The organism is Nocardioides sp. BE266 (assembly GCF_031457855.1).
GTDB lineage: Bacteria > Actinomycetota > Actinomycetes > Propionibacteriales > Nocardioidaceae > Nocardioides.
The window spans coordinates 1-57051 of sequence record NZ_JAURTI010000011.1; the positions used below are offsets into that span (position 1 = coordinate 1).

The window sequence follows — 57051 nt, forward strand, 5'->3', positions numbered from 1 at the left end:
TCACCGACACCGAGCCCGCCTGGCCCCACGTGACGTCGGCCGCCGTGCCCGACACCGTCGAGGACGCCTTGACCACCGTCACGCTGACCGAGCCCTCCGCAGGCTTGGTCGCGACGTCGCCGAGGTACTTCAGCGTCAGCGTGTGGGCGCCGACGGAGAGGGACTCGGCCGGGATCGCGATCGTCGTGGCGTCGCCCGTGAGGGTGCCTTCGCCGATCTTGGTCGTGCCGTCGTAGAGCTCCACCGTGCCGGTGGCCGAACCCGGGGTGACGGTCACGGAGACCGAGCCCGCCTGGCCCCACGTGATGTCGGCAGCCGTCCCCGAGACCGTGGAGTCGGCCCTGTTGTCGACGACCTCGACCGGGATCTTGGCGGTGGTCCCGGTGGCTGCACCGGTGAGGGTGAACCACTTCGTGCCGCCGGTCAGGCCGGAGGGCAGCGGGAAGGTCACGGTCGCCGCACCCGGGATGTCGTACGGCGTCGTGGGGAGCGCCGAGGTGACCGGGAAGGTGCCCAGGTCCTGGGCGCCGAGCGTGACCGCGACGGTGCTGTCGACGGTGTCGGTGATGACGTTGGACGTGCCGCCACCGGTCATCGACAGCGAGTCGACCGGGATGGTGACGGTGTCGCCCGCCGAGAACGGACCGCCCTGGACGCGGGCGCCCACACCGTGCTGCCGGTAGTCGACGGCCAGCGGCGCGTCGCCCTCGGCGGTGTTGGCGAACTCGCCGAGGTACTCCACCGTGGCCTGCAGGTCGGTGAACCCGGTGTCCTGCTTGTTCGTGCCCAGCGTCAGGGCCCGGAAGTTGTCTCCACCCACAGCGAGGAAGCTGTTGGCCGACACCGTGTAGGTGCCCGCCGGGTCGATGGCGACACCGTCGAGCCACATGCCGGTGATCCGGTTGCCCTCGGCCTTGGAGGAGTCCTCGGTCCAGGTGAAGCCCTTCGACGTGCCCAGCCGCAGGAACGGCCGCGACGGGATGTTGCCGTCGGGGTCGCGCTGCCACTGCTGCTCGAGGAGCGTCTTCAGCTGCGCTCCGGTCAGGTCGACCGTGACGAGGGTGTTGGCGAACGGCTGCACGTTGGCGGCCTCGCGGTAGGTGACCGGGCCGGGACCGTCGTCGGTGCCGATCAGGTCGTCGCGGAGACCACCGGGGTTCATCACACCGATGTCGGCGCCGGTCTTCCAGCGCTGGATCTCGGCGACCTGGTTGCCCAGCGTCGACTCACCACCGCGGTTCTCCACGACGCCGGAGGTCGGGTCGACGCGACGGGCCCGCTTGAACGGACCGGCGACCTGCCCGAGGACCTCGGCGCCGCGCTGGTTGGCGACCTGCACCGCAGCGTCGACGACCGTCTTCGTGGCGGGGTCCTCGTCGTAGTCCTTCATCGCCAGGACGTGCTGGCGGATGCCCACCAGGTTGTTGGTGTCCGGGGCGAAGTCGAACTCGAGCTGGTTGAGGTAGGAGCCGTACTGGCCTGCGGAGACCACCGGACGGTCGATCGTCTTGCCCGCCACGGGCACCTTGCAGTTGTACTTGAGGTGGGTGTGGCCGGAGATGATCGCGTCGACCTTGGCGCTGGCGCCGTGGACGATCTTGCCGAAGGGCGAGTCGACGTCGGTCTTGATGGTCGCGCAGCTCGGGCTGGGCGCACCCTCGTGGACCAGCTCGATGACCAGGTCGCAGGGCTCGCCGCCACAACCGCTGGCCTTGAGCTGGTCGGCCGCGGCGTTGACCTCGGCGACGACGCTGGTGATGGCCAGGCCGTCGATGGCGCTCGGCGCGACCAGGGAGTCGAGGTCCTCGGTCACCGCTCCGACGAAGCCGACGCGGATGCCGTCACCGTCGTTGAGGCCGGGGAAGGTCTTCCACCAGGTGGCGCCGTTGGACTTGTCGTAGCCGTGGTCGGTGCGGTCGTTGTCGAGGGCGTAGGCGCCGTTCGCGTCGCCGAGGCGCACGTTGGCCGCGAGGTAGGGCCAGTTGGCGCCGCCCTCGGGGTTCGAGGTGGCGTCGTACTCGGCCATGATGCGACCCATCAGGTCCTCGTAGCCCTGGTCGAACTCGTGGTTGCCGGCCGCGGAGACCTCGAGGCCCGCTTCGTTCATCGCGTCGAGCGTCGGCTTGTCGTTCTGGATGAACGACTCGAACGTCGACGCACCGACGATGTCACCGGCCATCGCGAAGACCGTGTCGGGATTCGCGTCACGCAGGCCGTTGACGGCTCCGGCCATCGCGGCGGCACCGGCCGACGCGCTCGCCGGGTCGTCGAGCAGACGACCGTGGAAGTCGTTCGACGCCAGGACCTGGACGGTGTCCACGTCCTGGGGAGCCGTGCTGGTCGGCGCGTCGATGCCGATGATCTCCGGGTTGTGGTCGGAGGAGCGGAACGGCGTCGTGCCGTCGAACAGGTCGGCGACGTTGTAGTTGTAGCGGGAGTACTCGTAGTAGACCGGCTCGTTGGCGTTGATCGGCCAGATCGTCTGGCCGGTGACCATCTCGAGGGCCGCCTCGTTGGCGAAGACGTGGTCGAGCGAGCCGGCGAGACCGCCGAAGGAGTACGACGCCTGGTTGTTCTCCGGCTCGAGGGCCGTGAAGCCCGCGGCCTCGAGGGTGCGGACCGGGTCCTCGGCGCCGTAGGCGTTGTAGTCACCGGTCATGAAGACGGCGGGGATGCCCTTGTCCTCGGCGACCGAGTGCGCGAACTCGTTGAGCGCGCGCGCCTGGCGGACGCGGTCGCCGTTGTAGAAGCCCGCGCCCTTGCCGGCGTCGGCGTTGTCGGTGCCGGCGACGGTGGAGACGTCGTCGGGCGAGCTCTTGGACTTGAGGTGGTTCACGATGACGATGAAGCCGTCGTCGCGCGTGCCGTCGACGTGGCGGAACGCCTGCGCCAGCGGCTCGCGGGCGTTGCGGAACGACGGGGAGTTCGTCAGGATCTGCGAGCGCCCGACGGGCGAGATCACCCGCGGGTTGAAGATGAAGGCGCTGCGGATGGCGTCCTGCTCGAGGATCGTCGGCTGTGCCTCGGGGCGGGGGCTGGCGACGTAGGCCCACCGCGGGTTGGCGACGGTGTCCTCGCCGGTGCGCGTGGCCCAGTCGGCGTTGAGCGCGGCGACGAGGCGCTTGAGCGCGGCGTCACGGTCGGAGTAGCCCAGCTTGACCGGGTTCTCGACCTCCTCGAGGCTCATCACGTCGGCGGCCATCGTGTTGATGGACGCGACCTCCTTGCCCTCCTGGCGGCTCAGGCTCACGGCCGTGGCGGCACCGCGGGGACCGAGGTCACCGGTGGCCGACGGCGGGTCTGTGCGCGGGTCGCGCCAGCTGCAGGTGTTGGCCGTGAGGGCCACACCGTTGCGGTCCTTGTAGGTCGTGCAGGTGCGGTTGGTGCCGGGCACCGCGTCGCCGCCGTTGGCGACCCACTCGTCCACCGGGTGGACGAAGTAGTTGAGCATGTTGAACGTGGCGATCTTGACGTTGCCACCGACCGGGTCGGGGGTGGCGAACTGGGCGCGGTCCTGCTCGATCGCGACGCGGTCCGCGCCGGTGGTGCCGGGCTGGACACGGGTCTGCGGGTAGAGCTTCCACACGCTGTTGCGGTACTCGAAGATCACCGGCTTCGGGAACGTCACCGCCGCCCCGACGCGGACCGTGTAGTCCTTCTGGAGCCACGGGTAGGCGATGCCGGTGTTGCTGGAGCCGCTGATCGACAGCGTCGCGCCGTCGTCGAGCGAGATGCGCTTGGCGTTGTTGTAGGTGTCGATCGCCGCCCACTTCGCCGGGTCGCTCGTCGGGTTGGCCTTGTCGACCGGGATGTAGAGCGGCTCGTCGTCGTTGGCCGCGAGGCCGATCTCGCCGAAGTTGGACGACGAGGAGCTCGCGACGAACGGCGGGCCCCACGGGCTGCCGTCGTAGCCGTCGGTCACCGTGTAGTCGGCGGTCGGCAGGAAGAGCTCGGACTCGTGCTGCTCGCGGACGTCGGCCAGCGCCGCGCCGGTGAGGCAGTCGGTGGAGTCCTCGGACAGGGTGCAGTCGGTGCCGGGCACGACCGTGCCGGGGGTGACGGCCTCCTCGGCGGTGGCGGCACGGGTGTCGATGAGGTCACCGCTCGTGACCGTGAGCTCGGTCAGGCCGGAGAACTCGGTGACGCGACCGTTGTAGATGGTGACGTGGTCGCCGATGGCCGGCGGCGCGTAGGTCGGGGTGGCGCCCTGGTAGACGAAGAGGCCGTCAGACGCGTCGGGCGTGGTGTCGGTGGCCGGGTCGTAGCCCGGCGTCTGGATGACGAAGCCGTTGAGGCCGCCGTCGGGGAACCGTGCGGTCACGACTCCCTTCACCTGGACGTCCTGGTTGACCAGCGGCGAGGCGTCACCGGTGCCCTGGATCTCCGGGATGGTCTTGAGCTCCTTCACCGGGAACTCGGCCACGGTGATGGTGAACTGGGTCGACGCCGTGCCCGGGGTGGGCGAGCTCGAGTCGGTGACCGTGGCGGTCACGGTCGACGAGCCGACGGTGGTCGGAGTGCCGGACACGACACCAGCCGAGCTGACGTTGACGCCGTCAGGCAGGCCGGTCGCCGACCAAGAGTACGGCGTGGTGCCGTCGGTGGCAGCGAGCGTGAACGGCGTCATCGCGCGACCCTGGTAGGCAGTCTTGTTGCCCGGGTTGGTGGCCGCGACGGGCAGCACCTCGGGGTAGCGGTTCGTTGTGTTCTTGGGAGTGGGAGCGCCGATGACGAAGTCGGCCCCGTTGTTGTCCGACTCAGTGCCGGGGGTCGGCGTGCGCGAGGCCGACGTCGCGTTGGCCGTACCGCTCGCGGTGGCGGTCTCGTAGCTGCCCGCCGCGACACCCAGGAAGTCGACGATCGCCGCGTTGGGCGTCGCGAGCACGTTGCCAGCAGGCGGGTTCTGGGCGGTCGTGGTGTTGGCCAGCCACACCTGGAAAGCGGTGCCCGACATCGCGATCGTGCCGGTCACGTCGGCCGTCGGCAGGTCCGGCAGCGTCGTGCCGGCGCCGGTCGCCTCGCGGACGAGGAAGTACCCCTTGGCCGGGACGGTTCCGTTCAGCGTGGTGATGCCGCTCGCCGCGGGCGCGGAGGTGCTTCCCGAGGACCGGTACTGGATCGACCAGTTGGTCATGGTGATCGGGTTGTCCGTCGGGTTGAAGATCTCCACGAAGTCTGCGCGGTAGGGCGCGCCGCCGTTGCCACCCCCTCCGTAGGCCTCGGAGATCACCAGGTGATTCGCCTCGGCGGCAGATGCCGGCGCGGTGAAGCCCACCGCCAGCGGGGCGGCCACGAGGGCCATCAATGTCGTCAGGTTGAGCGCTGTGCGGAGCGTGCGTGAAGACAAGTCGATAGCCCTTTTGTCAGGGGCCGCGTGGGGGGACGAGCGGCGGCCGCTGCCGAAGACTAAGGGGCCCGACCGACAATCGGTGACGAAGGTGCCCACAGTCTCCGGGGACATTTTCGTGAACATTGGCCGTAGTCGCCCGGGGTCTCGTGACTCCTGTGACGGGTGTGATCTGGCGGGTTATCGTCGTCCGGTGCTCCGACGCCCCGCCGCCGTTCTCGCCCTCTGCCTCGTGGGCCTCCTGCTCCCGCAGACTCCCACCGCGACCGCCGCGACCGAGGCCCGGCAGCGCGCGACCCCGCAGGTGCAGGTGACCTCCTGGAGCTCGTACGCCGACTTCAAGGCCGGCACCCGCCGCGGCCTCAAGCTGGGCCGCGGGAGCGTCTCGCTGCTCAAGCCCAAGCGCCGCACGATCGCCGGTCGGTCGTACGACGCCGGCACCTGGACCTCACCGTGGGCCACCCCCGGCTTCGGCGCGACCGCCCTGATCCCCACCTGGGAGGCCACCACCCCGGGCAAGAGCCTGGTGCGCGTCGAGGTCCGCGGCCGCGCGGCGGACGGCACCACTGGCAGCTGGGACACGGTCGCCGACTGGTCGCGGCTCAACAAGCGCCTCCCGCGCACGACGCACTCCGGGCAGGCCGACGACCTCGGCCGGGTCAGCGTCGACACCTGGTACGCCACCTCGTCCGTCGCGTCGTGGCAGGTCCGCGTGACCCTCCTCCGCCCGGCGGGCACCACCCAGCCGGTCAGCCTCGAGCGCGTGGGCGCCGTGGCCAGCGTCGACGCAGCCGCCGCGCGGCCCACGTCGCAGCCCGGCCCCGGCGTGGGCACGGTCCTGCCCGTGCCGACGTACTCCCAGATGGTGCACTCCGGCCACTACCCGCAGTGGGGCGGTGGCGGCGAGGCGTGGTGCTCGGCCACCTCGACCGCGATGGTGCTCGCCTACTACGGCATCGCGCCGGCGCCGGCGGGCATCGCGCCCGGCCACGTGGACGCCGCGGTCGACTACACCGCGAAGATGGTCTACGACCACGGCTACGACGGCACCGGCAACTGGGCCTTCAACACCGCCTACGCCGCGACCCTCGTCGCGGGCGACTCCTACGTCACCCGGATGCGCGACCTGCGCGAGGCCGAGGACTACATCGTCGCCGGAGTGCCGCTCGTCGTGTCGATCGCCTTCGGCCGCAACCAGCTCACCGGCGCGCCGATCTCGATGAGCAACGGCCACCTGCTGGTCATCGTCGGCTTCGAGCCCGACGGCGACGTCGTCGTCAACGACCCCGCGGGCGCGACCAACGCCGCCGTGCGCCGCGTCTACGACCGCGCGCAGTTCGAGCGGATCTGGATCGCGGCCTCCGGCGGGACGGCGTACGTCATCCGCAACAGCTAGCGCTAGCTCGCACTGATCTCGATCGTGTGCAGCCCGGTCGCGCCGTCCGGGTCCGGAGCGCGTACGACGCTGGTCTGGACGTCGCCGTCCTTGCCGGTCGCCCGCACCCGGAGCTCGTGGTCGCCCTCGGGCACGTCGACCGTCACGGCCCACTGCACCCACGTGTCGACCGACGGGACCTTGCCGAGCTCGGCCTTCTGCCACGGCCCGCCGTCGACCTGCACCTCGACCGCCGCGATGCCGGTGTGCTGGTGCCAGGCGACGCCGCCGACGGAGACCTGGCCGGCCTCGACGTCGTCGCCCGAGCGGGGCACGTCGATGCGCGAGGCGATCTTGACCGGCCCCTCGGCCGACCAGCCCTTCGTGGTCCAGTAGCCCACCGCCTTGTCGAAGGTGGTGACCTCGAGGTCGACGACCCACTTCGTGGCCGAGACGTAGCCGTAGAGCCCGGGCACCACCGTGCGCACCGGGAAGCCGTGCTCGATCGGCAGCGGCCGGCCGTTCATCGCCACCGCCAGCATCGCGTCGCGCTCGTCGGTCAGCACCTCGAGCGGCGTCGCGCAGAACCAGCCGTCGTGCGAGGTCTGCAGCACGCAGTCGGCCTCGTCGCTGATGCCGAGGCCGGACAGCAGCGTCGCCAGCCGTACGCCGCTCCAGCGGGCGTTGCCCACCAGTCCCCCGCCGACCTCGTTGCTGACGCAGTTGAGGGTGATCCACGACTCCGTCATCGGCCGCGCGACGAGCTCCGAGTAGGTCAGGTTCAGCTCGCGCTCGACCAGGCCGTGGATGCGCAGCGACCACTCCTCCGGCTCGATGGTCGGCTTCGCGATGGTGGTGTCGATCAGGTAGAAGTCCTCGTTCGGCGTCTGCCACGGTGCGATCCCGGCCAGCCCGAGCGAGGTGTCCGCCGGCGCCTGGCGTCGCGTCACGCCCGGGATCCGCAGCAGCCGTCGGCTGGTCTCCACGTGGCGGCGCCCGGCGCCGACCAGCCGTCCGGTGACGGCGATGCCCAGGGAGGCCACCGAGACGACGCCGGCGACCATCAGGAACACGCGGCGCTCGCGCGACCCGAGCTCGGGCCGCCGCTGCTCGCGGCGCAGCGCGTCGGTGAGTGCGGAGTGGACGGTGATCCAGGTCAGGAGCCCGACGACCACGGGCAGGGAGTCGACGGGGCCGGCGCCCCGCTGGGAGACCACGGCCACCAGGCCGATGCCTGCCAGCACGGTCCACACCACGACCGGCAGCCACCACGTCCGGCGGGCGAGCACGCCCGCGAAGGCGAAGCAGGCCAGCAGGAGGACCACGATGCCGGCGACCAGCGCCGGCTTGTCGAGGTGCCCCAGCACCGAGATCGCCCGCTCGGCCACCGCGCCGGGGGTGAGCCGGATGACCAGCTCCGCGACCGCGACGACCGGCGACTCACGGATGGTGAGCACCATCGCCGTGGCATAGCTGGTGGCGAGCCCGGCGAGACCGGCGAGGATGCCGGCCAGTGCCCAGGGTGGGCGGCGAGTGGTCACCGGTCCATTGTGTCGCGCCCTCGGGCATGATGCCGACGTGACGTCCTTACAGTCCGCGAACAGCATCCGCATCGGCATCGGCACCGACGTCCACCGGCTCGTGCCGGGCGTCCCGATGCACCTCGCGGGACTGGCATGGCCGGACGAGCCGGCCGGTCTCGACGGCCACTCCGACGCCGACGTCGCCGCCCACGCCGCCTGCGACGCGCTCTTCTCCGCCGCCGGCATCGGTGACCTGGGCACCAACTTCGGCACCTCCGAGCCCGAGTGGGCCGGGGCCTCAGGGGCGACGCTGCTCGCCGAGGCCGCGCGTCGCGTCCGCGCCGCCGGCTGGGAGATCGGCAACGTCGCCGTGCAGGTGATCGGCAACGTGCCGCGCCTCGGGTCGCGCCGCGACGAGGCGGCCGCCGCGCTCTCCGCCGCAGTCGGCGCCCCCGTCAGCGTGTCCGCGACCACCACCGACGGGCTCGGCCTCACCGGCCGCGGCGAGGGCGTGGCCGCCATCGCCACCGCGCTCCTGACGAGCTGACGCCCCCGGCCCGAGCGGCCGCCCCGGGGCCTGCCCGACCCTCCTCCAGCCACGCCCAGTGGTCTGGAGTTCTCGTGCTGCCCCTTGTGCGCCGTGACATCGGTCACCTACAGTCTGGTCAAACGTGACGACCATACGCACATATGTGCATAGGAGACTCGATGACCACCACCCCCGGGGCCGACCACGAGACCGCGAGCCACGCGCTGCTGACCATGTGGACCATCCGTCGCTTCGAGGAGGCCGTCGACGACCTGTTCGCGCGCGGCCTGATGCACGGCACGATGCACCTCTCGATCGGCCAGGAGGCCTCGGCCACCGGCGCGTGCCTGGCGCTGCGCACCGACGACGCGATCACCTCCACCCACCGCGGCCACGGCCACTGCATCGCCAAGGGCGCCGACCTGACGCGGATGATGGCCGAGCTGCTGGCGAAGGAGACCGGCTACTGCCGCGGTCGCGGCGGCTCGATGCACATCGCCGACACCGCGACGGGCAACCTGGGCGCCAACGGCATCGTCGCCGGTGGCATCCCGATCGCGGCGGGTGCCGCCCTCGCCTTCCAGCTGCGCGGCGAGGACCGCGTCGTCGCGTGCTTCTTCGGCGACGGCGCCGCCAACGAGGGCGCCTTCCACGAGGCCGTCAACCTCGCCGCGATCTGGAAGCTCCCGGTCGTGTTCATCTGCGAGAACAACAAGTACGGCATGTCCTTCTCCACCGAGAAGTCCTTCGCGATCGAGCACATCTCCGAGCGCGGGGCCGCGTACGGCATCCCCGGCGTGACCGTCGACGGCAACGACCTCGACGCGGTCTTCGACGCCGTGAGCACCGCGGTCGCCCGGGCCCGCGCCGGCGAGGGACCGACCCTCGTGGAGAACGTGACCTACCGCTGGAAGGGCCACAGCAAGTCCGACAAGAACCTCTACCGCACGAAGGAGGAGATCGCGGAGTGGCGTGCCCAGGACCCGATCCTCCGCTTCGAGGCGCAGGTCAAGGAGTCCGGCCTGCTGACCGACGAGGAGGTGCAGGCGATCCGCACCCGCGCGATGGAGGACATGCGCGAAGCCGTGCGCCAGGCCAACGCCGCCCCCGATGCCGATCCGTCCGACCTCCTCGACGCGGTCTTCGCGCGAGCCTGACCGCGACCCCCTGAAAGCAGGAGCACCCCCGTGACCAGCACCCAGACCGAGACCGGCACCGACCGCGTCATCACCTACTCCGAGGCCGTCCGCGAGGCGATCGCCCAGTCCATGGAGGCCGACGACCGGGTCTTCATGCTCGGCGAGGACATCGGCGTGTACGGCGGCGCGTTCGGCGTCAGCGGCGACCTCTACCACCGCTTCGGCGCCGACCGGATCCGGGACACCCCCATCTCCGAGCTCGGCATCGTGGGCGCCGCCGTCGGTGCCGCCCTGGCGGGCATGCGCCCGATCGTGGAGATCCAGTTCTCCGACTTCACCAACCAGGCGATGGACCAGATCGTCAACCAGGCCGCCAAGATCCACTACATGCTCGGTGGCGCCATGTCGGTGCCGATGGTGCTGCGCGCGCCGCTCGGCTCCGGCACGGGCGCGGCAGCCCAGCACTCCCAGAGCCTGGAGGCATGGTTCGCCCACGTGCCCGGCCTCAAGGTGGTCATGCCGGCCACCGCGGCCGACGCCAAGGGCCTGCTGCTCGCCGCCATCGACGACCCCAACCCGGTCATCGTGCTGGAGCACAAGCTGCTCTACCGCACGTCCGGCCCCGTGCCGGAGGAGGCCGTGCGCGTCCCCCTCGGCCAGTCCGCCGTACGACGCCGGGGCGAGCACCTCACGATCGTCGCCACCGGCGTGATGGTCTCCCGCTCACTCGAGGCCGCCGAGCTCCTCGCCCAGGACGGCATCGACGTCTCGGTCATCGACCCGCGGACGCTGACCCCGCTCGACGACGCCCCGATCCACGAGGACGTCTCGCGCACCGGTCGCGCCCTCCTCGTGCAGGAGGCACCCGGACACGTCGGCTTCACCGCCGAGCTGTCCGCCCGCATCGCCGAGTCCCCCACGATCTACCGCCTGCTGGCTCCGGTCCGCCGCCTCAGCGGGCTCGACGCGCCGATCCCCTACGCACCGCAGCTGGAGCGCGCGTCTGTCCCGCAGGTGGAGGACATCGTCGAGGCCGCCACGACCCTCATGAAGGAGTCCTGATGGCGCGGCTCGCGATCCGGATGCCCAAGATGTCGATGACGATGACCGAGGGCGAGGTCAACGAGTGGATGGTGCGCGTCGGAGACGAGGTCTCCGAGGGCGACGTCGTCTGCGAGGTGATGACCGACAAGGTCGACATGGAGGTCGAGAGCACCGTCTCCGGCACCCTCGTCGAGATCGTGGTCGAGTCCGGCACGGTCGCCGTCGGCGAGCCCATCGGCTGGGTCGAGGGCGAGGACACCGGCGGTGGCTTCGGCGACCTGCTGGCCGAGTCCGCACCCGAGCCGGCTGCCGCCGAGGCCGAGCCCGTACCCGCGGCCCCCGAGCCGGTCGCCGAGGCCCCGGCCCCCACCTCGACCGGCCCTGTGGCAGCCGTTCCCCGGGCGCGTGCCCTGGCCCGCGAGCACGGCGTCGACCTGGCGACCGTCACCGGCACCGGCCCCGACGGGCTGGTTCGCGTGCCCGACGTCGAGCAGCTGACCCGGCCCGCGCCGGCGGCTCCCCCGCCGCCCACCCCGGCGGCGGCGCCGGCCGCGCCGGCCGCACCCGCTGCGTCGCTCGACCGCACCGCGAAGATCCGGGCCGCGGTCGCCCGCAAGATGACCGAGAGCGCGGCCGTGCCCCAGTTCACGGTCTGGCGCGACGTCCTTCTCGACACCGCGAACGCCCGGCGCGACGGCATCTCCTGGACCACGGTCCTCCTGCAGGCGTACGCCGCCGCCCTCCGCGAGGTGCCCGAGCTGCTCTCCCGCTGGGACGTCGCGACGTCCACCGCGGCCCCGAGCGGACCTCCCGCCATCGCCCTCGCCGTGGCGACGCCGGGCGGTCTCATGGTCCCGGTGTTCACCGAGCCCGACGCCCGCGACCCCCGCGAGCTCGACGCCGAGGTCAAGGCCGTGGTGGCTGCGGTGCACGCGGGCCGGCTCGACCCGTCGTACCTCGGGCTCGCCAACGGCGCGCTGTCCAACCTCGGCGGCCTCGGCGTGGACCGGTTCCAGGCGCTCGTGACGCCGCCGCAGGCGAGCGTGCTGGCGCTGGGGTCCATCGCCCAGCGGCCCGTCGCGGTGCCCGGAGGCGTCGGGCTGGCCCTGTCGGTCACGGCCGGACTCACGGTCGACCACCGGGTCGGCGACGGCGCCCACGCGGCCCAGCTGCTCCAGGCGTTCGTCAGCCGTCTGGACCACGCCTGACACGCGGACGCTGACCCTTGACGTGACCCACATCACATGCTCTGATATGCGCACAAATGTGATCCAACTCCGCACAGAGGTGACAATGCCGAACCCCCGTGATCCGTCGATGCTGCTGGCAGCCGCCCGGCTGTACTACCAGCACGGCCGGTCGCAGGCGGAGGTCGCCGAGGCGCTGGGCACCAGCCGGAGCAACGTCTCGCGGATGCTGAGCGAGGCGCTGCGCCAGTCGATCGTCGAGATCCGCATCAACGACCCGGAGGGCCGGGTCACCGAGCTCGAGGACGAGCTGCGCTCGCGGTTCGGGCTCAGCGAGGTGCGGGTGGCCCACACCCGCAACGTGCCCGGCCTGCGCGTGGAGGACGCGGTCGGCTCCCAGGCCGCCCGCCTGCTGCTCGACGAGCTCAAGGACTCGATGACCGTGGCGCTGTCGTGGGGCCACGCCCTCCAGGCGATGGTCTACGCGACGACGGCCGACCAGGAGCACCACCGGCTCACGCTCGTCCAGCTGGTCGGCGGTCTGTCCTCGATCAGCAACGAGATCAGCGGCCAGGAGCTGGTGCGCGAGCTCGCGGTGCGCCTCGGCGCGGAGTACCGCTTCCTCCACGCGCCGGCGACGCTGGAGAGCGTCACCTCGCGCGACGCGCTGCTCGCCGAGCCGTCGATCGGCGCGGCCCTCGACGACGCCAACCGCGCCGACATCGCCTTCATCGGGATCGGCACCCCGACCCACGGCTCGTCGTCGGCGATCCTGGAGTCGCTCAACCTGACCCAGGCCGAGCGCGACGAGTTCTGGGCGCACGAGCCGGCCGGCGACGTCGCGGCCCGCTACTACAACGCGCAGGGCGCCCCGATCCGCGGCGTCGTGGACGACCGCGTCCTCGGCATCAGCCTCGAGGGCCTGCTCGAGATCCCCAACGTCGTCGGCGTCGCCTCGGGACGTGCCAAGACGCCGGGCGTCCTCGGCGCCCTGCGCGGACGCATCATCGACTCCCTCGTCTGCGACGAGGCACTCGCCCGGAGCGTGCTCAGCGCCGCGGGCTCCCCCACCGGAGGCACGCAATGAACCCTGGATTCATCATCATCGGCGCCCTCGTGGCCGGGTGGCTGGTGCAGATCTACTTCACCTACCGCCAGTCCATGGCCTTCAACGACGACGTACGCCGCCTGCGCGGGTCCGGGACGGTCAGCGTCGGCGTCGGCGGCAACCGCTACAAGGGCCGTCGTGCGTTCGTCGCCATCGCGGTCGACGACGCCGGCGTGGTCCGCGACGCGATCACCCTGGGCGGCCTCACCACCTTCGCCCGGGCGAAGTCGCTCCCCGGCCTCCTCGGCGTCAAGGTCTCTGTCCTGCGCGGCGACCGCGCGCTCCCCCACGTCTCGCCGTCGCAGCGCCTGGCAGCACGCCAGGCCGCTGAGCTGTACGGCGCAGCACGCACGACGGTCCGGGCCACCGTGTAACAGCAACACCCCAGCAACACCACAGACCGGCTCCGGGGTGGAGCCCGGACCGGCCTGTGGGTCAGACATCGAGCGGACGCGTCCGCCGGTGAAACAGATGCCGGGCAAGCATCACGACCAGGTTCAACAAGAGCCGACTCGACAGGAGCAATCATGCCATTCACCCCCATGGCGCTGGCGGGCCTCCCGCTGGCCGCCGACACCCCGACGGTCGACCCGCCGACCGGTGTCTTCGGCGCCCTCGCCGACGCCGCCAGCTGGTTCATCGGCCTCTTCCAAGCCGGTGGCGAGACCTTCATGGGCCTCGTGACCGGCATCATCCCGACGCTGATCGTGCTGCTGACCTTCGTCAACGCGCTGATCCGGATGATCGGTCCCGAGCGGATCGACAAGCTCGGCGAGGTCGCGGCCCGCCCGGGGCTGCAGTACTACCCGGTCCGCTACCTGCTGCTGCCGGTGCTGTCGGTGTTCTTCCTGACCAACCCGATGGCGTACACGATGGGCCGTTTCCTCCCGGAGAAGTACAAGCCCGCCTTCTACGACTCGGCCGTGAGCTTCGTGCACCCGATCACCGGCATCTTCCCGCACGCCAACGCCGGTGAGCTGTTCGTCTACCTCGGCATCGCGGCCGGCATCACCACGCTCGGCCTCAACACCAGCGACCTCGCCGTGCGCTACCTCATCGTCGGCCTCGTGGTGATCTTCATCCGCGGCGTGCTGACCGAGATCATCACCACGCGCATGCTGGCGCGTCGCACCACGAACGAGGAGGTCGCGGCATGAGCACCACCACCGAGACGAAGTCCGGCGGCGGCATGGACGGCCTCAACAAGGTCCTCGTCAAGATCGGCACGACCGTCGGCGGCGTCGTCGGCACGCTCTACCAGGCCGGCCGCGACACCATCGACACCGTCATCCGCAACATCCTGCCGTTCATGGCCTTCATCGCGGTCCTGATCGGCATCATCACCAAGACGGGCCTGGGCGACTGGCTCGCCCACGTCATCGAGCCGCTCGCCGGCAGCCTCGTCGGCCTGCTCGCGATCAGCATCTTCTGCGCACTGCCGGTGCTCTCGCCGGTGCTCGGCCCCGGTGCCGTCATCGCGCAGGTCGTCGGCGTGCTGCTCGGCACCCGGATCGGCGAGGGCGACATCGCCCCGCAGTACGCCCTCCCGGCCCTGTTCGCGATCGACCCGCAGGTCGGCTGCGACTTCATCCCCGTCGGCCTCGCCCTCGGCGAGGCCGAGCCGGAGACCGTCGAGGTCGGCGTGCCTGCCGTCCTGATCTCCCGGCTCATCACGGGACCGCTGTCGGTCGTCATCGCGTACTTCGCGAGCTTCGGCCTCTACAGCAGCAGCAACTGAGGCTCCCGGTCCGGTCGGCGTCCACGCCGGCCGGACCGGGTCACCACCCGATCACCGACCACAGGAGAACCCATGAGCGAGTACAAGTCCGTCACCGTCAGCAAGGGCCGCGGCGGCTGGGGCGGTCCGCTGACCATCCTGCCCACCGACGAGCGCCCCCTGGTCGCCTCGATCACCGGCGGTGGCATCCACCCCGTCGCCCAGCGCATCGCCGACCTCACCGGCGGCGAGGCCTTCGACGGCTTCAAGTCCTCGGCCCCCTTCGACAAGATCGCGGTCGCCGTCATCGACTGCGGCGGCACCGCCCGCGTGGGCGTCTACCCCATGAAGAAGGTGCTCACCGTCGACGTGCACGCCACCAGCCCTGCCGGCCCGCTGGCGCAGTTCATCACCGAGGAGCTCTTCGTCTCCGGCGTGAAGCCCGAGGACGTGCAGGAGGCGTGAGCACCAGCACCACCGTCTACGACACCACGGTGACCGCCGTGGGCGAGCAGGTCCCCGCCTTCCTCGAGCACGGCATCCTCATCTTCTTCAGCGACCAGGCGCCCGCCGAGCTGCACGACATCTCGGTCCTCCACCACGTCACCGTCGACGACGACGGCCCCCGGCCCGGCGACCTCGTCCACCTCGGCGAGGAGATCCTCGAGGTGCTCGCGGTCGGCGACGTCGTACGCGACAACCTGCTCAACCTCGGCCACATGGACATCAAGGCCGACGGCCTCACCGAGGCCAAGCTCCCCGGCGACGTGTGCGTCCGCAAGGGCCCCCTCCCCCTCCTGGCGTCGGGCGACGCCTTCCGCATCACCCGCCCCACCACCCCCGAACAGGATTGACATGAGCTATCGAGACAGGCTCCAGCACCGGCTGGACGAGACGGGCCGCCCCCTGCGGGTCGGCCTCGTGGGCGCGGGGCAGATGGGCCGCGGCTTCGCAGCGCAGCTGCTCCGGATGCCCGGCATCACGCTGTCCGCCGTGCTGGACGTCCAGCATGACCGCGCCGTCGAGGCGCTGACCCAGGCGGGCATCACCCCGACGGACGCCCCCGACGCGGAGTCGGCCGTGGCCGCCATCGAGGGCGGCGGCAGCATCGCCCTCACCAGCGTCGACCGGCTGGCGGGGCTCCCCCTCGACGTCGTCGTCGAGGCCACCGGCGTGCCCGAGGTCGCGGTGTCCGTCGCCGTCCAGGCCCTGGCCGCCGGGATCAGCGTCGCCACCTTGACGGTGGAGGCCGACGTCACCGTCGGTCGCTACCTCGCGCAGCTCGCCGACGAGTCGGACGCCGTCTACTCGGTCTGCCGCGGCGACGAGCCCGTCGAGACCAAGATCCTCGTGGACTACGCGCGCGACCTGAACTTCGAGGTCATCTGCGCCGGCAAGGGCAAGAACAACCCACTCGACCCCTACGCGACCCCCGAGTCGCTGACCGAGCGCGCCGCCCAGAAGCAGATGAACCCGAAGATGCTCACCAGCTTCGTCGACGGCTCGAAGGCCATGATCGAGATGGCGTCGCTGGCCAACACGACCGGGCTCGGCGTCAGCAAGCGTGGCATGCACGGCCCGCCGTCGTCGGTCGCGACGCTCCACGAGACATTTGCCCTGACGAAGGACGGCGGGATCATCGAGCAGGCCGGCGTCGTCGACTACTGCACCGGCGACGTGGCCCCCGGCGTCTTCGTCATCATCCGCACCGACGACCCCTACGTGCACCACGAGATGACGTACCTCCAGATGGGCGACGGGCCGTACTTCGCCCTCTACCGCCCCTACCACCTGGCCAGCATCGAGGCGCCGCTCACGGTCTACGAGATCGTGCTCGACAAGCGCCCCAGCCTGACCTCCGAGCACTGGACCGCCGAGGTGGGCGCCCAGTCCAAGCGGGCGCTCAAGGCCGGCGAGCGGATCGACGGCATCGGCGGGATGATGGTCCGCGGCCTGATCGACGCGGCCGACGACTTCGCCCGCGACGGGCTGGTGCCGCTGGGCGTGCTCGCCGGTGCCACGCTCAAGCGCGACGTCCCGGTCGACCACACGCTGACCTACGACGACGTGGAGCTCGACGAGTCCGCGCTCATCGTGCGGATGCGCCGCATCCAGGAGGCGATGGGCAAGGACGGCAGCAGCGCGCCGACGCTCGCCGACCTGGTCGCCCAGATCGCCGGGTGAGCCTCGTCGGCACGGGACTCGACGCGAAGGGAGGGGTACGCCGGGCGCTAGGCTCGCGCGGTGCCCCTCCCCCCGCCGATCCGTGCCGCGGTCGTGATGCTCGCGGCCGGCGAGGGCCGACGCAGCGGGCACCACACCAACAAGGTGCTGCTGCCCCTGGCAGGTCGGGGCGTGTTCACCTGGTCCATCCACTCAGCGCGCAGGCTCGCGTCGGTGACCCACAGCGTGCTGGTGATCCGCGAGGACGACCGGGAGGCCGTGATGGCGACCCTCGACCGTGAGGTCGGCCCGCCCGACGTCACCGTCGTCGTCGGGGGCGACAGCCGGCACAGCTCGGAGTGGCAGGCGCTCCAGGCGCTCGCCCCCGCCATCGAGGCCGGCGAGATCGACGTCGTGGTCATCCACGACGCGGCACGACCCCTGGCGGTGACCACGCTGTTCTCCTCGGTGATCGACGCGGCGGTCGAGCACGGCGGCGCCATCCCGGTGCGCGACCAGGGCCACCTCACCGCCCTCGACCACGGTGAGCAGCCACCCGACCGCGTCGTGGCCGTGCAGACGCCCCAGGCCTTCCGCGCCGGTCCGCTGCTCGAGGCCTACCGCCTCGCCGACGCCGACGGCTTCGTCGGCACCGACACGGCCAGCTGCATGGAGCGCTACACCGACGTCCCGGTGTTGTGCGTGCCGGGCGACGCGGGCAACATCAAGATCACGTTCCCCGAGGACCTCTTCCTCGCCGAGCGGCTGCTCGCCAAGGCCGACTACGACCTCTCCGGCCGGCAGCGCCACCACCGACGGGAGTCCGCGATGTCCCACCTGCGCGACCTCCTGCCCCACGGCGCCCACGCGGACCCGACATGAGCACCAACGAGGCCGAGCTGCACTGCGAGGTCTGCAACCAGCTCACCGACCACGAGCTCCACTACACCGGCCGGCTGCTCGACTCCGTGCGTTGCACGCAGTGCGGCACCCACGTCGAGCTGTCCTCGCGCGCGCTGATCCCGGCGTACGCCCTGGACCTCGAGCAGCGCGTGCTCAGCAAGCCGCGGCGGATGCTGCGGCGCGTCGCGCGCGACCCCGTCGGCTACCTGCGGCAGCTGCCCCGCGCGGTGCTGCGGCAGCCGCGGAAGTTCCTCAGCGAGTTCCGGGGCCTGCTGCGTCGCTGACCGGCTCGCGGCGCGTCCGCCGGGCGAGCTCGTCGACGCACTCGAGCAGGTTGACCGACGACGCGTCGTCGACGCGCCGGGCCAGTGAGGGCGCCCGGACGAGCTCGACCCGGCCGCGGTCGCGGAGCCAGCCGGCGAGCCGCGCGAAGTCGTCGACCGGCGGCCGCTCGTCGGCGGCCACGGCTGCGGCGAGCACGTCGGGGGCGATCACAGCGGGCGAGACCAGCGCCGCCAGGCCCTCACGGTCGATCGTGCCCTGGATGCGCGAGTCCACGACGGTCTTCACGGTGTCGGTCACGGGCCGGTAGGCCAGCACGGACGCGTCGGGGCGGTCAGCACCGGTGCGCACGCTGCGCAGGAAGTCGGCGGACGCGAGCGGGCAGAGCGCGTCGTGGACCAGCAGGCCGGCGGAGGTGTCGCGGGCCTGCAGGTCGTCCCACCACCCCGATCCGGCGCGGACCTCGGCGTCGAGGCCCGCGTGCCGCACCTCGCGCACCACGCGGTCGAGGTCGGCCACGTCGACGGCGACCACCAGCTCCGCCGCGCCGGAGGCGGCGAGCGAGCGGAGGGCGTGGAGGTAGAGCGGGGCCTTGTGCAGCGAGGCGAAGGGCAGCCCGTCGCGACCGGCCATCGCCAGCACACCGGGCATGGCGGCGCTCATGCGGTCTCGTCGGACGCAGGCGTCGTACGAGCCTCGAGCGCGGCGACGTCGTCGGCCGAGGCGACCCGGGCAGCGGAGGCGGGCGCGACGACGCGCTCGACGGTGAAGCTGTCGGCCAGCCGGGCCAAGAGCGCCTCGAAGTCGGCGGACGGCAGCTCGTCGAGCCCGGCGACGACCGACGCCGGCAGGACGACGGGCGAGAGCACGGCGCCGTCGTCGGCGACGCCCACGACGACGTGGCCCGAGGTGACCGCTCGCTCGACGCAGTCGGCGATGAAGGCGGCGGGGGTCATCGGGCACAGGGAGTCGTGCACGACGAACGGCTCGCCGCTGTCGACGAGGCCCGCCCACTGGGTGCCGAGGTCCACGGCGGTGACGCGCGCGTCGCCGAGCGCCCAGGCCGCGCACGCGACCAGGGACTCCCCGTGGATGAGGAGGTACGGCAGCGAGCCGCGCGCCTCGTCCACGACCGTGCCCAGGGAGGGGGTCGGCTCGTCGGTGTCGTCGGTGCTCATGGCGGGGTCACGCTATCGGGCGGCGGCGTGAGACGACTCGACCCCCGGCACGGGACGTGCGCCGGGGGTCGAGTCGGTGGTGCGGTGGATCAGGAGGCGAGGACCTCGTCGAGCATGGCCTCGGCCTTGTCCTCGTTGGTCTTCTCCGCCAGGGCCAGCTCGGAGACGAGGATCTGGCGCGCCTTGGCCAGCATCCGCTTCTCGCCCGCCGACAGGCCCCGGTCACGCTCGCGGCGCCAGAGGTCGCGGACGACCTCGGAGACCTTCATGACGTCGCCGGAGTGCAGCTTCTCCAGGTTGGCCTTGTAGCGGCGCGACCAGTTGGTGGGCTCCTCGACGTGGGCGGCCCGCAGCACGTCGAAGACGCGGTCCAGGCCCTCCTTGTCGACGACGTCACGGACGCCGACGAGGTCGAGGTTGCAGGCCGGCACGCGAACGACCAGGTCCTGCTGGGCGACGATCCGGAGGACGAGGTACTCGCGGTCCTCTCCCTTGATCGTCCGCGTCTCGATCTCCTCGATGACTGCGGCCCCGTGATTGGGATAGACGACCGTTTCGCCAACGGTGAAAGTCATATGTTCAGTTCCCCTTCCTAGGTGTCCATTCTAACACGGGTTCGAATGGGCACCCGACGCGTTTCCGCAGGTCAGAGGCCACATGCGGGCTTGACAGATGGCATGTTCCTGTGGTGCGACCCACGTCACGACCCACCCCTTGGGACATACTTCGGCCCATGCCGACGCCCCCTGCGCTGCTCCTCCTCCGTGCCGCGCACCCCCGCCAGGCCCTGGCCACCGCGACGGCCCTGGCGACGGCGGCGGCCGTGGCCGGACGCCCCCTGCGCGAGGTCGCGTTGGTCGCCGCCACTGTGCTCGTGGGGCAGTCGGTGCTGGGTTGGGCCGACGACCTGGCCGACCGCCGGAGCGACCGGCGGCACCGCCCCGACAAGCCGCTGGCCGACGACCGGCTCGACCCGGGGACGGTCTGGTTCGCGCTCAGCTGCGCGGTCCTGCTCGTCGTACCCCTCGCGATCGCCAACGGCCGCAGCGCCGGGCTGGCGTACCTCTCGCTCCTGGTCGTCTCCGCGGCCGGCGACTGGCTGCTGCACGCGCGGCCGGTGTCGTTACTGCCGTGGATGGTGAGCTTCTCGTTCTACCCGGCCTTCCTCGCCTACGGCGGCTGGGACGGGGTCGGTACGACGACGCCGCCCACGCCGGCGATGGTCGGCCTGGCTGCCCTGCTCGGCCTGGGCGTGCACCTGCTCGTCGCGCTGCCCGGGCTGGTGCACGACCACGAGGCCGGCGAGCGTTCGCTCCCGCTGGTGCTCGCGCTGCGCATCGGCACCCCCCGGCTGCTGGTCGCGGCGGGGGTGTTCACGGCCCTCGTCGTGGTCGCGATCCTGATCACAGGGCGGAGCGTCGGGCTGACCTGAGCCGACGCTAGGCTGTGGGCCATGCAGCTTCGACCTCTCGCGACCGCCGCGGCGGTTCTCGCGCTCGCCGTGCCGCTGACCTCGTGCGGCTTCGACTACGCGACCGAACGTGACTACACCCCCGCCGGCGGTGCCAACAACCGCTCGGGCGACGTCGACATCCTCTCCGCCGTGGTCGTCTCCGCGGCCGAGGGCTCCGGCACGTTCGTGGCCTCGCTGTCCAACAACGAGGTCGACGCCGAGCAGAGCTTCACCGGCGTCTCGGGCGACGAGGGCGCGGACGTCACGGCCGCCGACTTCGACCCGATCCCGATCGCGCCGGGCGGGCTGGTCAACCTGGCCGACCCGGCCGCCGACATCGTGCTCACCGGCGACTTCGCCGCGGGTGACTTCCTGCCGCTGGCGGTCGACTTCGGCAACGGCGAGCGGGTCCTGATCGAGGTCCCCGTCGTCGCCGACGACTTCGGCTACTGGGAAGGCATGGACGCGTCATGAGCTACACGCTGGTCCTGCTCCGCCACGGCGAGAGCGAGTGGAACGCCAAGAACCTGTTCACCGGCTGGGTCGACGTCGCGCTCACGGAGAAGGGTGAGGGCGAGGCCGTCCGCGGCGGCCAGCTGATCCGCGAGTCGGGCGTGCTGCCCGACGTCGTGCACACCTCCCTGCAGCGCCGCGCCATCAACACCGCGGCCCTCGCCCTCGACGCCGCCGACCGCCACTGGATCCCGGTGAAGCGGTCCTGGCGCCTCAACGAGCGCCACTACGGCGCCCTCCAGGGCAAGGACAAGAAGCAGACGCTCGAGGAGTACGGCGAGGAGCAGTTCATGCTCTGGCGCCGCTCCTTCGACACCCCGCCGCCACCTCTGGACGACTCCGACGAGTACTCCCAGTCCGGCGACCCGCGCTACGCCGACCTCGGCGACGAGCTGCCGCGCACCGAGTGCCTCAAGGACGTCATCGCGCGCTTCCTGCCCTACTGGGAGGCCGAGATCGTGCCCGACCTCCAGGCCGGCAAGACCGTGCTGGTGGCCGCCCACGGCAACAGCCTGCGGGCCCTGGTCAAGCACCTCGACGGCATCTCCGACGAGGACATCGCGGCCCTCAACATCCCCACCGGCATGCCGCTGGTCTACCGCCTCGACGAGTCGTTGAAGCCGACCGTCGCCGGCGGCGAGTACCTCGACCCCGAGGCCGCCGCCGAGGCCGCGGCCGCCGTGGCCAACCAGGGTCGCTGACGAATCCACGAGCGGTGGTCCACCCACATTCCTGACCACGGAAGTGTGGCTTGGCCACCGCCGCTTCGCGCGCCGTCGTACGACACGCGCCGGAGCGGTGGTCCACCCACATTCCTGACCACTGAAGTGTGGCTGGGCCACCGCCGCCTCGCGCGCCGTCGTACGACACGCGCCGGAGCGGTGGGCGAGCAGGACGCAGGCGCGGTGCAACGCCCCTCGCGCACGGCCCAGCGGGTGGAGGTCAGTCCTTGCCGGGCATGTCGCCCGTGACCACGAACACGACCCGGTTGGCGACCGAGACCGAGTGGTCGGCGATGCGCTCGTAGTAGCGACCGAGGAGCGCGATGTCGACCGCGGCCTCGACGCCGTGCTGCCAGTCGGCGGAGAGCAGCTCGGTGAAGCTGCGGCGGCGGAGCTGGTCCATCACCTCGTCGTCGCGGCCGAGCTCGATGGCGGCCTCGACGTCGCGGTCGATGATGATGCCGCGCACCCGGCGCACCATGTCCTCGGCCGTCTCGGCCATCCGCTCCATGGTCGGGCGCAGCTCGTCGGGCACGGCGATGGCCGGCACCCGGAGCCGGGCGATCTTGGCGACGTGGACGGACAGGTCGCCCATCCGCTCGAGCTCGCTCACCATCCGCAGCGCCGAGACGACGACCCGCAGGTCGCCGGCCACGGGCTGCTGGAGCGACAGGAGCTGGAAGGCCGTGTCGTCGACGCGCTCGCGGGCGGCGTCGATCGCCTTGTCGTTGCTGATCACCTGGTCGGCGGTGTGCACGTCGCCGGTCATCAGTGCCTTGGTGGCCTCGCGAACGGCGACCTCGACCTGTCCGCAGATCTCGGAGAGGTCGGCGAAGATGCCGTCGAGCTGGTCATGGAAAGCCTCACGCATGCGGGCACTGTAGGCACCGGAAGCGAACAGTTGTGCGTGAGCGATGAACGGCGCGTGAACACTCGGCGCCGGGCGTCCATCAGGGCTGGTCACGCATGCGGGTTGCGTACGATGGTGAGCGTGGATCCGACGATGCAGGCCGGGTTGGCCGCGATCATCGGGGCCATCGTGGCCGGTGGTGCAGTGCTCGCGTGGCACATCAGCGACCGCCAGCGCCACACCATGCCGGCGGTCGAGGAGCCGGTCGTGCAGGCCGGCGTGGCCGCGGTCCTGAGCATCCTGCGCTCGAGCGCGGTCGTCGTCGACGAGTCCGACCACGTCCTCAAGGCCTCCGCGCCGGCGTACGCCTTCGGGCTGGTGCGCGGCAACACCCTGGTCGTCCCCGAGCTGTTGGACACCATCGCCCAGGTCCGGCGCGACGGCCAGATCCGCGAGAGCGAGCTCGAGCTGCCCGCGGCTGACGGCGGCACGGCGCGCACGCTGACCGCCCGCGTCGCGCCGCTCGGCTCCCGTCTGGTGCTGGCCCTGGTCGAGGACCGGACGCGTGAGCGACGGGTCGAGGCCGTGCGGCGCGACTTCGTGGCCAACGTCAGCCACGAGCTCAAGACCCCGGTCGGTGCGATCCGGCTGCTCGCCGAGGCCGTCACCGACGCGTCCGACGACCCCGAGGCCGTCCAGCGCTTCGCCACCCGGATGCTCACCGAGAGCGACCGGCTCTCGCGGCTCGTGCAGCAGATCATCGAGCTGTCCCGCCTCCAGGGCAACGACCCGCTCGAGACCCCGGTGATGGTCGACCTCGACGCCGCAGTCACCACGGCTGTCGACACCAGCGCGATGGAGGCGGCCGCGAAGGAGATCTCGGTGGAGTCGCGCGGCGAGCACGGACTCGAGGTCTTCGGGTCGCAGGAGCAGATCGGCGCCGCGATCAGCAACCTGGTCGCCAACGCGGTCGCCTACTCCAACCAGGGCTCGCGCGTCGTGGTGACCACCCGCTCCGAGGGCGAGCAGGTGCAGATCTCGGTCGTCGACCAGGGCATCGGCATCCCGGCCGAGGACATCGACCGGATCTTCGAGCGCTTCTACCGCGTCGACCCCGCCCGCCACCGCTCCACCGGCGGCACCGGCCTGGGCCTCGCCATCGTCAAGCACGTCGCCGCCACCCACGGCGGCGACATCTCGGTGTGGTCGGTGCAGGGCCAGGGCTCGACCTTCACCCTGACACTCCCCCGCAACTCCCAGCCCGGCACCGGCCCCGGACGGACCACCACGCCTGTGGAGGTCGTCGTACCCCCGAAGCCGCAGGCGACCACCCCTGACCCCACACCCCGCAGAGAACAGCAGGAGACCAGCAGATGACCCGCGTACTCGTCGTCGAGGACGAAGAGAGCTACAGCGACGCACTCGCCTACATGCTCCGCAAGGAGGGCTACGAGGTGGCGATCGCGGCCGACGGCAACACCGCCCTCACCGAGTTCGACCGCTTCGGTCCCGACATCGTGCTCCTCGACCTGATGCTGCCCGGCGTCCCCGGCACCGAGGTGTGCCGCCAGATCCGGCAGTCCTCGTCGACGCCCGTGATCATGGTCAGCGCCAAGGACGACGAGGTCGACAAGGTGGTCGGCCTCGAGCTCGGCGCCGACGACTACGTCACCAAGCCCTATTCCCCGCGCGAGCTGGTCGCCCGGATCCGCGCTGTCCTGCGCCGCGGTACCGAGCCCGACCTGATGCCCGACACCCTCGAGGCCGGGCCGGTGCGGATGGACGTCGAGCGCCACGTCGTGACCGTCGACGGCTCCGAGCAGCGCCTGCCGCTCAAGGAGTTCGAGCTCCTGGAGATGTTCCTGCGCAACCCGGGTCGCGTGCTCACCCGCGGCCAGCTGATCGACCGCGTCTGGGGCTCCGACTACGTCGGCGACACCAAGACCCTCGACGTCCACGTGAAGCGCCTGCGCGCCAAGCTCGAGCCCGACCCGAGCGAGCCGAAGTACCTCGTCACCGTGCGCGGGCTGGGTTACAAGCTGGACCTCTGAAGCTGCCTGCTCGCCCGACTGCGAGGCGTGCCCTGAGGCGTGCCTCGCGGTCGTCATTCTCGGATCACCCCTTGACAGATGTGATGGACGTCATGTCACTATGGGAACGTTCCCGCTAACGTTCCTAAGGATGCGACATGACTCTCCCTCCCCTCGACCTCCGCGGCCTCACCCCTGCGCCTGTCACCCCCTTCACCGTCGACCTCGAGGTCGACTACGACGCCGTCGCACTGCTCACCAAGTGGTACGCCTCGCTGCCCGGCATCACCGGCCTCGTCTGCCTCGGCCACGCCGGCGAGGGCACCTACCTGACCGCCGACGAGCAGGTACGTGTCATCGAGACGATGGTCGAGCACGCCGGCGACGTGCCGATCATCGCCGGCATCACCGGCGAGGGCGACAAGGTCGCCGGCCTGGAGGCCGCGCGTGCCGTCTCCGCCGGCGCCCGGGCAGGCCTCCTCTACCCCTCGCACGGCTGGCTGCGCTTCGGCTACCAGGTCGGTTCGCCGCAGGAGCGCTACCGCATCGTGTTCGAGGAGTCCGGCCTGCCGCTGATCCTGTTCCAGTACCCGGACGCGACGAAGGCGACGTACGACCTCCAGACGCAGCTGGAGATCGGCGCGCAGCCCGGCGTGTTCGCCACGAAGAACGGCGTGCGCAACATGCGCCGGTGGGACACCGAGATCCCGGTGCTGCGCGAGGAGCTCCCTGACCTGCAGATCCTCTCGTGCCACGACGAGTACCTCCTCCACACGATGTTTGACGTGGACGGCCTCCTCGTCGGCTATGGCGGCATCGCCCCCGAGCTGCTCGTCGAGCTGATCGCGGCCGGCAAGGCCAAGGACTACCCGGCTGCACGCGCTCTGCACGACTCGCTGCTGCCGCTGACCAAGGCGGTCTACCACCGTGGGTCCCACATGGAGGGCACCGTCGCCCTCAAGCTGGCCCTCGTCGAGCGCGGCAAGCTCGAGCACGCCGCCGTGCGTCCGCCGCTCCTGCCGCTCGCGCCTGAGGCGCAGGGCGAGATCTCCCTGGCCCTCAAGCACGCCGGTCTCATCTGACCCGTGAGCACACACCACGTCGTACGCTGCTGACGGCAGGGCACGACGGGAACGGACCCACCATGAGCAACTCCACCTCGCCGCAGGACGCGGCGCCCACTACCCCGCCCGCTCCGTCAGCGCACGTCGACGGTCCGGTGGAACCACGCCGCTCTGCCCTCTCCTGGCTCGCGGTCGTCGGCCCCGCCTTCATCGCCGGCGCCTGGCAGTTCGGGCCGGGCAACCTGTTGTCCGCACTGCAGGCAGGCACCGGCTACGGCTACACCCTGATCTGGGTGATCGCCGTGTCGACCCTGTTGATGCTCGTGTTCACCGACATGAGCGTCCGCATCGCGCTGGTCTCGACCTCCTCGCTGATCCAGACCGTCAAGGACGTCCTCGGGACGTGGGTCGGAGCGGTCGCAGGCTTCGGCGTCTTCGGCATCACCCTGATGTTCTCGGTCGGCAACGCCGTGGGATCGGGCCTGGGCCTCTCCCTGCTGTTCGGCGGCAACCCGGCCACGTGGACCGTCGTGTGCACGGTCGTGGTCGCCGCCACCGTGTTCGGCAAGCGCTACTACGAGGTGTTCTCGCGCTCGCTCATGGTGATCGTCGCGGTGATGGCCCTGGCCTTCGTCGTGTCGGCCTTCCTCGTCGGACCCGACTGGTCTTCCGCCGGCGCCGGCCTGGTGCCCCAGCTGCCGGACGGCGTCGGACTCCTCCTGGTCGCACTGGTCGGCACGAACTTCTCGATCAACGCGGCGTTCTACACCGGCTACGCCACGCGTGAGCGCAGGCTCACGCCGAACCAGTACCGGATGATCACCGTGGGCGACACCGTGCCCGGCATCGTCGCGCCGGGGGTCATGACCGCGCTCGTCATCGTGGTCGCCGCTGCCGCGACGGCCCAGACCGGTGCCGAGATCTCCTCGCTGCCCCAGCTCGCGGCGGTACTCGAGCCGCTGGCCGGCAACCTGGGCTCGACCATCTTCGCGCTCGGGTTCTTCGGGGCGGCGTTCTCGTCCATGATCGCGAACGCCACGGCCGGCGGCACCTTGCTGTCGGACGGCCTCGGATGGGGCAACCAGCTCGACCGCCCACGGGTCCGGGGACTCATCCTGACGGTGCTCGCCTTCGGCATGGTCATCACGCTTGCCTTCAGCGGCGGCTCACCCGTCGAGCTGCTGATCGCCGCCCAGGCCCTCACCGTGGTCTTCGCGCCGGTGCTCGGCGTGCTGCTCTTCGTGCTCGCCAACCACCGCGCCCTGATGGGACCGCTGCGCAACCGTCCGTGGCAGAACGTGCTCGCCCTCGCGGGCCTCATCGCCATCGTCGCGACGTGCTATCGATTGGTCACGGTCATCCAGTCACTCGTCTGAGCAGCCACCCGCCAGCAGCTGCCTCGGTCACCGTCGTCGTAGGGAGGCCGGGGCGGCTGTGCTGCTCCGGGGGATCAGTGTCGGCAGGGCCGTCCGGTCCTCCTCGACCGGCCGGCCGTCCAGGAGGGTGCGCAGCATGTCCACCGCCGAGCGCGCCACCTGGTCGAGCGGCACGTGCACCGTGGTGAGGGGCACGGGCAGGCGGGCGGACAACGGGATGTCGTTGTAGCCCACCACGGACAGGTCGTCGGGAACCGAGAGCCCGCGCTGCTGGGCCGCCGCGAGCACACCGACGGCCGTGTTGTCGTTGATCGCGAAGATGGCCGTCGGTGGGTCAGCGGTGTCCAGGAGCGCTCCCGCCTCGGTGGCACCGGACTCCATCCCGAACGACGAGGCACGGACCAGCGCCGGGTCGAGCTCCACGCCGGCCTCCGCGAGCGCCCGGGCATGGCCGGCACGGCGCCCGAGGGCGCTCGACGCGTAATCCGGACCGGCGACGAGGCCGATGCGACGGTGCTGCAGGTCGAGGAGGTGCCGGGTCGCCAGGAACCCACCGAGCTCGTCGTCGCAGAGTGACGCGGGCGTCGCACCATCGGTGCGCAGCGCCAGGACGAGCGGGACTCCCTGGCGGCGGAGACGCTCGGTGGTGTCGCTGTCGGCGCGCGCCGTCGTCATGACCAGGCCGTCCACGCCCTGCGCCAGCAGCGTCTCGGCAGCGATCGCCTCCGTTCGCGGCTCGTCCCCTGTCGTGGCGACGATCGCGAATCGGGCGGCGTCCCGACAGGCTCGCGCGACCTCCTCGAAGAACATCGCCATTACCGCATCGGAGAGCCGGGGCACCAGCACCCCGATGGTGCCGGTCTGCTGACGACGCAGCGCGGACGCGCTCGCATCCCGGCGATAGCCCAGGCGTTGGGCGGCCTCGCGGACCCGCTCAGCGGTGGCCGAGCTGGACACCGGTCGACGCTCGTCGAGGATGCGGGAGACCGTCGACTTGCTGACGCCGGCCTCGCGCGCCACGTCGTGGATGGTGACCGGGCGGCGCGTGGTCATCCCCGCGGACCCCACCCGTGGACGCGTGCCGACCTCATGGGTGAACCCTAGTCGGCGCCGTGGTCCCCGACGGGCAGGACCTGTCCGGATGTCGGCGTACGACGTCCGAAAAGCGCTGGTCGGCCGTCATGACCGTCCGTAGCCTTGACCCGTGACCACGACGACCGACGACGCACGCGACACCGGCACCACCTCGGCGCCCGCCACCTGGCTTCCGCTGGCGGCCTGCGGCGTCACGCTGGTGATGTGGGCGTCGGCGTTCGTCGTGATCCGCCACGTCGCCCACGACGTCAGCCCGGGCGCCCTCGGTGCCGGCCGGCTGCTCGTCGCTGCGCTCGTGGTGCTGCCGCTGGTCCTGCGCAAGGGCTGGGTCGCCCCGACTCCCCGCGAGTGGGGACTGCTCGCGCTGGGCGGCGTCGGCTGGTTCGGCATCTACAACCTCGCCCTCAACGCGGGCGAGCGCCATGTCGACGCCGGCACCGCGGCGATGATCATCCAGATCGGCCCCGTGATCGTGGCCCTGCTGGCGGTGCCCCTCTTCGGCGAGCGGATGCACGCCTGGCTGCTCGCCGGGATGCTGGTCGGGTTCGCCGGTGTCGCGGTGATCGCGCGCGGGTCCACCACGGACGCCGACGCGAGCCTGCTGGGCGTGGTGCTCGTGCTCGTCGCCGCGGCGATGTACGCCGTCGGGGTGCTGACCCAGAAGGTCCTGCTGCGCCGCATCCCGTCCGTGCAGGTGGTGTTCGTGTCGTTCCTGATGGGCGCGGCGACCTGCCTGCCGTTCGCCTCCGACCTGCCCTCGATCGTCACGGAAGGCGGTGCCGAGCTGTGGTGGATCGTCTACCTCGGCGTGCTGCCCACCGCCGTCGCCTTCACCACGTGGGCCTACGCGCTGACCCACACCGACGCAGGCAAGCTCTCGCTCACCACGTTCCTCGTGCCGGGCATCGCGACCGTCATCGCGTGGCTGCTGATCGACGAGGTGCCGCCGTCGCTGACCTTCCTCGGCGGTGCGCTCGCGATCGTCGGCGTGCTGATGACCCGTCGCAAGCCCGTCGTGCGGGCCTAGTCGGCCGCCGGCTCCTCGGGAGCGGAACCGGCCTCCAGCCAGCCGCGGAACGCCTCGAGGTTGCGCGTGGACTCACCGCGCGAGATGCGCCACTCCCACTCCTTGCGGATCGAGGACGCGAAGCCGAGCTCGAGGATCGCGTTGAACGACTCGTCGGCGTTGGCGAGCACGGAGCCCAGGATTCGGTCGAGCTCGTCAGGCTCCACCGCGCTCAGCGGGAGCCGGGCCTCGAGGTAGATGTCGCCGTGGCGGTCGACGGCGAAGGAGACGGCGTACATCCTCAGGTTGCGCTCGAGCAGCCAGCGGTGGACGCGGGCGTGGTTCTCGTCGGGGTTGCGGCACACGAAGGCGTGCACGCCGAGCGCGTGGGGGCCGACGTCGAGCCGCACCGGGGTCTGCAGCTTCTTCTCCCCCGGCAGGGTCAGCGAGAACGAGCCGCCGCCGATCTCCTCGTGCTCGATCTCGTTGTCGGCCAGGTAGGCCCGGAGGATGTCGACCGCGCTCATCTGGTCATCCCATCACAGGGCGGTTTCGAGGCTCGCTGCGCTCGCACCTCAACCGGCGATGTCGACGGCGCGCATCCGGCCGGCGGCCCGGGCGTAGGCCTCGAGCGTCCGCTCGGCGGTGCGCTCCCACGAGAACTCCTGGGCGTGCGCGACCGCACCTGCGCCGAGGCGCTCGACGAGAGCCGGGTCGTCGATGAGGCGGCGCAGGCTCGCGGCCCAGTCGCGCGGCTCGTGGGTGTCGACGAGCAGGCCGCTCACCCCGTCGTGGACCACGGTCGTGAGACCGCCGACCGCGGCGGCGACCACGGGGGTGCCGCTCGCCTGCGCCTCGACGGCGACCAGCCCGAACGACTCGTTGTAGGACGGTACGGCGACCGCGGTGGCCGCGGCGGCCCACACGGCCAGCTCGGACTGGGTCACCGGGGGCACGAAGCGGACCACGTCGGCGATGTCCAGGTCGGCGGCCAGGTCGGCCAGCGAGGTCGGGTGCTCGAGGCCGGAGCCGGAGGGGCCGCCGACGACCGGCACGACGAGCCGGCCGCGGAGCGACGGGTCCTGCTCCAGCAGCACGTCGACCGCCCGCAGCAGCACGTCGGGCGCCTTGAGCGGCTGGATCCGGCCGGCGAACATCAGCACGACCGCGTCGTCGGGGAGGCCGAGCGTGCGGCGAGCCTCGGCGCGGCCGTGCGGCTTGAAGACCGAGAGGTCGACGCCCGGGTGGATCACCTCGACGGCGTCGGGGCTGGCGTCGTACAGGTCGATGAGCTGGCGGGCCTCGGTGTCGGTGTTCGCGACGAGGAGGTCGGCCGCCTCGACGACCTGCTCCTCACCGATCACCCGGGAGACCGGCTCCGGGGTGTCGCCCTCGGCGAGCGCCTCGTTCTTCACCTTGGCCATCGTGTGCATCGAGTGCACCAGCGGGACGTTCCAGCGGTCGCGGGCCAGCGCGCCGACCTGGCCGGAGAGCCAGTAGTGGGAGTGGACCGCGTCGTAGTGGCCCAGCGGCTGCACGGCCTCGGCGCGCAGCACCTCACGGGCGAACGTGCACAGCTGGCCCGGGAGCTCGCCCTTGGTGAGGCCCTCGAACGGGCCGGCCGCGATGTGGCGCACCAGGACGCCGTCGGCTGCCTCGACCACCTGCGGGAGCTGGGAAGACGTCGCCCGGGTGAAGACGTCGACGGCGATGCCCTGTGCGGCGAGCCGCTTGGACAGCTCGATCACGTAGACGTTCATGCCCCCGGCGTCGCCCGTGCCGGGCTGGTCCAGGGGTGAGGTGTGCAGGCTGATCATCGCCACCCGCTCGCCCACGCTGTCTCCTTCGCTGTGCTCCTCGAGGTACCCCGAATTGGGCACCTAGAGCACAACCGCGCGGACCGCCCCGGGATTCCCCGGAGTCCGTACGACGCTCAGCGGGCGTGCGCGCCCGCCGGACGGCGACCCGGGGACTGCCCGCGGGAGCGGAGCAGGGCGATGCCGCCGAGCAGCGCCGCGACGGCGCCCCAGAAGCCGTCGTACCACGGGGTGTCGGACATCCGGAACGCCTCGATCAGCGAGAGGACGAGGAGGCCGGAGGCGAGGGCGACGACGACGCGCATCCCGACCGCGTCGCTCTTCACCAGGGTGCTGCCGAAGGCGGCGGAGGCGAGGAGGACGCAGGCGAGGCCGACGAAGCGCAGGGTGCTGGACAGCGGGTCGCTGCCACCACCGAGGAGGGCGTAGAGGATCCACAGCACACCGCCGAGAAGTGCAGCTGCAGCAGCAAGCTTTGCGGGGGGCATCGGACGAGTGTGCCACGAGCCGGCGGTGAGACCTACCTCACGGTTCGTCGGTGCCCTGGTGGAAGCGCGCCTGCCACTGCCCGCCCGAGCGGACCCAGAGGGTGCTGCGCAGGGTCGAGCGCTCCGCGGTCGACGTACGCCACAGGAGCAGGATCGAGTCGGCGCCCAGGCGGGACGTCGAGAGCACCTCGAAGCCCACCTGCTCCATCGGCCCGATCTCGGCCAGGACGTCCTCGCGGGTCCACAACCGTCCCGAGCGGCCGACCTCCTGCCAGTCGGGGTGCAGCAGCGCCGCCACGGCGGCGCGGTCGGAGCGGACCTCGTCGGTGAGCAGCGAGCGCTCGAGCGCGACGACGCGCTCCTCGTCGGTGGGAGCCGGCTCCTCGCCGAGGCCGCTGAAGAGGTCGGGCTCCTCCTCGACCTGGCCGACCTCAGCCGCCGGGTGGGCGGTGCTGCTGCCGGAGAAGCCCGGCCCGGCATCGGGCGCGACACCGCGCTGGTAGGCCGAGGCGGCGGCGTTGGCGCGCCTGTCGGCCGCCTCGTTGAGCTCGTGGCCGGCGTGGCCCTTGACCCACTCGAAACGGACGCGGTCGCGCCGGCCCTCCATGGCCGCGTCGAGCGCCTTCATCAGCTCGACGTTGAGGACGGGCTTGCCGTCGCTCTTTTTCCAGCCCTTGCGCTTCCAGCCCGGCATCCACTTGGTGACGGAGTCGATGACGTACTTGCTGTCGCAGAAGACGTGCAGCTCGTCGTCGAGGTGGGCGGTCTGCTGGAGCAGGTCGAGCACGGCCATCAGCTCGCCCATGTTGTTGGTCCCGCGCGGCCAGCCGCCCGAGGCCCAGCAGGTGTCGTCGACGTACCACGCCCATCCGGCCGGACCGGGGTTGCCGAGTGCCGAACCGTCGGCCGCCGCGATGATCACGGGGCCATCTTGGCAGGATGGGCGCATGAGCGTTGACAGCACCCAGCCCCGCACCGCCGTCGTCACGGGGGCCTCGAGCGGCATCGGTGCCGCGACCGCCCGCGCCCTCGCCGCGCAGGGCTTCCGCGTCGTGTGCGCGGCCCGGCGCACCGACCGCATCGAGGACCTGGCCGCCGAGATCGGCGGCGAGGCGATCACCTGCGACATCACCGACGACGCCTCCGTCGCGGCGCTGGCCGCGGCCGTGCCGGTGTGCCACGTGCTCGTCAACAACGCCGGCGGCGCGGTCGGCGTCGACCGCGTCGACGGGGCCGACCTCGACGGCTGGCGCTGGATGTACGACGTCAACGTCCTCGGCCTCGTCCGGGTGACCAAGGCCCTGCTGCCCTCGCTGCGCGCGAGCGGCGACGGCGTGATCGTCAACGTCGGGTCGACCGCCGGCCGCTGGGCCTACGAGGGCGGTGGCGGCTACACCGCGGCCAAGCACGGCGTGAAGGTCGTGACCGAGACGCTGCGCCTAGAGCTCAACGGCGAGCCGATCCGGATCACCGAGGTGGCTCCCGGCATGGTGCGCACCGACGAGTTCTCCCTCGTGCGGTTCGGCGGCGACCAGGACAAGGCCGACGCGGTCTACGCCGGCGTGGACCAGCCGCTGGTCGCCGAGGACGTCGCGGACGCCATCGCGTGGGTCGCCACGCGGCCCTCCCACGTCGACATCGACGAGCTGGTGATCAAGCCCCGCGCCCAAGCAGCGGCACACAAGGTGCACCGGTCCTGAGAGGTGGCAGACTGCCGCGCGTGAAGACCATCGGACTCGTCGGCGGCATGAGCTGGGAGAGCAGCGCGGCCTACTACCGCGACCTCAACCTCGGGATGCGGGAGCGCCTCGGCGGCCTCTCCTCCCCCAAGCTGGCGCTCACCACGGTCGACTTCGCCGAGGTGACGCACCTCGAGGACGAGGAGCGCTGGGACCAGGTCGGCACGCTGCTGGCCGACGCCGCCCGCGGGGTCGAGCGCGCGGGCGCCGACTTCCTGCTGCTCTGCACCACCACCTTCCACAAGGTCGCCGACCAGGTCGAGGAAGCGGTCGACATCCCGGTCCTGCACCTCGCCGACGTGGTCGCCGCGGCCGTGAAGGCCTCCGGAGTGACGACCGTCGGGCTGATCGGCACCAAGGTCGCGATGTCGGAGTCGTTCTTCGTCGACCGGCTGGCCGGCCACGGGCTCACCGTGATCGTCCCCGACGAGCACCACCACGACGTCCTCAACGACGCGATCTACGAGGAGCTCGTGCACGGCGTCGTGCTGCCGCGCACGCGCAGCCGGGTCGTCTCGATCATCGAGGAGCTGTGGGACGCAGGTGCCGGCGGCGTGCTGCTCGGCTGCACCGAGCTCGAGCTGCTGGTCAAGCAGGCCGACGTCGAGCTGCCGGTCTTCCCGTGCACCACGCTCCACGTGCAGGCCGCGCTCGACGCGGCGCTCGCCTGAGCGGGTCTCGATACACCCGCTCGTTCCTCGCGGGCACTCGACCACCGGTGGTCAGAGCGGGAGTCCGCGGGCGGTCGCGAGCCAGCGCAGCGCGGTCCACGCGGGTGACTGCAGGTCGGTGGCGCCCGCCTCCGGCGGCAGCGGAACCTCGAGCACGCGGGAGCGCGCGCCCTCGGTGCTGATGAGCAGGTCGCGGCCGGCGACCGTCACGCCCTCGCCCTGGTCCTGCTGGGGCAGCTCCCAGGACGTGACGGGCTGCCACGACGGGTACGACGCCAGGTAGGCGTCGGTGTAGGTCCGCAGGACGACCCCGCCGCCGCCCGGGAGGAAGGTCGCGTCGGTGACGATGCCGGGTGCGTCGGCCACCTCCTCCAGGAGGTTCGGCTCGTCGGGGTCGAGCCGCGCCGGGGCGGCGTAGACGGTGCCGCCGAAGATGCCCTTGGTGATCACGTGGAGCCGGCCGGTGAGCGGGTGGGCCACGATCGCCTCGGCGTCGCGGGGGCCGTCGGGGTAGACCAGCTCGTAGGCCTCGGGCGTCGCGGTGACGTCGCCGCGGCCGACCGGCACGCGGAGCACCTCCACGGAGTCGCGCTGGTGCTGGTTGTCGCCGATGTCGCCGACCCAGACGTGGCCGCGACCGGCGGACGCGAGCGCCTCGACGTCGACGGGGTCCGGCGACCACGACGTCAGGCCGACCGTCGTACCCGTGGCGGGGTCGACGGTGAAGACCCGCCCGGAGTCGCCGGAGTCGTTGGTCGTGACGACCAGCCCGTCGCTCATCGCCAGGCCGCTCGACTCGACGATGTCGGGGTCGGCGAAGCGGAAGGCGGTCCGGTCGGCGGATCCCGGCGCACCTGCGGCCGCGCCCATCAGGAACGGTGTCGCGACCACCGCCGCCACCAGCAGACCCCGTCCCCTCACGCCCACACCGTAGCCGCGCACCGCTGGTCGTCCCTGCACGACCGTTCGTCGCAACCCCTCCCTTGAGGTAGGTGACAGGTCAACCACCCCTCCGTAACGTGACGGACCTCTCTCGGAAAGGATGCGCATGTCGCGTCTCGACAAGCAGGCGATCGTCGCGCGCCCGGGCTACAGCCGCTGGCTGATCCCCCCGGCCGCCCTCGCCGTCCACCTCTCCATCGGCCAGGTCTACGCGTTCTCGGTCTTCAAGAACTCGCTGGTCGCCAGCTTCGACACCAGCCTCACGGCGATCGGGTGGGTCTTCTCGCTCGCGATCGTGATGCTGGGGCTGTCGGCCGCCGTGCTCGGCACGTGGGTCGAGCGCTCCGGGCCGCGCAAGGCGATGCTCGCCGCCGCCCTGTGCTGGGGTGTCGGCTTCATGGTCGGGTCGGCCGGCATCGCGAGCGGGCAGCTGTGGCTGCTCTATCTCGGCTACGGCGTGATCGGCGGCATCGGCCTCGGCATCGGCTACATCTCGCCGGTCTCGACCTTGATCAAGTGGTTCCCCGACCGTCCGGGCCTGGCCACCGGCATGGCGATCATGGGCTTCGGCGGCGGTGCGCTCATCGCCTCCCCGCTCTCCAACAAGCTGATGAGCCTCTACGACGCCGACTTCGTGCCGACCGAGCCCGGCGCCGTCGCCTCGGCCTCGTCGCTGGCTCAGACGTTCCTCACTCTGGGCGTCGTCTACACCGTCTTCATGCTCATCGGGGCCACCCTCATCCGGGTGCCACCCGGCCACGGTGACGACAGCACCGCCGAGCACTCGCCCGGCTCCAACGGCGCGCTGGTGCGCGCCTCGCAGGCGATCCGCACCCCGCAGTTCTGGTTCCTGTGGGTCGTCCTGTTCTGCAACGTGACCGCGGGCATCGGCATCCTCGAGCAGGCCGCGCCCATGATCCAGGACTTCTTCCGCGAGGGCGGCGAGAGCTCGGTCTCCGCGGCCGCGGCCGGCGGCTTCGTCGGCGTGCTGTCGTTGGCCAACATGCTCGGCCGCTTCGTGTGGTCGAGCCTGTCGGACCGGATCGGACGCAAGCCGACCTACGTCATGTACCTCGGCGTGGGCCTGGTGCTCTACCTGCTTCTCGCGCTCTTCGGCAGCAGCTCCACCGTCGTCTTCGTGGCCCTGGCCGTCGTGATCATCTCCTACTACGGCGGCGGGTTCGCGACCGTGCCGGCCTACCTCAAGGACCTGTTCGGGACGCTCGAGGTCGGCGCCATCCACGGCCGCCTGCTGACCGCATGGGCCGCTGCGGGAGTCGCCGGACCGCTGATCGTCAACGGCATCCTCGACTCGGTGGGCGAGCCCGGCAACCTGGTCGCGGCCGACTACCGCCCGGCGCTGCTGACCATGGTCGGCGTGCTCGCAATCGGCTTCCTGGCCAACCTGATGATCCGCCCGGTCGCCGAGACGCACTTCGACCATGACGCCCACGCAGCCAACGAGGACCGCATCACCGCCCGGCAGGAGGCCACCCGATGAGCGACGACACCACGCCCACCAGCCCGGTCCAGATCGCCTTGGCCTGGCTCCTCGTCGGGATCCCGCTGGCCTACGGCCTGTGGCAGACGCTGGTGAAGGCGTCGGCCCTGTTCACCGGCTAGCTCGTCGGGTTGAGCAGCTCGCCCAGCTTCGGGCGGACGCCCCACGCCGCCAGCAGGTCGTCGTACTCCTGCGCGGCGGCGCCGGCGCCGGTCGCGCCGCCGGGTGTGCGCACGGCGCGGAGCAGGGTGTTGCGCGGGGTGTGGGCGCTCTCGACGAACTCCACGACGTCCACCCGGTAGCCCTCGCGGCGTAGCAGCGTGGCGCGCAGGGCGTCGGTGAGGGTGTCGGCGAAGCGCTCGCGGAGGATGCCGTGCCGGGTGAGCATGGCGTACGGCGCCGGGGTCTCGCCCGCGCGCAGCTGGCTGGCGATGTCGTGGTGGCAGCAGGGCGCCGCGAGCACCAGCGCCGCCTCCCACTCCAGGGCCCGGGCGAGCGCGTCGTCGGTGGCGGTGTCGCAGGCGTGCAGTGCCAGTACGACGTCGGGGCGCCGGTCGAGGGTCGCGCCGGCGATCGAGCCGACCACGAAGTCGGCGTCGATGCCGAGCCCCGCGGCGACGGCCGAGTTGTGGTCGGCGGACTGCTGCTTCACGTCGACCCCGGTCATCCGCACCGGCATCCGGTCGCTGAGGAAGGAGTGCGCCGCGAAGGTGAGGTAAGCGTTGCCACAACCCAGGTCGACGATCCGCAGCGGGTCGTCGGCAGTCGGCGTGCGCACGTGGCCCTGCTCGATCGCCTCCGTCAGGCTCGCGTCGAGCAGCCGGACGAACTCCTCGACCTGGCGGTACTTCGCCTGCCGGGTCGGCTTCACCCGGCCCTGCGCGTCGCTGATGCCCAGCGCCTGCAGCACCGGGTGGTCCTCGGCCAGCAGCCGGTCCTTGGGCCGGTCGTGGTCGCGGGTGAGCTCGACGTCGCCGGCGCGGTCGGAGGCGTGCAGCATCGGCGCGCCCTTCTTGGTCACCCGGACCTGGAGGGTCTCGGTCGCGGTGTCGACGTGCCAGTTGGCGAACGGCTGCGCGAGCAGGGCGTCCACCGCGGCCTCCGCCGCCGGGCCGACGAGGTGGTTGGCGGTGTGCGCCTGCGTGGCGTCGTACGACGTCACCTGCAGGTGGCGACCGCCCTTGAGGTCGACGACCCGGACCTCCACGCGGCGCACCTCGCGGCCGTCGACCTCGGGCGCCGGCTGGCCCTTGCGGCGTCCGCTGGCGAGCGCCCGTACGAGCGAGTCGGCGTCGAGGACGGCGGCCCGGACGCGCGCCCACTCACCGCTCGGAGCAGCGTCGGCGCTCACAGGACCGCGGCGAGGACGACGATCAGGATCAGTGCCCCCAGGGCCACCGGGATCACGAGTCGACGGTGGCGGGGGTTCATGCCGCCATGTTGTCACGCGGGGGCGGAGGAGCCCGACTTCGCGACGAACGTCACCAGTGCTCGAGCGAGCGCCGGAACACGGTGGCGAGGTCGTCGGCCGTGACGTCGATCGGCGCGGTGGCGAGCAGCCGCTGCTGCTTGAGCGCGCCCTCGACCAGGTCGTCGACGTCGGCCGAGCCGTAGCCGAGCTCGGCCAGGCCCCTGGGCAGGCCCACGTCGCGCATCAGCCCGCGGAGCACCTCGGGCAGCGGCTCGCCCTGACCACCGAGGAGCTCGGCCGCCCGCTGGTGGCGCTCGGGCGAGGCGTCGAAGGTGAGATCGAAGGCGGCGGGCGCGGTCATCACGACCGCCATGCCGTGCGGCACGATCGGCTCGTCGGCCGGATAGCCCTCGGGCCGGTAGTCACGCACCCGGCCGGCGATCGGGTAGGCGCAGGCGTGCGGCACGTGGACCCCGGCGTTGCCGAACCCGAGGCCGGCGAAGGTGGCGGCCAGGGCCATCTGCTCGCGGGCCTCCCGGTCGGACCCGTCCTGAACCGCGCGACGGAAGGCGCCCGCGAGGAGGGACAGCGACTTCTCGGCCCACATGTCCGCGATCGGGTTGGCGCCGCAGTAGGGCACGCGCTGCTCGGGCTGCTTGGCGTCGAAGTCGGCGAACCAGCGGGCCGTCCAGCTCTCGAGCGCGTGGCACAGGATGTCCATCCCGCACGAGGCGGTCACCATCGCGGGCTGGGTCATGGTGAGGTCGGGGTCGACGACCGCGAGGGTGGGCCGGAGCCGGGCGTGCGAGATGCCGGTCTTGACCTTGAGGGCGAGCACGTCGAGGACGCAGATGGTGGTCGACTCGGCCCCGGTGCCGGTGGTGGTGGGCACGGCCACGAGCGGCAGCAGCGGGTGCTCGGGCGCGCGGCCGCCGCCCACGGGCGCGTTGACGTAGTCCATCAGCTCGCCGTCGTTGGTCAGCAGCAGGTCGACGGCCTTGGCCGTGTCGATCGCCGAGCCGCCGCCCACCGCGACGACCGCGTCGAACGGGCCCGCGTCGCGGGCGAACGCGATCGCCTCCTCGAGCGAGGCGTCGGTGGGCTCGACCCGGGCGCCGGCGAAGACGGTCACTGCGAGGCCGCGGGCCTCCATCGCCCCGGCGATCCGGTCCGGATGGCCCGTCGCGGCGACGCCCGGGTCGGTCACCAGGAGCACCCGGCGCGCGTCGCCTCCCGGCATCGCGTGGCACAGCTGCTGGACGTCCCAGCCGATCTCCTCGCTCGCGCCCCGGCCGAACTTCAGGCCGGGGGCGGCGTAGGTGAAGACGCTCTCGGTCACATCGATCCCCTCTCGACTGCGTGGCGCACCAGGTCGAGGACGGGCACCTTCCCACTGGTCACGTCGCGCAGGTCGACCCACGCGACGGCGTCGGTCGTGCCGTCCTCCTCGACGACCCGCGGCTCGCCGTCGGCGACGCTCGCGCGGTAGAGCAGGTGGATGCCGTGGAAGTCCTCGATCCGTCCCGACGGCGCGGTGCCGGAGAAGTGGGTGTCGTGCACCCCGAGCAGCCCCTCCACCTCGCAGGCCAGGCCGCACTCCTCCTCGACCTCGCGCGCCAGCGCGACGGACGGGTGCTCGCCGTGCTCGATGCCTCCGCCGGGCAGCGTCCAGCGCCCGGGGTGCGCGGCTCTGGACGAGAGCCGCGTCAGCAGGACCTCGTCGGTGTCGTCGCGGCGCCGCGTGACGACGGCGTAGGCAGCCACCCGCTGCATCCGGAACGGCTGGTGGTCGACCAGCGCCTCGAGGACCAGCGCCGAGACCGGCACGGCGCCGGAGGCCACGTCGGCGAGGGGCTTCCACGCCGCCTCGATCGTGGAGCCGTCGACCTCGAGGACCTGCGGCTCCGGGGCATCGGGCGCGACCCAGCCGTCGTACACGATGCGGATGGCGTGGGCGTCGACGAGCTGGCCGTCGCGCGGGGCGCGGGGCATGTGGGCGCTGTAGACGCGGGCCCGCTCGCCGATGGTCGCGGCGAGTCCGGTCTCCTCGTGGACCTCACGCAACAGCGCGTCGCGCGGGTCCTCGCCGTGGTCGACACCGCCCCCCGGCAGCGTCCACATCTCGGCGCGGGAGACCCGCGGCGCGAGCCGGCTCAGGAGCATCTCGACCTGCCCCTCACGCTCGCGCAGGATGACGGCGTACGCCCCCACACGTTGGCGCCTCGGCAGGGATCCCATGCCTCCAACCTAGTGAAGTACGGTGAGCGCCGTGTCCCCCGCGTCCCGAGATCCATGGCTCGACAACGTGAAGATGGTGCTGGTCACCCTCGTCGTCATCGGGCACGCGATCGGGCTGGTCGAGGCCACCCAGGGCAGCCACTGGGTCTACGACTTCATCTACATGTGGCACATCCCGGCCTTCGTCTTCGTGAGCGGCTACCTCTCGAAGTCGTTCGAGTGGGACCGGCGCCGGATGAAGAGCCTGGTCTACACCCTCGCGGTCCCCTACCTGCTCTTCGAGCCGGCGCTGTTCTACTACCGGCGCCTGGTCGTCGGGGAGGGCGTCGAGTACCCGCTGTGGATCGAGCCGCACTGGACGATGTGGTACCTCATCGTCCTGCTGATGTGGCGCCTGGTCACGCCGATCCTCAAGCTGCACTGGCTGTTCCTGCCGCTCTCGGTCATCGTGAGCCTGGCCGGCGGCCTGTGGGACACCGACGCGCTGATGATCCCGCGCTTCCTCGGGCTGCTGCCCTTCTTCGTGCTCGGCCTGCACCTCAAGCCGCGCCACCTCAAGCACCTCGACGACGTCTGGGTGCGCCTGGCGGCCGTCCCGACGCTCATCGGCATCGGCGTCATGGCGCTCTACACCGACGCGTGGGGCGAGACGGCGCTGCTCTGGTACGACACCGGCTACAACAGCCTGCCCATCGACAACGAGATCATCTGGCAGACCCGCCTCACCGTGATGATGGTGGGCCTGCTCGGCGCCTTCGCCGCGATGTCGCTGGTGCCACGACGCTCGCTGGGGTGGTTCACCACGATGGGCACCGCGACGATGGTGATCTACCTGTTCCACGGCTTCGTCATCAAGACGGCCATGAAGCTGGGCTGGCCCGACTTCACCGCCGCCCACCCGACCCTCGGCCTGGTGCTGACGATCCTCGGTGCCGTCGGCCTGGCGCTGCTGCTGGCGAGCCCGCCGGTGCGCAAGGTGCTCGAGCCGTTCACCAACCCGCTGGGCTGGCTGGAGGGCAAGCGCACGGCGCACCGCGAGGACACCCAGACGCCGCCTAGCTCGGCCCCCACGTCGGCCTGATCGCCGACCTCGGTACGACGTCGAGGTGGGCGGCCTCCTCCCGCGTCGGGGCGTGGCCGCCGAGGTGCGCCGGGTACCACGGGGCCCGCACACCCGGCCGGGGCTGGTGGTGCGGCAGCAGCTGGAGCGCCTCGAGCTGCTCGGTGAGCACCGACCCGAGATGACGCGTCGACTCCGTGAGGTCGTCGCCAGCACCGAAGATCAGGGGTGCGCCGAAGGACACGTCGACCCGACGACCGCGCCGCAGGCTCGGCCGCGGCTTCCTGCCCCGCGCGTCGGGCAGGCCGACCGACCACACCCGCTGGGTCCCCCAGATCGCGACAGGCACGACGGGTGCGCCCGTCTCCCTGGCCAGGCTGACCACGCCCGGCATCAGTGAGCGGACGGTGTAGGAGAAGGAGATCCCGGCCTCGGGGAACGCACCGACCGCCTCGCCCTCGCGCAGCAGCCCGCGCGCGACGACGTACGCCCCCGCCGGGGCCGCCCGGTCCACCGGAACGTGACGCATCCGGTCCATGGCGGTCCGGACCACGGGGACGTGCCAGACGTCGTGCCGGCACAGGAAGCGGACGAAGCGCCCGCGGGCCACCGCGGCCTGCTCGAGCACGACGAAGTCCGGGTACGACACGTGCGTCGCGGCCAGCAGGACGGGCCCCCGCACGGGAAGGTGCTCCTCGCCCGTCCAGCGGGTGTCGACGTCGAGGAGCCGGAGGGCGGTGCGCCCCAGCGCGTTGGTCACGCGGTAGACGCGATCGCTCATGTGGGTCGTTCGTCGTCGGCGCGCGTGCGGATCGCCCTCACGCGAAGGGCGGTCGCGCGTCGCGCGCGATCGAGCGTCGCCCTGCCCAGCGCCACACGCGGGCAGCACGGTCGCGGTCGGCGTCGTCGACCAGGTTGCCCATCCACCGCAGGGCGAGCGTCATCAGCCAGTCGGAGCGCATCCCGGCGGGGCCGAGAGCGGCGACGACCTTCGGCTGGGTGGCGATGCCGGCGAGGCGGCGGGCGATCGAGAACGCCTCGCCGTAGTGCTCCACCAGCGTGCTGCGCCACGCCTCACCGAGGCCGGTGCCGCTCGCGATGTGCTCGGCGACGAGCCGTCCGGTCTCGAGGCCGTAGTCGATGCCCTCGCCGTTGAGCGGGTTGACGCACGCGGCCGCGTCGCCGATCAGCGCCCAGTTGGGGCCGGCGACGTTGCTGACGGCGCCGCCCATCGGCAGCAGCGCCGAGGTCGGCATCCGCAGCTCGCCGGAGATCCCGAAGTCGGCGCCGATCGCGTCGGCGTAGGTCTGCATGAGCGGCTTGATGGCCACGTCTGTGGGGCGCTTGCTGGTCGCGAGCGTGCCGGCGCCGAGGTTCACCGAGCCGTTGCCGAGCGGAAAGATCCAGCCGTAGCCGGACACCAGCTCGCCCTGCTCGTCACGCAGCTCGAGGTGGGAGCTGATCCACGGGTCGTCGCTCATCTCGGAGTCGACGTAGGACCGTCCGGCGACGGCGTAGACGGTGTCGCGGTGCCACTCGCGCCCGAGCAGCTTGCCGAGCGGGGAGCGGACGCCGTCGGCGACCACGAGCCACCGGCAGGCGATCTCGAAGGTGCCGTCCTCGCCACGGAACTCGACGGCAGCGACCCGCTCCCCCTCACGCCGTACGCCGACCGCGCGGGCGCCGTCGATCGCGAGGGCTCCGCTCTTGATGGCCACCGTGCGCAGGTGGTCGTCGAGCTCGGTGCGGGCGACCGCGGAGCCCCAGTCGGGCAGCGAGCCGCCCGGCCAGGGCAGGAGCAGGGTCTGGCCGAAGCCGTGGGCCCGCAGGCCCTGGTTGACCGTGTGCGCCCGCAGCCAGTCCTCGAGGCCGAGCTTCTGCATCTCCCCGATCGCGCGGGGGGTCAGGCCGTCACCACACGTCTTGTCGCGCGGGAAGGTCGCCGCGTCGGCCAGGACGACGTCGAGCCCGGCACGGGCCGCCCACGCGGCGGCGGCGGAGCCGGCCGGGCCGGCACCGACGACGAGCACGTCGGCGGAGGTGGGGCGCGAGGAGGGGGTCGTCACGCGCGGATTCTCTCAGACCCCCTCCCCGGCTCAGAACTCCAGGTGCTCGAGGTAGAGGTGCCCCACCGCCGCCGTCAGCAGGGGTGCCGCGGCGTTGTCGGGGGTGTCGTTCTCGACGATGTACTCCTCGACCTGGTGGTTGTCGAAGAGCTCGGCGAAGTCGATGACCCCGACGCCGAGGTCGCACATGTCCGCCTCGGCAGGGGCCGTGCCCATGCTGGTGCGGTCCTTCACGTGGTACTGGCGCACCTTGAGCGGAGCCTCGTTGACCACGTCCTTGGCGAACTGCAGGGCAGACTCGACGGTCGTGTGGCCGGTGTTCACGCCTCCGGTGAACGCCCAGTAGAGGTCGACCTCGAGGTGCACGAGGCGGCGGTCGAGGCGGTCCATGAAGACCTCCCACGGCGTGAGGCCACCGCCGAGGTCGATCGTGAACTCGTGCGCGTGGTTGTGGTAGCCGTACTTCAGGCCGTAGCGCTTCGCGATGGCCGCCTCGGCGTTCATCTGGTCGGCCCACTTCTGCCAGTCGGCGAGGTTGGTCGAGTTGAGGTAGGGGACGTTGACGTACTCCTGGCCGAGCGCCACCGCGTTCTGGAACTTGACGTGGGCGGCCCCGGTGTCGGCGCTGATCCCGTCGTGGCTGGAGGAGGCGCGCATGCCGAGCCCGTCGAGCGTGCTGCGCATGCTCGCGGCCGTCTGGCCGTAGAGGCCGGCGAGCTCTACGCGCTCGTAGCCGTAGCGGGCGACCGCCTGGAGCATCGCCTCGTAGCCGATCGCCGCCGGGGCGGTCGGGCTCGGCGTCGCCGCGGCCGAGCGCAGCGTGAAGAGCTGGATGCTGATGCGGTCGTGGGGCACCTTCCGGGTGCGGCCGTGGCCGTGGCCATGCCCGTTGTCGTGCCCCTTGCCCTTGCCGTGCGCGGAGGCCGGGGCCGCGCCCAGGGCGCCGAGCGCCGTCGCGCCGGCCGCGACACCCGCCGCTCCCCGCAGCAGTCCGCGCCGGCTGGCGCCCTTCTGGGCAAGCGAGCGCTCGAGCGCCGCCTCGCCGTCATGTCCGTAGCACATCGCAGAACACCTCTCGTCCGGAGAACGGGGCGACGTGTGATCGCCCTCACATCGGTTCGACGCTAGAGCGACTTTTGTGTGTGCGTCAATCAAAAGTTGCGTGCGTCTCGACATGAGGGACGCGGGCACACTGACGACGCCCCGTCCAGAGCTCGGACGGGGCGTGGCCGGGTGCGGCGCTCAGCCGCGGAACGGGCGGTGCGAGAGCAGGTGCACGCTGTCGTTGCGGCAGCCCGTCGTGGGGTGGGCGACGAACTGGGAGCGCGTGGAGTCGGGGACGTAGACCCGGAAGCCGTCTACGTGGGTGGGCCGGCAGCGGGCACGGGGGTAGTTCGAGGCCACGGTCTCCGAGACGGTGCTCAGCGCCCGCTCCCCCGGCGCCAGCACGACCCGCCGCGCCCGATCGCCGTCACGGTCGGCCGCGGCCCCGACCTGGGTGCCGTCACCCCCGCCGACGTACGACAACCCGCCCCAGCCCCGCACCACGCACGCGTAGTCACTGGTGTTGCGCAGCCTGACCACGCCGAACCGGTGCCCCGCGCCCGCGTCGCGCGCGCGGTAGTCGGCGTGCAGGTCGGCGTCGGCGCACTCGGCCACGGCGGACGTCGTACTGCTGCGCGGGGCGCTGGCCGGGGCGGTCTGGACGCCGTGCTCGTGGAAGGAGGCGACGAGCAGGACGCCGCACAGCGCCACCAGGGACCAGAGGGAGCGGTGCCACATCGATCGGACCATGACGTCCAGTGTGCGTCTGGCGGGCAAGCCCGGGTGGCTGAGGTTGCTGAGTCGTTGGATCGATCTCGATACGCACAACGCCCGCCCTCGCTGCGCGAGGACGGGCGTTGGTGCTACTCGATCTGGTTCTTACACCAGAACTTCGCTTCGCTCAGTTCTGGTACGAACCAAAGTCGAAGTCGTCGAGCGCGACGGCCTGCGACGACGGACCGAAGTCGTAGTCGTAGGCGTCGTAGCCGGTGACCGAGTAGGCCGCGGCGCGCGCCTCCTCGGTGGGCTCCACCCGGATGTTGCGGTAGCGCTCGAGGCCGGTGCCGGCCGGGATGAGCTTTCCGATGATCACGTTCTCCTTCAGGCCGCGGAGGCTGTCGGAGCGGCCGTTGATCGCGGCGTCGGTCAGGACCCGGGTGGTCTCCTGGAAGGAGGCCGCCGAGAGCCAGGACTCGGTCGCCAGCGAGGCCTTGGTGATGCCCATGAGGACCGGGCGACCCGAGGCCGGCTTGCCGCCCTCGGAGACCACGCGACGGTTCTCCTCCTCGAACCGCACCCGGTCGACCAGGTCGGACGGGAGCAGGTTGGTGTCACCGGACTCGATGACCGTCACCCGGCGCAGCATCTGCCGGATGATGATCTCGATGTGCTTGTCGTGGATCGACACACCCTGGGAGCGGTAGACCTCCTGGACCTCGTCCACGAGGTGCTCCTGCGCCTTGCGGACACCCAGGATGCGCAGGACGTCCTGCGGGTCGGGCGTACCGGAGGTGATGTGGTGGCCCACCTCGATGTGCTGGCCGTCCTCGACGTTGAGGCGCGAGCGCTTCGAGACCGGGATCTCCTGCGGCTCGGAGCCGTCATCGGGGGTGACCACGACCACGCGGGACTTGTCGGTCTCCTCGATCTTCACGCGACCGGCGGACTCCGAGATCGGGGTCCGGCCCTTGGGCGAGCGGGCCTCGAAGAGCTCGACCACACGGGGCAGACCCTGCGTGATGTCGTCCGCGGAGGCCACACCACCGGTGTGGAAGGTGCGCATGGTCAGCTGCGTGCCGGGCTCACCGATGGACTGCGCGGCGATGATGCCGACCGCCTCACCGATGTCGACCAGCTGGCCGGTGGCCAGCGAGCGGCCGTAGCACTTGGCGCAGGTGCCGGTGCGGGCGTCACAGGTCAGGACCGAGCGGACCTTGACCTCGGTGATGCCGGCAGCCACGAGCTCGCCGATCTTGACGTCGCCGAGGTCCTCTCCGGCGGCGGCGAGGACCTCGCCGGTCTCCGGGTGGGTGATCTCGACGGCGGAGGCCCGGGCGTAGGCCGAGGTCTCCACGTGCTCGTCGTCGATGCGCTTGGGCAGGCCACGCTCGGTGCCACAGTCGTCCTCACGGATGATGACGTCCTGCGACACGTCCACCAGACGACGGGTCAGGTAGCCCGAGTCGGCGGTGCGGAGCGCGGTGTCGGCCAGGCCCTTGCGGGCACCGTGGGTCGAGATGAAGTACTCGAGCACCGAGAGGCCCTCGCGGAAGTTGGCCTTGATCGGGCGCGGGATGATCTCGCCCTTCGGGTTGGCCACCAGACCACGCATGGCCGCGACCTGCCGGATCTGGTTCATGTTTCCGGAGGCACCCGAGTCGACCATCATGTAGATCGGGTTCTTGCGGTCGAAGTTGGTCTCCATCGCACGACCGACCTCGGCAGCAGCCTGGGTCCACAGCTCGATGAGCTCCTGACGACGCTCGTCGTCGGTCATCACACCGCGCTCGTAGTTCTTCTGGACCTTCTCGGCCTGCGCCTCGTAGCGGCCCAGGATCTCGGCCTTGCTGTCGGGCGTGGTGACGTCGTCGATCGAGACGGTCACACCCGAGCGCGTGGCCCAGTGGAAGCCGGCGTCCTTGAGGGCGTCGAGCGACGCGGCGACCTGCACCTTGGTGTAGCGCTCGGCGAGGTCGTTGACGATCGCGCCGAGGCGCTTCTTGCCGACCTCCTCGTTGACGAACGGGTAGTCCGCCGGGAGCGTGTCGTTGAAGTAGACCCGACCCAGGGTGGTGTCGAGCTGGATCGCGGTCCGCTCCTCCCAGTCGGCACCGAGCTCGAGGTCGAGCGGGGGCACGATGTCGTTGAGGCGGATGCTGATCCGGCTCTGGAGGGTGATCTCCTTGCGGTCGAAGGCCATGATCGCCTCGGCCGGGGACGAGAACACGCGACCCTCGCCGGTCTCACCCTCGCGGTCGGCGGTCAGCCAGAACAGACCGATGATCATGTCCTGCGAGGGCATGGTCACCGGACGGCCGTCCGACGGCTTGAGGATGTTGTTGGTCGACAACATCAGGATGCGGGCCTCGGCCTGCGCCTCCGCGGACAGCGGGAGGTGGACGGCCATCTGGTCACCGTCGAAGTCGGCGTTGAACGCGCCGCACACGAGCGGGTGGATCTGGATGGCCTTGCCCTCGATCAGCTGCGGCTCGAAAGCCTGGATGCCGAGGCGGTGCAGGGTGGGCGCACGGTTGAGCAGCACGGGGTGCTCGGTGATGACCTCTTCGAGGACGTCCCACACGACCGGGCGGGCGCGCTCGACCATCCGCTTGGCGGACTTGATGTTCTGCGCGTGCGACAGGTCGACGAGGCGCTTCATCACGAACGGCTTGAACAGCTCGAGCGCCATCTGCTTGGGCAGACCGCACTGGTGCAGCTTGAGCTGCGGGCCGGACACGATGACCGAACGGCCGGAGTAGTCCACGCGCTTGCCGAGCAGGTTCTGACGGAAGCGACCCTGCTTGCCCTTGAGCATGTCGGAGAGCGACTTCAGCGGACGGTTGCCCGGACCGGTGACGGGACGACCACGACGGCCGTTGTCGAAGAGGCTGTCGACAGCCTCCTGCAGCATCCGCTTCTCGTTGTTGACGATGATCTCGGGAGCACCGAGGTCGAGCAGTCGCTTGAGGCGGTTGTTGCGGTTGATGACGCGGCGGTAGAGGTCGTTCAGGTCGGAGGTGGCGAAGCGGCCACCGTCGAGCTGGACCATCGGGCGCAGGTCCGGCGGGATCACCGGGACGGCGTCGAGCACCATGCCGATGGGCTGGTTGCCGGTCTTGCGGAAGGCGTCGACGACCTTGAGGCGCTTGAGGGCGCGGACCTTGCGCTGGCCCTTGCCGTTGGCGATCGTGTCGCGCAGCGACTCGACCTCGGCCTCGATGTCGAAGTCCTGGAGTCGCTTCTGGATCGCCGTGGCGCCCATGTGGCCCTCGAAGTACTTGCCGAACCACGTCTTCATCTCGCGGTAGAGGAGCTCGTCGCCGAGCAGGTCCTGCACCTTGAGGTTCTTGAACGTGTCCCAGACCTCCTCCAGCCGCGCGATCTCGCGGTTGGCGCGGTCACGGAGCTGGTTCATCTCGCGGTCGGCACCGTCGCGCACCTTGCGCTTGGCGTCGGCCTTGGCACCCTCGGCCTCGAGGGTGGCGAGGTCCTCCTCGAGCTTCTTGGCGCGGTCCTCCACGGAGGTGTCGCGACGCTTCTCGAGGCGCTCGCGCTCCAGGCCGACCTTGTTCTCGAGGGACTCCTGGTCGCGGTGCCGGGCGTCCTCGTCGACCGAGGTGATCATGTAGGCGGCGAAGTAGATGACCTTCTCGAGGTCCTTCGGCGCCAGGTCGAGCAGGTAGCCCAGGCGCGACGGGACGCCCTTGAAGTACCAGATGTGGGTCACGGGAGCGGCGAGCTCGATGTGGCCCATGCGCTCACGGCGCACCTTGGAACGGGTCACCTCGACGCCGCAGCGCTCGCAGATGATGCCCTTGAAGCGCACGCGCTTGTACTTGCCGCAGTAGCACTCCCAGTCCCGGGTGGGACCGAAGATCTTCTCGCAGAAGAGGCCGTCACGCTCGGGCTTGAGCGTGCGGTAGTTGATGGTCTCCGGCTTCTTGACCTCGCCGTGGCTCCACGTGCGGATGTCCTCCGCAGTGGCCAGGCCGATCTGAAGCTGGTCGAAGAAGTTAACGTCGAGCACGATGGCTGCTGTCCTTCGTTAGTACGTGGAAAGTTGAGCTGGGGACTGAGGGAGGTACGCCGGCCGGAGCCGGCGTACCTGCGCACTCAGACTTCTTCGACGGAGCTGGGCTCGCGGCGGGACAGGTCGATGCCGAGCTCCTCGGCGGCGCGGAAGACGTCCTCCTCCGCGTCCTTGAGCTCGATCTGCGAACCGTCCTGGGAGAGGACCTCCACGTTGAGGCAGAGGGACTGCATCTCCTTGACGAGCACCTTGAACGACTCGGGGATGCCCGAGTCGGGGATGTTCTCGCCCTTCACGATGGCCTCGTAGACCTTCACGCGGCCCGGCACGTCGTCGGACTTGATCGTGAGCAGCTCCTGGAGGGCGTAGGCAGCGCCGTAGGCCTCCATCGCCCAGACCTCCATCTCACCGAACCGCTGGCCGCCGAACTGGGCCTTACCGCCCAGGGGCTGCTGCGTGATCATCGAGTAGGGGCCGGTCGAGCGAGCGTGGATCTTGTCGTCGACGAGGTGGTGCAGCTTGAGGATGTACATGTAGCCGACAGCCACCGGTTCCGGGAACGGCTCACCCGAGCGACCGTCGAAAAGGGCGGCCTTGCCGTCCTCCTTGACCATCCGCTCACCGTCACGGTTGGGCAGCGTGGAGCCGAGCAGACCGGTGATCTCGTCCTCGCGGGCACCGTCGAACACGGGGGTCGCGACCTTGGTGTCCGGGGAGGCCTTGTCGGCGCCGATGGCGATCAGGCGCTGCTTCCACTCGGCGTTGCCCTTCTCACCGGACAGGTCGAGGTCCCAGCCCTGCTTGGCGAGCCAGCCCAGGTGGAGCTCGAGGATCTGGCCGATGTTCATACGACGCGGCACACCCAGCGGGTTGAGCACGACGTCGACCGGCGTGCCGTCCTCCATGAACGGCATGTCCTCGACGGGCAGGATCTTGGCGATGACGCCCTTGTTGCCGTGACGACCGGCGAGCTTGTCACCGACCGAGATCTTGCGCTTCTGGGCGACGTAGACGCGGACCAGCTGGTTGACGCCCGGAGGAAGGTCGTCGCCGTCCTCGCGGTCGAAGACCCGGACGCCGATGACCGTGCCGGACTCACCGTGGGGCACCTTCATCGAGGTGTCGCGCACCTCGCGCGCCTTCTCACCGAAGATCGCGCGGAGCAGGCGCTCCTCGGGGGTCAGCTCGGTCTCGCCCTTGGGCGTGACCTTGCCGACGAGGATGTCACCGGTGGTGACCTCGGCGCCGATGCGGATGATGCCGCGCTCGTCGAGGTCGGCCAGGCCCTCCTCGGAGACGTTCGGGATGTCCCGGGTGATCTCCTCGGGGCCGAGCTTGGTGTCACGCGCGTCGACCTCGTGCTCCTCGATGTGGATCGAGGTGAGGATGTCCTCCTGCACCAGGCGCTGGCTGAGGATGATCGCGTCCTCGTAGTTGTGACCCTGCCAGGGCATGAAGGCGACGAGCAGGTTGGTGCCCAGCGCCATCTCGGCGTCGTCGGTGCAGGGACCGTCGGCGATCGGCGTGCCGACCTCGAGGCGGTCACCGGCCTTCACCAGCGGGCGCTGGTTGATGCAGGTGCCCTGGTTGGAGCGACGGAACTTGGCCAGCTTGTAGGTCTGGTAGGTGCCGTCGTCGTTCATCGTCTCGATGGCGTCGGCGGACACCTCCTTCACCACACCGGCGTTGTCGGCCACGACCACGTCACCGGCGTCGACCGCGGCGCGGTACTCCATGCCGGTGCCGACGAGCGGGCTGTCGCTGGTGATCAGCGGGACGGCCTGACGCTGCATGTTGGCGCCCATGAGCGCGCGGTTGGCGTCGTCGTGCTCGAGGAAGGGGATCAGGGCCGTCGCGACCGACACCATCTGGCGCGGCGAGACGTCCATGTAGTCGACCTCTTCGGCCAGGATCGCGTCGACCTCGCCGTTCTTCTGGCGGACCAGCACGCGCTCCTCGACGAACTTCATCTTCGCGTCGAGGGGGGCGTTGGCCTGGGCGATGACGTAGCGATCCTCGTCGTCGGCCGTGAGGTAGTCGATCTCGTCGGTGACGACACCCTTGACCACGCGGCGGTAGGGGGTCTCGACGAAGCCGAACGGGTTGATCCGGCCGTAGGAGGCCAGCGAGCCGATCAGGCCGATGTTCGGGCCTTCAGGGGTCTCGATGGGGCACATGCGGCCGTAGTGCGACGGGTGGACGTCACGGACCTCCATGCCGGCGCGGTCACGGGACAGACCACCGGGACCGAGGGCCGACAGGCGACGCTTGTGCGTCAGGCCGGCGATCGGGTTGGTCTGGTCCATGAACTGGCTCAGCTGCGAGGTGCCGAAGAACTCCTTCAGCGCCGCGACCACGGGACGGATGTTGATCAGGGACTGCGGCGTGATCGCCTCGACGTCCTGGGTCGTCATCCGCTCGCGCACCACGCGCTCCATGCGGGCCAGGCCCGTGCGGAGCTGGTTCTGGATGAGCTCGCCCACGGTGCGCATGCGGCGGTTGCCGAAGTGGTCGATGTCGTCGGCCTGGACCTTGACGGGAGCACCGTCAGGACCCTCGACGACGTTGCCCTCCGCGTCGACCAGGTCGGTCGACTCGACCTGCGCGCCGGCAGCGTGCAGCTGCACGACGTAGCGGATCGCGGCCACGACGTCGTCGATGGTCAGCGTCTGCTGGTCGAAGGCCTCGTGGAGACCGAGCTTCTTGTTGATCTTGTAGCGGCCGACCTTCGCCAGGTCGTAGCGCTTGGGGTTGAAGTAGTAGTTGTTCAGCAGCGTCTGCGCGGCCTCGGCCGTGGGCGGCTCGCCTGGGCGGAGCTTGCGGTAGATGTCGAGCAGCGCGAGGCGGGTGACCTCGTCGTTGACCTGCTCGGCGGTGGGGGCCTCGCCCCGCGCCTTCTTCTGCAGCTCCTCGTAGACGACCTCGTAGCGGACGCTGTCCTTCTCGAGCGTCAGCATCATGGACTCGTACTGACCGAACTCCTCGCGGATCTGGTCGGTGGTCCAGCCGAGGGCCTTGAGCAGGACGGTGACGTTCTGCTTGCGCTTGCGGTCGAGGCGGACGCCGACCAGGTCGCGCTTGTCGATCTCGAACTCCAGCCACGCGCCACGGCTCGGGATGAGCTTGGCGGTGAAGATGTCCTTGTCGGACGTCTTGTCGGGCGTCGACTCGAAGTAGACGCCGGGCGAACGGACGAGCTGCGACACGACGACGCGCTCGGTGCCGTTGATGATGAAGGTGCCCTTGCGCGTCATCATGGGGAAGTCGCCCATGAAGACGGTCTGGCCCTTGATCTCGCCGGTCTCGTGGTTCATGAACTCGGCCGAGACGTAGAGCGGGCGGGAGTAGGTGAAGTCCTTCTCCTTGCACTCCTCCTCGGTGTACTTCTCGTCCAGGAAGACCGGGTTGTCGAAGGAGAGCATCATCGTCTCGGAGAAGTCCTCGATCGGGGAGATCTCCTCGAAGATCTCCTGCAGACCGGTCTTCTCGGAGACGTCCTCACCGGCTGCCCTGCGGGCAGCGACCTCGTTCTCCCAGCGATCTCCACCGACCAGCCAGTCGAAGCTGCTGGTCTGGAGCGAGATGAGCGGGGGAACCTCGAGGGGTTCGGTGATCTTTGCAAAAGAGGTACGGCGGTGGTTACCAGCAGAGCTGCGCGCGGCCAAGAGGTGTCCTCACAGATGAGCAAGTGATCGGCGCCGGCCGACCACCACGACAGCCGTCCGGAGGGCGTCGGGCATCTGAGGGCAGGCGCAAGGACCCACGATAGCGCACTTGTGGACACGCCTCAAACGCGGGGTCGATTTCCCGAAGGGAGGAGTGCCACGCGTTGGCCATGACTATGAACGCCGAAGCGCCCCCGGTCAAGCAGAACGCGCCGATCCGACCCGTTCGGGCTAGCCCTGCCCCTCTCCCTGCCCCTATCCCTGGACGGGTGAGGTGATGAGGTCGTCGACCAGCCACTCGCCGTCGACGAGCTGCATCGACAGGGTCACCTGGTCCTTGTAGACCGTGGGTTCGGCGCTGAGCTTGTTGGTCGTCGGGCGGTCCACGAAGACCAACACCTGCACCCGGTCGGCGGCGGCGCGCACGATGCCCGAGGCCACCACGTCGGCGATGACCTTCGTCTGCGTCTGCGGCGCGTTCTCCTGCAGCACCGCGAAGAGCTTGTCGTACTCGGCCTTGTACTTCCCCGTCATCAGCGACGTCGCAGCCTTCTGGTCCTCGTCGAGGTGCTGGTAGTCGTAGGACAGCACGGGTACGACGGCGCTCTCGGCCGCGACCTGCGCGGCGCGGGCGGCGGAGTCGTCGCCTCCGTCGCCTCCGGCGCTCCACATCCACACGACCGCGGCGACGAGTCCGGCGGCGAGGATGCCGAGACCGGCGAGGAGCCAGGACGGCACGGTCCGGGGACCGGCGGACGACCGGGCCACGGCTCGCTGCTCGCGCTCGGCGAGGACGGGCGCAGAAGCCGTCACGGGTGGGACGACGTCGGCGGTCCCGTCCTCGGCGTCCTCCTCGGGCAGCGAGGCGTCGTACGCCGCTCGGGCCTCGGGGTCGAGCAGCACCTTGGCGGCCCGGTTGAGGGCGTCGAAGCGGCGGTCGCCGGGCTCGAGGTCGGCGATCTGGGTCTTCCATGCCGCGCGGACCTCGTCGGGGGACGCGTCGCGCGAGACGTCCAGCAGGTCGTACCAGGTGGGTGCGTCGCTCACGGCGTGCTCCCTTCTCCCGTGCCCGTCCCCGGGTCGGTGCCACCCTCGGCGGCGTCGTCCGGGCTGCTGACGGGGGTGAAGTCGTCGACGAGCCACTTCCCGTCGATCAGCACGAGGTCGACGGTGAACCGGAACGGCAGCGGCTCCTGGTCGACGGTCGTGGCCTTCTTGCCCGTCCCCTGGGCGTAGCTGTCGGTGAAGGCGCCTGCCACGAGGACCCGCGCGGAGTCGTCGTCGATGGAGGACACCGCGGTGGCGAAGACGTCGGCGGTGCGGGTGATCCGGCCCTGGGCGACGAGCTGCTCGGCCGTGGCGACCTCCTTGTCGAAGTCGGCGGCGAACTTGGGCGTGATCACCTCCCGCACCTGGTCGCGGTAGGCGGGCATCTGCCCGGAGTCGTCGAGCATGTCGGGGCTGTAGGTGCCGAGCCGCTTCACGAACTGGTCGGTCAGGCTCATGACCTGCTCACGCTCGTCGGGCAGGTCCAGCCCGCCGGCGGAGGACCCACGCCCTCCCACGGACAGCCAGACGAGCATGGCGACGCAGACGACCACCACGAGGGCGAGCAGCCCGGCCAGCACGACCCTCCATCGAGGCGGGCGCGGCTGGTCGGCGGCCGCAGCGGCGGTCCCCGGCGACTCACCGCGGCGGGCGCGTTCGGTCATGACGGACATTGTTCCCTCCCTCGAGAACGGACGACTCCTCCCTCAAGGAGCCTGGTGGTTCAACGACTGGGGGTCTGCGACGTCACGCTCTCCCCGAGCAGCGGCTCGAGGTAGAGCCACTTCCAGCTGTCGTCGCCCAGGGTGCGGGGCGAGGCGACGCGCTGTCCGAGCAGTCGCTGGATCGCGGTCGGGTCCGAGGTGAGGTGGCCCGTCGCCGGGTCGTAGGCGAAGTCGGGGGTGTCCCACCCGGTCGCCGCGCGGGGCGACTGGATGTTCTGCGCGCCGCGGGCGTTGGTCTTCGACGCCGGCGCGGTACAGCCGGCGTCCTCCTTCATCGGCCGGTTGCTGCCGTCGAGCGGCGAGCGGCGGTCGGTGTCCTCGTAGCCCTGGAGGCACACGGGCGGGTCGTTGGTGAGGACCATGCCGAAGTGGGCGTCGTAGAGCCCGGTGCCGGGCGACTTCGAGACGACCGTGAATCCGCCCTCGACGACGTACGGGTAGAGGACGAGCAGCTGCTCGATGCCGTCGATGTGCTTGACGACGACCTCGCCGGTGGTGACCAGGTTGTTGATCAGCTCGCCGAGCTCGACCTCGTTGTCCTCGAGGAAGGTACGCAGCTCGTTGGCGCCGATCGAGCCGTCCTCGATGAGCTTGCGGAGGTCCTTGTCGTGGTTGGCGACCGTGGTGGAGAACGTCGACAGGTCTCGGGCAAAGCGCCGGAACGCGCCCTCCGAGGCGATCTGGCCCTTGAGCACGGTGTTGCTGTCGCGGATCAGGTCGACGGTCACGCCGAAGTTCTCGTCGGCCGCGGTGATGAACGCGTTGCTGCTGTCGAGGATCGTCTGGAGGTCCTGGCCGGCGCCGTTGAAGGCCTTGCCGAACTCGGAGGTCACCGTGCGCAGGTCGTCCTCGTCGACGCTGCGTACCGTCTCGTCGAGGTGGGTCAGCAGCGTGTCGGTCTGGATCGGCGTGGTGGTCAGGTCGCGGGCGATCTCGGAGTCGTCGCGGAGGTAGGGCCCCTTGTCGCTCTGCGGCTGGAGCTCGACGTACTGCTCGCCGACCGCGGAGCGGTTGCCGACCAGCGCGTGCGCGTCGGCCGGGATCTGGTCGAACTCGTTGTCGATGTCGAGCACCAGGTCGACGCCGTCCTTGGTCAGGCGCAGCTCCTCCACCTGGCCGACGCGGACGCCGCGGTAGGAGACCTCCGCCCCCGCGAACGCGCCGCCGGAGTCGGCGAAGTGCGCGACGACCGTGTAGCTCTGGTCGAGCAGCACGCGGTCGAGGCGGGCGTAGCGCGCACCGACGAAGCTGACGCCGACCAGCGTGATGAGGGCGAAGACCAGCAGCTGCACCTTGGTCCGACGGGTGATCATCGCTCCACCATCCCCGGGACCAGGAGGCTGACGAGCGCCGGGTCGTAGAGGTCCATCAGGTCACGCACGGTGTAGCCACCCCGGGGTTCGCGCTCGTCGGTGCCGGCCCGCGGGAGGCCCGTGGGGAGCAGCGTCGTGGGCAGCAGGGTCGGCGGCAGCGTGGTCGGCACGGGCACGGGCGGCGAGGGCAGGCCGGGGATAGCATTGAGCTCGCGGCACACGTCCTTGTCCTTGTTCTCCGCCTTGGCGCACTCCTCGCGCAGCTGCAGCAGCTTCTGGGCGTTGGCGAGCACCTTCTTGCAGGCGTCGCTGGTGAGCGAGCCGCTCTGGAGGCAGGCCAGGACGTCGTTGACGATCACCGTCGGGTCGATGACCGTCGGCAGGTTCGTCGGCAGCGACGGGGACGCGCTCGCCCCACCCGCCACGTCGACGTCGAGGGTGATGGAGAGGTTGGTGTAGTCGCCCATGTGCAGGTTGCGGGCGACCTGCGGGTCTCGGCCCACGACCTCGTCGACGAACGGGTACGTCAGGAAGACGTGGAAGGCGTTGGTGAAGTCGTCGCCCGACGCGGCGAGCTGCGTGAGCACGGGGTTGAGGCGCTGGAGCGAGGTGATCGTGGAGTCCTTGGACTTCGCGATCACGTCGACCGCGACCGCGGAGAGGTTGTCGAGCGCCTCGAGCATCTGGACCAGGTCGTCGCGCTGCCGGTCGATCGACTCCAGGGCGCTGGGGAGCTCGTCGAGCGCCTTGTCGATGGTGGGCAGCTGCTTCTCGGCGGCGATCGAGAGCCGGTTGAGCTGCTCGATCGCGTGGACGATGTCGGCCTTGTTGTCGTCGACCTGGCCCATGAAGGTGCGCAGGTTGTCCAGCACCGACCTCGCGGAGTCCTCGCGGCCGTCGAGCGCCGAGTTGAGCTCCTGGGTGATGGTCTTCAGCTGCGCGACACCGCCGCCGTTGAGCAGCAGGCTCA

At 70.9% G+C, this 57051-nt stretch carries 52 protein-coding genes (1 of these 52 only partly in view); 27 read left to right on the forward strand and 25 right to left on the reverse strand.

Annotated features, from left to right (window positions below; all coding sequences use genetic code 11):
* Positions 1 to 5347: ExeM/NucH family extracellular endonuclease (locus J2X46_RS22490; protein WP_310254562.1), on the reverse strand; the 5347-nt coding region annotated here is incomplete at its 3' end.
* Between the two features lie 193 nt (positions 5348 to 5540).
* Here J2X46_RS22490 and J2X46_RS22495 point away from each other — a divergent pair.
* A complete protein-coding gene (locus tag J2X46_RS22495) occupies positions 5541 to 6743 on the forward strand; it encodes a peptidase C39 family protein (RefSeq protein WP_310254563.1) in 1203 nt (400 codons plus the stop codon).
* Between the two features lie 2 nt (positions 6744 to 6745).
* Here the strand turns inward: J2X46_RS22495 and J2X46_RS22500 are convergent, their stop codons facing one another.
* Positions 6746 to 8263 (reverse strand): molybdopterin-dependent oxidoreductase, encoded by a 1518-nt coding sequence (locus J2X46_RS22500; RefSeq protein ID WP_310254565.1) that lies wholly within the window; start codon positions 8261 to 8263, stop codon positions 6746 to 6748.
* A gap of 37 nt (positions 8264 to 8300) precedes the next feature.
* Between J2X46_RS22500 and ispF the strand changes: the two genes are divergently transcribed.
* The 13 genes from ispF to J2X46_RS22565 all read left to right on the forward strand — a co-directional run bounded on the left by ispF (position 8301) and on the right by J2X46_RS22565 (position 18319).
* Positions 8301 to 8792 carry a 2-C-methyl-D-erythritol 2,4-cyclodiphosphate synthase gene (gene ispF / locus J2X46_RS22505; protein WP_310254567.1) on the forward strand — a complete coding sequence of 164 codons (492 nt, stop codon included), beginning with the start codon at positions 8301 to 8303 and terminating at the stop codon, positions 8790 to 8792.
* 161 nt (positions 8793 to 8953) lie between these two features.
* Positions 8954 to 9931: a thiamine pyrophosphate-dependent dehydrogenase E1 component subunit alpha gene (locus J2X46_RS22510; RefSeq protein ID WP_310254569.1), complete on the forward strand. Its 978-nt coding sequence runs from the start codon at positions 8954 to 8956 to the stop codon at positions 9929 to 9931.
* A gap of 30 nt (positions 9932 to 9961) precedes the next feature.
* Positions 9962 to 10975, forward strand: coding sequence for an alpha-ketoacid dehydrogenase subunit beta (locus J2X46_RS22515; RefSeq protein WP_310254571.1), 1014 nt, complete (start codon positions 9962 to 9964; stop codon positions 10973 to 10975).
* A complete protein-coding gene (locus J2X46_RS22520) occupies positions 10975 to 12165 on the forward strand; it encodes a dihydrolipoamide acetyltransferase family protein (RefSeq protein WP_310254573.1) in 1191 nt (396 codons plus the stop codon). Before J2X46_RS22515 ends, J2X46_RS22520 begins: the two co-directional genes overlap by 1 nt.
* Positions 12166 to 12250: 85 nt before the next feature.
* Entirely contained in the window at positions 12251 to 13231 is a 981-nt protein-coding gene (locus tag J2X46_RS22525; RefSeq protein WP_310254575.1) for a sugar-binding domain-containing protein, read from the forward strand.
* Positions 13228 to 13626: a transcriptional regulator GutM gene (locus J2X46_RS22530; protein ID WP_310254577.1), complete on the forward strand. Its 399-nt coding sequence runs from the start codon at positions 13228 to 13230 to the stop codon at positions 13624 to 13626. The genes J2X46_RS22525 and J2X46_RS22530 overlap by 4 nt, the downstream gene beginning before the upstream one ends.
* A 153-nt stretch (positions 13627 to 13779) precedes the next feature.
* Positions 13780 to 14409: a PTS glucitol/sorbitol transporter subunit IIC gene (locus J2X46_RS22535; RefSeq protein WP_310254579.1), complete on the forward strand. Its 630-nt coding sequence runs from the start codon at positions 13780 to 13782 to the stop codon at positions 14407 to 14409.
* The gene (locus J2X46_RS22540) at positions 14406 to 14990 is read left to right on the forward strand and encodes a protein-N(pi)-phosphohistidine--sugar phosphotransferase (protein WP_310254581.1); all 585 of its coding nucleotides are present in this window, start codon (positions 14406 to 14408) and stop codon (positions 14988 to 14990) included. The genes J2X46_RS22535 and J2X46_RS22540 overlap by 4 nt, the downstream gene beginning before the upstream one ends.
* A gap of 72 nt (positions 14991 to 15062) precedes the next feature.
* A complete protein-coding gene (locus tag J2X46_RS22545; protein ID WP_310254583.1) occupies positions 15063 to 15434 on the forward strand; it encodes a hypothetical protein in 372 nt (123 codons plus the stop codon).
* The gene (locus tag J2X46_RS22550; RefSeq protein ID WP_310254584.1) at positions 15431 to 15823 is read left to right on the forward strand and encodes a PTS glucitol/sorbitol transporter subunit IIA; all 393 of its coding nucleotides are present in this window, start codon (positions 15431 to 15433) and stop codon (positions 15821 to 15823) included. The genes J2X46_RS22545 and J2X46_RS22550 overlap by 4 nt, the downstream gene beginning before the upstream one ends.
* A gap of 1 nt (position 15824) precedes the next feature.
* Entirely contained in the window at positions 15825 to 17153 is a 1329-nt protein-coding gene (locus J2X46_RS22555) for an oxidoreductase (RefSeq protein WP_310254586.1), read from the forward strand.
* 60 nt (positions 17154 to 17213) lie between these two features.
* A complete protein-coding gene (locus tag J2X46_RS22560; protein ID WP_310254588.1) occupies positions 17214 to 18014 on the forward strand; it encodes an IspD/TarI family cytidylyltransferase in 801 nt (266 codons plus the stop codon).
* On the forward strand, positions 18011 to 18319 hold the full coding sequence (locus J2X46_RS22565; protein WP_310254590.1) for a hypothetical protein: 309 nt from the start codon (positions 18011 to 18013) through the stop codon (positions 18317 to 18319). Before J2X46_RS22560 ends, J2X46_RS22565 begins: the two co-directional genes overlap by 4 nt.
* Here J2X46_RS22565 and J2X46_RS22570 read toward each other — a convergent pair.
* The 3 genes from J2X46_RS22570 to J2X46_RS22580 all read right to left on the reverse strand — a co-directional run bounded on the left by J2X46_RS22570 (position 18288) and on the right by J2X46_RS22580 (position 20070).
* Entirely contained in the window at positions 18288 to 18980 is a 693-nt protein-coding gene (locus tag J2X46_RS22570) for a 2-C-methyl-D-erythritol 4-phosphate cytidylyltransferase (protein ID WP_310254592.1), read from the reverse strand. The two genes, J2X46_RS22565 and J2X46_RS22570, sit on opposite strands and share 32 nt — an antisense overlap.
* Complete coding sequence (locus J2X46_RS22575; protein WP_310254593.1) at positions 18977 to 19495, reverse strand: hypothetical protein; 519 nt, start codon at positions 19493 to 19495, stop codon at positions 18977 to 18979. The genes J2X46_RS22570 and J2X46_RS22575 overlap by 4 nt, the downstream gene beginning before the upstream one ends.
* Before the next feature lie 89 nt (positions 19496 to 19584).
* Positions 19585 to 20070, reverse strand: a complete 486-nt coding sequence (locus J2X46_RS22580) for a CarD family transcriptional regulator (protein WP_191194532.1) — start codon at positions 20068 to 20070, stop codon at positions 19585 to 19587.
* 158 nt (positions 20071 to 20228) lie between these two features.
* Between J2X46_RS22580 and J2X46_RS22585 the strand changes: the two genes are divergently transcribed.
* From J2X46_RS22585 to J2X46_RS22595, 3 genes are read left to right on the forward strand one after another with little or no spacing between them, the layout of a single operon-like run.
* Positions 20229 to 20927: a UbiA family prenyltransferase gene (locus tag J2X46_RS22585; protein WP_310254594.1), complete on the forward strand. Its 699-nt coding sequence runs from the start codon at positions 20229 to 20231 to the stop codon at positions 20925 to 20927.
* A 21-nt stretch (positions 20928 to 20948) separates the two neighbouring features.
* On the forward strand, positions 20949 to 21422 hold the full coding sequence (locus tag J2X46_RS22590; protein WP_310254596.1) for a hypothetical protein: 474 nt from the start codon (positions 20949 to 20951) through the stop codon (positions 21420 to 21422).
* Entirely contained in the window at positions 21419 to 22162 is a 744-nt protein-coding gene (locus J2X46_RS22595; protein ID WP_310254598.1) for a phosphoglyceromutase, read from the forward strand. The genes J2X46_RS22590 and J2X46_RS22595 overlap by 4 nt, the downstream gene beginning before the upstream one ends.
* 241 nt (positions 22163 to 22403) lie before the next feature.
* On the opposite strand, the gene phoU is transcribed toward J2X46_RS22595, so the two are convergent.
* Entirely contained in the window at positions 22404 to 23054 is a 651-nt protein-coding gene (gene phoU / locus J2X46_RS22600; protein WP_310254600.1) for a phosphate signaling complex protein PhoU, read from the reverse strand.
* A gap of 120 nt (positions 23055 to 23174) precedes the next feature.
* On the opposite strand from phoU, the gene J2X46_RS22605 reads away from it, so the two are divergent.
* The 4 genes from J2X46_RS22605 (at position 23175) to J2X46_RS22620 (ending at position 27503) form a co-directional block, all read left to right on the forward strand.
* Positions 23175 to 24410: an ATP-binding protein gene (locus J2X46_RS22605; protein ID WP_310254603.1), complete on the forward strand. Its 1236-nt coding sequence runs from the start codon at positions 23175 to 23177 to the stop codon at positions 24408 to 24410.
* Complete coding sequence (locus tag J2X46_RS22610; RefSeq protein ID WP_310254604.1) at positions 24407 to 25084, forward strand: response regulator transcription factor; 678 nt, start codon at positions 24407 to 24409, stop codon at positions 25082 to 25084. The genes J2X46_RS22605 and J2X46_RS22610 overlap by 4 nt, the downstream gene beginning before the upstream one ends.
* Positions 25085 to 25221: 137 nt before the next feature.
* Complete coding sequence (locus J2X46_RS22615; protein WP_310254606.1) at positions 25222 to 26145, forward strand: dihydrodipicolinate synthase family protein; 924 nt, start codon at positions 25222 to 25224, stop codon at positions 26143 to 26145.
* A 62-nt stretch (positions 26146 to 26207) separates the two neighbouring features.
* Positions 26208 to 27503, forward strand: coding sequence for an Nramp family divalent metal transporter (locus J2X46_RS22620; protein ID WP_310254608.1), 1296 nt, complete (start codon positions 26208 to 26210; stop codon positions 27501 to 27503).
* Positions 27504 to 27530: 27 nt separating this feature from the next.
* Here the strand turns inward: J2X46_RS22620 and J2X46_RS22625 are convergent, their stop codons facing one another.
* A complete protein-coding gene (locus J2X46_RS22625) occupies positions 27531 to 28556 on the reverse strand; it encodes a LacI family DNA-binding transcriptional regulator (protein ID WP_310254609.1) in 1026 nt (341 codons plus the stop codon).
* Between the two features lie 151 nt (positions 28557 to 28707).
* Here J2X46_RS22625 and J2X46_RS22630 point away from each other — a divergent pair, with 151 nt between their 5' ends.
* Positions 28708 to 29625: a DMT family transporter gene (locus tag J2X46_RS22630; protein WP_310254611.1), complete on the forward strand. Its 918-nt coding sequence runs from the start codon at positions 28708 to 28710 to the stop codon at positions 29623 to 29625.
* Here J2X46_RS22630 and J2X46_RS22635 read toward each other — a convergent pair.
* From J2X46_RS22635 to J2X46_RS22650, 4 genes are all read right to left on the reverse strand, one after another.
* Positions 29622 to 30131, reverse strand: a complete 510-nt coding sequence (locus tag J2X46_RS22635) for a YbjN domain-containing protein (protein WP_310254612.1) — start codon at positions 30129 to 30131, stop codon at positions 29622 to 29624. The genes J2X46_RS22630 and J2X46_RS22635 overlap by 4 nt on opposite strands.
* 48 nt (positions 30132 to 30179) lie before the next feature.
* Positions 30180 to 31421 (reverse strand): D-inositol-3-phosphate glycosyltransferase, encoded by a 1242-nt coding sequence (gene mshA, locus J2X46_RS22640; protein WP_397215823.1) that lies wholly within the window; start codon positions 31419 to 31421, stop codon positions 30180 to 30182.
* A 116-nt stretch (positions 31422 to 31537) separates the two neighbouring features.
* The gene (locus tag J2X46_RS22645) at positions 31538 to 31909 is read right to left on the reverse strand and encodes a hypothetical protein (protein ID WP_310254614.1); all 372 of its coding nucleotides are present in this window, start codon (positions 31907 to 31909) and stop codon (positions 31538 to 31540) included.
* 37 nt (positions 31910 to 31946) lie between these two features.
* Positions 31947 to 32831, reverse strand: coding sequence for a ribonuclease HI family protein (locus J2X46_RS22650; protein WP_310254616.1), 885 nt, complete (start codon positions 32829 to 32831; stop codon positions 31947 to 31949).
* Between the two features lie 25 nt (positions 32832 to 32856).
* Between J2X46_RS22650 and J2X46_RS22655 the strand changes: the two genes are divergently transcribed.
* Together J2X46_RS22655 and J2X46_RS22660 are read left to right on the forward strand one after the other, a co-directional pair.
* A complete protein-coding gene (locus tag J2X46_RS22655) occupies positions 32857 to 33609 on the forward strand; it encodes an SDR family NAD(P)-dependent oxidoreductase (RefSeq protein WP_310254617.1) in 753 nt (250 codons plus the stop codon).
* 20 nt (positions 33610 to 33629) lie between these two features.
* A complete protein-coding gene (locus J2X46_RS22660; RefSeq protein WP_310254619.1) occupies positions 33630 to 34319 on the forward strand; it encodes an amino acid racemase in 690 nt (229 codons plus the stop codon).
* 51 nt (positions 34320 to 34370) lie between these two features.
* On the opposite strand, the gene J2X46_RS22665 is transcribed toward J2X46_RS22660, so the two are convergent.
* Positions 34371 to 35240, reverse strand: coding sequence for a hypothetical protein (locus J2X46_RS22665; RefSeq protein WP_310254621.1), 870 nt, complete (start codon positions 35238 to 35240; stop codon positions 34371 to 34373).
* 127 nt (positions 35241 to 35367) lie between these two features.
* Here J2X46_RS22665 and J2X46_RS22670 point away from each other — a divergent pair, with 127 nt between their 5' ends.
* Positions 35368 to 36762 (forward strand): OFA family MFS transporter, encoded by a 1395-nt coding sequence (locus tag J2X46_RS22670; RefSeq protein ID WP_310254623.1) that lies wholly within the window; start codon positions 35368 to 35370, stop codon positions 36760 to 36762.
* Positions 36759 to 36884 (forward strand): hypothetical protein, encoded by a 126-nt coding sequence (locus tag J2X46_RS22675; RefSeq protein ID WP_310254625.1) that lies wholly within the window; start codon positions 36759 to 36761, stop codon positions 36882 to 36884. The genes J2X46_RS22670 and J2X46_RS22675 overlap by 4 nt, the downstream gene beginning before the upstream one ends.
* Here J2X46_RS22675 and J2X46_RS22680 read toward each other — a convergent pair.
* The 3 genes from J2X46_RS22680 to J2X46_RS22690 all read right to left on the reverse strand — a co-directional run bounded on the left by J2X46_RS22680 (position 36881) and on the right by J2X46_RS22690 (position 40411).
* Entirely contained in the window at positions 36881 to 38113 is a 1233-nt protein-coding gene (locus tag J2X46_RS22680) for an SAM-dependent methyltransferase (protein ID WP_310254626.1), read from the reverse strand. The two genes, J2X46_RS22675 and J2X46_RS22680, sit on opposite strands and share 4 nt — an antisense overlap.
* 130 nt (positions 38114 to 38243) lie before the next feature.
* Positions 38244 to 39512 (reverse strand): hydroxyacid-oxoacid transhydrogenase, encoded by a 1269-nt coding sequence (locus J2X46_RS22685; RefSeq protein ID WP_310254628.1) that lies wholly within the window; start codon positions 39510 to 39512, stop codon positions 38244 to 38246.
* Complete coding sequence (locus J2X46_RS22690; protein ID WP_310254630.1) at positions 39509 to 40411, reverse strand: NUDIX domain-containing protein; 903 nt, start codon at positions 40409 to 40411, stop codon at positions 39509 to 39511. Before J2X46_RS22690 ends, J2X46_RS22685 begins: the two co-directional genes overlap by 4 nt.
* A gap of 31 nt (positions 40412 to 40442) precedes the next feature.
* Here J2X46_RS22690 and J2X46_RS22695 point away from each other — a divergent pair, with 31 nt between their 5' ends.
* Positions 40443 to 41492: an acyltransferase family protein gene (locus tag J2X46_RS22695; protein WP_310254632.1), complete on the forward strand. Its 1050-nt coding sequence runs from the start codon at positions 40443 to 40445 to the stop codon at positions 41490 to 41492.
* On the opposite strand, the gene J2X46_RS22700 is transcribed toward J2X46_RS22695, so the two are convergent.
* The 10 genes from J2X46_RS22700 to J2X46_RS22745 form a co-directional block, all read right to left on the reverse strand.
* Positions 41467 to 42252: a lysophospholipid acyltransferase family protein gene (locus J2X46_RS22700; protein WP_310254634.1), complete on the reverse strand. Its 786-nt coding sequence runs from the start codon at positions 42250 to 42252 to the stop codon at positions 41467 to 41469. The two genes, J2X46_RS22695 and J2X46_RS22700, sit on opposite strands and share 26 nt — an antisense overlap.
* 37 nt (positions 42253 to 42289) lie before the next feature.
* Positions 42290 to 43537, reverse strand: a complete 1248-nt coding sequence (locus J2X46_RS22705) for a geranylgeranyl reductase family protein (protein ID WP_310254636.1) — start codon at positions 43535 to 43537, stop codon at positions 42290 to 42292.
* 30 nt (positions 43538 to 43567) lie between these two features.
* A complete protein-coding gene (locus tag J2X46_RS22710) occupies positions 43568 to 44599 on the reverse strand; it encodes a sugar phosphate isomerase/epimerase (protein ID WP_310254637.1) in 1032 nt (343 codons plus the stop codon).
* A gap of 180 nt (positions 44600 to 44779) precedes the next feature.
* Positions 44780 to 45331 (reverse strand): DUF4232 domain-containing protein, encoded by a 552-nt coding sequence (locus tag J2X46_RS22715; protein WP_310254638.1) that lies wholly within the window; start codon positions 45329 to 45331, stop codon positions 44780 to 44782.
* Positions 45332 to 45482: 151 nt separating this feature from the next.
* Positions 45483 to 49328: a DNA-directed RNA polymerase subunit beta' gene (locus J2X46_RS22720; RefSeq protein WP_310254640.1), complete on the reverse strand. Its 3846-nt coding sequence runs from the start codon at positions 49326 to 49328 to the stop codon at positions 45483 to 45485.
* An 86-nt stretch (positions 49329 to 49414) separates the two neighbouring features.
* A complete protein-coding gene (locus J2X46_RS22725; RefSeq protein WP_310254641.1) occupies positions 49415 to 52996 on the reverse strand; it encodes a DNA-directed RNA polymerase subunit beta in 3582 nt (1193 codons plus the stop codon).
* A gap of 255 nt (positions 52997 to 53251) precedes the next feature.
* Complete coding sequence (locus J2X46_RS22730; RefSeq protein WP_310254643.1) at positions 53252 to 54043, reverse strand: DnaJ domain-containing protein; 792 nt, start codon at positions 54041 to 54043, stop codon at positions 53252 to 53254.
* Positions 54040 to 54708, reverse strand: coding sequence for a hypothetical protein (locus J2X46_RS22735; RefSeq protein ID WP_310254645.1), 669 nt, complete (start codon positions 54706 to 54708; stop codon positions 54040 to 54042). The genes J2X46_RS22730 and J2X46_RS22735 overlap by 4 nt, the downstream gene beginning before the upstream one ends.
* A 59-nt stretch (positions 54709 to 54767) precedes the next feature.
* Positions 54768 to 56081 carry an MlaD family protein gene (locus J2X46_RS22740; protein WP_310254647.1) on the reverse strand — a complete coding sequence of 438 codons (1314 nt, stop codon included), beginning with the start codon at positions 56079 to 56081 and terminating at the stop codon, positions 54768 to 54770.
* Positions 56078 to 57051, reverse strand: partial view of an MCE family protein gene (locus J2X46_RS22745; RefSeq protein ID WP_310254649.1) — the 3' portion only. Its footprint extends 439 nt past the window's final position; the window shows 974 of its 1413 coding nt (coding positions 440-1413); its start codon lies beyond the right edge, outside the window; it ends in the stop codon at positions 56078 to 56080. The genes J2X46_RS22740 and J2X46_RS22745 overlap by 4 nt, the downstream gene beginning before the upstream one ends.

What these genes read in the sequence shown, in the direction of transcription:
- J2X46_RS22545 (WP_310254583.1), top strand. Translation starts at nt 15,063, where the DNA reads ATGAGCGAGTACAAGTCCGTCACCGTCAGCAAGGGCCGCGGCGGCTGG.
- J2X46_RS22520 (WP_310254573.1), top strand. Translation starts at nt 10,975, where the DNA reads ATGGCGCGGCTCGCGATCCGGATGCCCAAGATGTCGATGACGATGACC.
- J2X46_RS22645 (WP_310254614.1), bottom strand. Translation starts at nt 31,909, where the DNA reads ATGCCCCCCGCAAAGCTTGCTGCTGCAGCTGCACTTCTCGGCGGTGTG.
- J2X46_RS22740 (WP_310254647.1), bottom strand. Translation starts at nt 56,081, where the DNA reads ATGATCACCCGTCGGACCAAGGTGCAGCTGCTGGTCTTCGCCCTCATC.
- J2X46_RS22530 (WP_310254577.1), top strand. Translation starts at nt 13,228, where the DNA reads ATGAACCCTGGATTCATCATCATCGGCGCCCTCGTGGCCGGGTGGCTG.
- J2X46_RS22570 (WP_310254592.1), bottom strand. Translation starts at nt 18,980, where the DNA reads ATGAGCGCCGCCATGCCCGGTGTGCTGGCGATGGCCGGTCGCGACGGG.
- J2X46_RS22670 (WP_310254623.1), top strand. Translation starts at nt 35,368, where the DNA reads ATGTCGCGTCTCGACAAGCAGGCGATCGTCGCGCGCCCGGGCTACAGC.
- J2X46_RS22540 (WP_310254581.1), top strand. Translation starts at nt 14,406, where the DNA reads ATGAGCACCACCACCGAGACGAAGTCCGGCGGCGGCATGGACGGCCTC.
- J2X46_RS22635 (WP_310254612.1), bottom strand. Translation starts at nt 30,131, where the DNA reads ATGAGCGCGGTCGACATCCTCCGGGCCTACCTGGCCGACAACGAGATC.
- J2X46_RS22535 (WP_310254579.1), top strand. Translation starts at nt 13,780, where the DNA reads ATGCCATTCACCCCCATGGCGCTGGCGGGCCTCCCGCTGGCCGCCGAC.
- J2X46_RS22710 (WP_310254637.1), bottom strand. Translation starts at nt 44,599, where the DNA reads ATGTGCTACGGACATGACGGCGAGGCGGCGCTCGAGCGCTCGCTTGCC.
- J2X46_RS22620 (WP_310254608.1), top strand. Translation starts at nt 26,208, where the DNA reads ATGAGCAACTCCACCTCGCCGCAGGACGCGGCGCCCACTACCCCGCCC.
- J2X46_RS22690 (WP_310254630.1), bottom strand. Translation starts at nt 40,411, where the DNA reads ATGGGATCCCTGCCGAGGCGCCAACGTGTGGGGGCGTACGCCGTCATC.
- mshA (WP_397215823.1), bottom strand. Translation starts at nt 31,421, where the DNA reads ATGATCAGCCTGCACACCTCACCCCTGGACCAGCCCGGCACGGGCGAC.
- J2X46_RS22510 (WP_310254569.1), top strand. Translation starts at nt 8,954, where the DNA reads ATGACCACCACCCCCGGGGCCGACCACGAGACCGCGAGCCACGCGCTG.
- J2X46_RS22625 (WP_310254609.1), bottom strand. Translation starts at nt 28,556, where the DNA reads ATGACCACGCGCCGCCCGGTCACCATCCACGACGTGGCGCGCGAGGCC.
- J2X46_RS22590 (WP_310254596.1), top strand. Translation starts at nt 20,949, where the DNA reads ATGCAGCTTCGACCTCTCGCGACCGCCGCGGCGGTTCTCGCGCTCGCC.
- J2X46_RS22575 (WP_310254593.1), bottom strand. Translation starts at nt 19,495, where the DNA reads ATGAGCACCGACGACACCGACGAGCCGACCCCCTCCCTGGGCACGGTC.
- J2X46_RS22595 (WP_310254598.1), top strand. Translation starts at nt 21,419, where the DNA reads ATGAGCTACACGCTGGTCCTGCTCCGCCACGGCGAGAGCGAGTGGAAC.
- J2X46_RS22715 (WP_310254638.1), bottom strand. Translation starts at nt 45,331, where the DNA reads ATGGTCCGATCGATGTGGCACCGCTCCCTCTGGTCCCTGGTGGCGCTG.
- J2X46_RS22735 (WP_310254645.1), bottom strand. Translation starts at nt 54,708, where the DNA reads ATGACCGAACGCGCCCGCCGCGGTGAGTCGCCGGGGACCGCCGCTGCG.
- J2X46_RS22655 (WP_310254617.1), top strand. Translation starts at nt 32,857, where the DNA reads ATGAGCGTTGACAGCACCCAGCCCCGCACCGCCGTCGTCACGGGGGCC.
- J2X46_RS22565 (WP_310254590.1), top strand. Translation starts at nt 18,011, where the DNA reads ATGAGCACCAACGAGGCCGAGCTGCACTGCGAGGTCTGCAACCAGCTC.
- J2X46_RS22610 (WP_310254604.1), top strand. Translation starts at nt 24,407, where the DNA reads ATGACCCGCGTACTCGTCGTCGAGGACGAAGAGAGCTACAGCGACGCA.
- J2X46_RS22525 (WP_310254575.1), top strand. Translation starts at nt 12,251, where the DNA reads ATGCCGAACCCCCGTGATCCGTCGATGCTGCTGGCAGCCGCCCGGCTG.
- J2X46_RS22700 (WP_310254634.1), bottom strand. Translation starts at nt 42,252, where the DNA reads ATGAGCGATCGCGTCTACCGCGTGACCAACGCGCTGGGGCGCACCGCC.
- J2X46_RS22615 (WP_310254606.1), top strand. Translation starts at nt 25,222, where the DNA reads ATGACTCTCCCTCCCCTCGACCTCCGCGGCCTCACCCCTGCGCCTGTC.
- J2X46_RS22580 (WP_191194532.1), bottom strand. Translation starts at nt 20,070, where the DNA reads ATGACTTTCACCGTTGGCGAAACGGTCGTCTATCCCAATCACGGGGCC.
- phoU (WP_310254600.1), bottom strand. Translation starts at nt 23,054, where the DNA reads ATGCGTGAGGCTTTCCATGACCAGCTCGACGGCATCTTCGCCGACCTC.
- J2X46_RS22555 (WP_310254586.1), top strand. Translation starts at nt 15,825, where the DNA reads ATGAGCTATCGAGACAGGCTCCAGCACCGGCTGGACGAGACGGGCCGC.
- J2X46_RS22585 (WP_310254594.1), top strand. Translation starts at nt 20,229, where the DNA reads ATGCCGACGCCCCCTGCGCTGCTCCTCCTCCGTGCCGCGCACCCCCGC.
- J2X46_RS22675 (WP_310254625.1), top strand. Translation starts at nt 36,759, where the DNA reads ATGAGCGACGACACCACGCCCACCAGCCCGGTCCAGATCGCCTTGGCC.